General features: G+C 60.5%; 56 protein-coding genes and 3 pseudogenes (2 of these 59 running past the window's edge). 26 read left to right on the plus strand and 33 right to left on the minus strand.

All coding sequences use genetic code 11. The features are described from left to right. From ACZ5C7_RS14615 to ACZ5C7_RS14625, 3 genes are all read right to left on the minus strand, one after another. Window positions 1–677, minus strand: the 5' end (the start) of a protein-coding gene (locus ACZ5C7_RS14615) for an ABC transporter substrate-binding protein (protein ID WP_464377023.1). The gene continues 1129 nt to the left of window position 1, outside the view; only the first 677 of its 1806 coding nucleotides appear in the window; the start codon lies at window positions 675–677; the stop codon falls past the left edge of the window. A gap of 99 nt (window positions 678–776) precedes the next feature. Then, on the minus strand, window positions 777–1427 hold the full coding sequence (locus ACZ5C7_RS14620; RefSeq protein WP_464377024.1) for a phosphatase PAP2 family protein: 651 nt from the start codon (window positions 1425–1427) through the stop codon (window positions 777–779). Window positions 1428–1651: 224 nt separating this feature from the next. Continuing rightward, complete coding sequence (locus ACZ5C7_RS14625) at window positions 1652–3577, minus strand: ABC transporter substrate-binding protein (protein ID WP_464377025.1); 1926 nt, start codon at window positions 3575–3577, stop codon at window positions 1652–1654. A gap of 462 nt (window positions 3578–4039) precedes the next feature. Here ACZ5C7_RS14625 and ACZ5C7_RS14630 point away from each other — a divergent pair, with 462 nt between their 5' ends. The 3 genes from ACZ5C7_RS14630 to ACZ5C7_RS14640 all read left to right on the plus strand — a co-directional run bounded on the left by ACZ5C7_RS14630 (window position 4040) and on the right by ACZ5C7_RS14640 (window position 5595). Next, on the plus strand, window positions 4040–4351 hold the full coding sequence (locus ACZ5C7_RS14630; RefSeq protein WP_464377026.1) for a ribonuclease P protein component 4: 312 nt from the start codon (window positions 4040–4042) through the stop codon (window positions 4349–4351). Between the two features lie 81 nt (window positions 4352–4432). Further along, window positions 4433–4681, plus strand: a complete 249-nt coding sequence (locus ACZ5C7_RS14635) for a YhbY family RNA-binding protein (protein ID WP_464377027.1) — start codon at window positions 4433–4435, stop codon at window positions 4679–4681. After that, on the plus strand, window positions 4678–5595 hold the full coding sequence (locus ACZ5C7_RS14640) for a mechanosensitive ion channel family protein (protein ID WP_464377028.1): 918 nt from the start codon (window positions 4678–4680) through the stop codon (window positions 5593–5595). Before ACZ5C7_RS14635 ends, ACZ5C7_RS14640 begins: the two co-directional genes overlap by 4 nt. A gap of 199 nt (window positions 5596–5794) precedes the next feature. On the opposite strand, the gene ACZ5C7_RS14645 is transcribed toward ACZ5C7_RS14640, so the two are convergent. Further along, on the minus strand, window positions 5795–6946 hold the full coding sequence (locus ACZ5C7_RS14645) for an acyl-CoA dehydrogenase family protein (RefSeq protein WP_464377029.1): 1152 nt from the start codon (window positions 6944–6946) through the stop codon (window positions 5795–5797). Between the two features lie 115 nt (window positions 6947–7061). Between ACZ5C7_RS14645 and ACZ5C7_RS14650 the strand changes: the two genes are divergently transcribed. Then, window positions 7062–9035: a 3-hydroxyacyl-CoA dehydrogenase/enoyl-CoA hydratase family protein gene (locus ACZ5C7_RS14650; RefSeq protein ID WP_464377030.1), complete on the plus strand. Its 1974-nt coding sequence runs from the start codon at window positions 7062–7064 to the stop codon at window positions 9033–9035. A gap of 202 nt (window positions 9036–9237) precedes the next feature. Further along, a pseudogene (locus ACZ5C7_RS14655) lies at window positions 9238–9591 on the plus strand (response regulator transcription factor); the annotation flags it as partial. A gap of 167 nt (window positions 9592–9758) precedes the next feature. Here the strand turns inward: ACZ5C7_RS14655 and ACZ5C7_RS14660 are convergent. The 5 genes from ACZ5C7_RS14660 to ACZ5C7_RS14680 all read right to left on the minus strand — a co-directional run bounded on the left by ACZ5C7_RS14660 (window position 9759) and on the right by ACZ5C7_RS14680 (window position 13096). Further along, complete coding sequence (locus tag ACZ5C7_RS14660) at window positions 9759–10910, minus strand: acyl-CoA dehydrogenase family protein (RefSeq protein ID WP_464377031.1); 1152 nt, start codon at window positions 10908–10910, stop codon at window positions 9759–9761. 111 nt (window positions 10911–11021) lie between these two features. After that, the gene (locus tag ACZ5C7_RS14665; protein WP_464377032.1) at window positions 11022–11399 is read right to left on the minus strand and encodes a cupin domain-containing protein; all 378 of its coding nucleotides are present in this window, start codon (window positions 11397–11399) and stop codon (window positions 11022–11024) included. A gap of 110 nt (window positions 11400–11509) precedes the next feature. Next, entirely contained in the window at window positions 11510–11938 is a 429-nt protein-coding gene (gene nikR / locus ACZ5C7_RS14670) for a nickel-responsive transcriptional regulator NikR (RefSeq protein WP_283834017.1), read from the minus strand. Between the two features lie 91 nt (window positions 11939–12029). Next, a complete protein-coding gene (locus tag ACZ5C7_RS14675; protein WP_464377033.1) occupies window positions 12030–12887 on the minus strand; it encodes an RNA ligase family protein in 858 nt (285 codons plus the stop codon). An 83-nt stretch (window positions 12888–12970) separates the two neighbouring features. Beyond that, the gene (locus ACZ5C7_RS14680) at window positions 12971–13096 is read right to left on the minus strand and encodes a hypothetical protein (RefSeq protein WP_464377034.1); all 126 of its coding nucleotides are present in this window, start codon (window positions 13094–13096) and stop codon (window positions 12971–12973) included. Between the two features lie 85 nt (window positions 13097–13181). On the opposite strand from ACZ5C7_RS14680, the gene ACZ5C7_RS14685 reads away from it, so the two are divergent. Both ACZ5C7_RS14685 and ACZ5C7_RS14690 read left to right on the plus strand, forming a co-directional pair. Next, entirely contained in the window at window positions 13182–13979 is a 798-nt protein-coding gene (locus tag ACZ5C7_RS14685; protein WP_464377035.1) for a creatininase family protein, read from the plus strand. 102 nt (window positions 13980–14081) lie between these two features. After that, the gene (locus ACZ5C7_RS14690) at window positions 14082–14537 is read left to right on the plus strand and encodes a hypothetical protein (RefSeq protein WP_464377036.1); all 456 of its coding nucleotides are present in this window, start codon (window positions 14082–14084) and stop codon (window positions 14535–14537) included. A gap of 36 nt (window positions 14538–14573) precedes the next feature. Here ACZ5C7_RS14690 and ACZ5C7_RS14695 read toward each other — a convergent pair whose 3' ends face one another. Then, window positions 14574–15245 (minus strand): O-methyltransferase, encoded by a 672-nt coding sequence (locus ACZ5C7_RS14695; protein WP_464377037.1) that lies wholly within the window; start codon window positions 15243–15245, stop codon window positions 14574–14576. Window positions 15246–15394: 149 nt separating this feature from the next. Between ACZ5C7_RS14695 and ACZ5C7_RS14700 the strand changes: the two genes are divergently transcribed. After that, on the plus strand, window positions 15395–15889 hold the full coding sequence (locus tag ACZ5C7_RS14700) for a dCTP deaminase/dUTPase family protein (protein WP_464377038.1): 495 nt from the start codon (window positions 15395–15397) through the stop codon (window positions 15887–15889). Between the two features lie 14 nt (window positions 15890–15903). Here the strand turns inward: ACZ5C7_RS14700 and ACZ5C7_RS14705 are convergent, their stop codons facing one another. Next, entirely contained in the window at window positions 15904–17163 is a 1260-nt protein-coding gene (locus ACZ5C7_RS14705) for a purple acid phosphatase family protein (protein ID WP_464377039.1), read from the minus strand. A gap of 259 nt (window positions 17164–17422) precedes the next feature. Here ACZ5C7_RS14705 and ACZ5C7_RS14710 point away from each other — a divergent pair, with 259 nt between their 5' ends. After that, window positions 17423–18037, plus strand: coding sequence for a universal stress protein (locus ACZ5C7_RS14710; RefSeq protein ID WP_464377040.1), 615 nt, complete (start codon window positions 17423–17425; stop codon window positions 18035–18037). Between the two features lie 90 nt (window positions 18038–18127). Next, complete coding sequence (locus tag ACZ5C7_RS14715) at window positions 18128–19369, plus strand: hypothetical protein (protein WP_464377041.1); 1242 nt, start codon at window positions 18128–18130, stop codon at window positions 19367–19369. A 63-nt stretch (window positions 19370–19432) separates the two neighbouring features. Here the strand turns inward: ACZ5C7_RS14715 and ACZ5C7_RS14720 are convergent, their stop codons facing one another. The 3 genes from ACZ5C7_RS14720 to ACZ5C7_RS14730 all read right to left on the minus strand — a co-directional run bounded on the left by ACZ5C7_RS14720 (window position 19433) and on the right by ACZ5C7_RS14730 (window position 23338). Further along, a complete protein-coding gene (locus tag ACZ5C7_RS14720) occupies window positions 19433–21268 on the minus strand; it encodes an acetyl-CoA carboxylase biotin carboxylase subunit (protein WP_464377042.1) in 1836 nt (611 codons plus the stop codon). A gap of 209 nt (window positions 21269–21477) precedes the next feature. Beyond that, the gene (locus tag ACZ5C7_RS14725; RefSeq protein WP_464377043.1) at window positions 21478–21792 is read right to left on the minus strand and encodes a hypothetical protein; all 315 of its coding nucleotides are present in this window, start codon (window positions 21790–21792) and stop codon (window positions 21478–21480) included. Window position 21793: 1 nt separating this feature from the next. Next, the gene (locus ACZ5C7_RS14730) at window positions 21794–23338 is read right to left on the minus strand and encodes an acyl-CoA carboxylase subunit beta (protein WP_464377044.1); all 1545 of its coding nucleotides are present in this window, start codon (window positions 23336–23338) and stop codon (window positions 21794–21796) included. A 159-nt stretch (window positions 23339–23497) separates the two neighbouring features. Here ACZ5C7_RS14730 and ACZ5C7_RS14735 point away from each other — a divergent pair, with 159 nt between their 5' ends. Next, on the plus strand, window positions 23498–24892 hold the full coding sequence (locus ACZ5C7_RS14735) for a sodium-dependent transporter (protein ID WP_464377045.1): 1395 nt from the start codon (window positions 23498–23500) through the stop codon (window positions 24890–24892). A 90-nt stretch (window positions 24893–24982) separates the two neighbouring features. On the opposite strand, the gene ACZ5C7_RS14740 is transcribed toward ACZ5C7_RS14735, so the two are convergent. Together ACZ5C7_RS14740 and ACZ5C7_RS14745 are read right to left on the minus strand one after the other, a co-directional pair. Further along, window positions 24983–25693: an SDR family oxidoreductase gene (locus ACZ5C7_RS14740; RefSeq protein ID WP_464377046.1), complete on the minus strand. Its 711-nt coding sequence runs from the start codon at window positions 25691–25693 to the stop codon at window positions 24983–24985. Window positions 25694–25793: 100 nt separating this feature from the next. After that, window positions 25794–26750 (minus strand): NADPH:quinone reductase, encoded by a 957-nt coding sequence (locus ACZ5C7_RS14745; RefSeq protein ID WP_464377047.1) that lies wholly within the window; start codon window positions 26748–26750, stop codon window positions 25794–25796. 163 nt (window positions 26751–26913) lie between these two features. Here ACZ5C7_RS14745 and ACZ5C7_RS14750 point away from each other — a divergent pair, with 163 nt between their 5' ends. Together ACZ5C7_RS14750 and ACZ5C7_RS14755 are read left to right on the plus strand one after the other, a co-directional pair. Beyond that, the gene (locus ACZ5C7_RS14750; RefSeq protein ID WP_464377048.1) at window positions 26914–27573 is read left to right on the plus strand and encodes a glycerophosphodiester phosphodiesterase; all 660 of its coding nucleotides are present in this window, start codon (window positions 26914–26916) and stop codon (window positions 27571–27573) included. Between the two features lie 95 nt (window positions 27574–27668). Continuing rightward, complete coding sequence (locus ACZ5C7_RS14755) at window positions 27669–30377, plus strand: PAS domain S-box protein (RefSeq protein ID WP_464377049.1); 2709 nt, start codon at window positions 27669–27671, stop codon at window positions 30375–30377. Between the two features lie 138 nt (window positions 30378–30515). On the opposite strand, the gene psmB is transcribed toward ACZ5C7_RS14755, so the two are convergent. Together psmB and ACZ5C7_RS14765 are read right to left on the minus strand one after the other, a co-directional pair. Continuing rightward, window positions 30516–31247, minus strand: coding sequence for an archaeal proteasome endopeptidase complex subunit beta (psmB, locus tag ACZ5C7_RS14760; protein WP_464377050.1), 732 nt, complete (start codon window positions 31245–31247; stop codon window positions 30516–30518). 253 nt (window positions 31248–31500) lie between these two features. After that, on the minus strand, window positions 31501–31671 hold the full coding sequence (locus tag ACZ5C7_RS14765) for a hypothetical protein (RefSeq protein ID WP_464377051.1): 171 nt from the start codon (window positions 31669–31671) through the stop codon (window positions 31501–31503). Between the two features lie 294 nt (window positions 31672–31965). Here ACZ5C7_RS14765 and ACZ5C7_RS14770 point away from each other — a divergent pair, with 294 nt between their 5' ends. From ACZ5C7_RS14770 to tenA, 3 genes are all read left to right on the plus strand, one after another. Then, window positions 31966–32325 (plus strand): DUF555 domain-containing protein, encoded by a 360-nt coding sequence (locus ACZ5C7_RS14770; protein ID WP_464377052.1) that lies wholly within the window; start codon window positions 31966–31968, stop codon window positions 32323–32325. Window positions 32326–32384: 59 nt separating this feature from the next. Beyond that, window positions 32385–32924 (plus strand): CBS domain-containing protein, encoded by a 540-nt coding sequence (locus ACZ5C7_RS14775; RefSeq protein WP_464377053.1) that lies wholly within the window; start codon window positions 32385–32387, stop codon window positions 32922–32924. A gap of 131 nt (window positions 32925–33055) precedes the next feature. Then, window positions 33056–33715, plus strand: a complete 660-nt coding sequence (gene tenA / locus ACZ5C7_RS14780) for a thiaminase II (RefSeq protein WP_464377054.1) — start codon at window positions 33056–33058, stop codon at window positions 33713–33715. A 70-nt stretch (window positions 33716–33785) separates the two neighbouring features. On the opposite strand, the gene ACZ5C7_RS14785 is transcribed toward tenA, so the two are convergent. Genes ACZ5C7_RS14785 through ACZ5C7_RS14805 form a run of 5 tightly spaced genes read right to left on the minus strand, consistent with a single transcriptional unit; the run spans window position 33786 to window position 38682 of the window. Continuing rightward, a complete protein-coding gene (locus ACZ5C7_RS14785) occupies window positions 33786–34625 on the minus strand; it encodes an ABC transporter ATP-binding protein (RefSeq protein ID WP_464377055.1) in 840 nt (279 codons plus the stop codon). Beyond that, entirely contained in the window at window positions 34625–35404 is a 780-nt protein-coding gene (locus ACZ5C7_RS14790) for an ABC transporter ATP-binding protein (protein WP_464377056.1), read from the minus strand. Before ACZ5C7_RS14790 ends, ACZ5C7_RS14785 begins: the two co-directional genes overlap by 1 nt. Next, on the minus strand, window positions 35404–36510 hold the full coding sequence (locus tag ACZ5C7_RS14795) for an ABC transporter permease subunit (protein WP_464377057.1): 1107 nt from the start codon (window positions 36508–36510) through the stop codon (window positions 35404–35406). Before ACZ5C7_RS14795 ends, ACZ5C7_RS14790 begins: the two co-directional genes overlap by 1 nt. Next, a complete protein-coding gene (urtB, locus tag ACZ5C7_RS14800) occupies window positions 36507–37415 on the minus strand; it encodes an urea ABC transporter, permease protein UrtB (protein ID WP_464377058.1) in 909 nt (302 codons plus the stop codon). Before urtB ends, ACZ5C7_RS14795 begins: the two co-directional genes overlap by 4 nt. Window position 37416: 1 nt before the next feature. Further along, window positions 37417–38682, minus strand: a complete 1266-nt coding sequence (locus ACZ5C7_RS14805; protein ID WP_464377059.1) for an urea ABC transporter substrate-binding protein — start codon at window positions 38680–38682, stop codon at window positions 37417–37419. A gap of 668 nt (window positions 38683–39350) precedes the next feature. On the opposite strand from ACZ5C7_RS14805, the gene ACZ5C7_RS14810 reads away from it, so the two are divergent. The 7 genes from ACZ5C7_RS14810 (at window position 39351) to ACZ5C7_RS14840 (ending at window position 45135) form a co-directional block, all read left to right on the plus strand. Continuing rightward, window positions 39351–39830, plus strand: a complete 480-nt coding sequence (locus ACZ5C7_RS14810) for an urease subunit beta (protein ID WP_464377060.1) — start codon at window positions 39351–39353, stop codon at window positions 39828–39830. Beyond that, on the plus strand, window positions 39827–41533 hold the full coding sequence (gene ureC / locus ACZ5C7_RS14815) for an urease subunit alpha (protein ID WP_464377061.1): 1707 nt from the start codon (window positions 39827–39829) through the stop codon (window positions 41531–41533). The genes ACZ5C7_RS14810 and ureC overlap by 4 nt, the downstream gene beginning before the upstream one ends. 139 nt (window positions 41534–41672) lie before the next feature. Then, window positions 41673–42095, plus strand: coding sequence for an urease subunit gamma (locus ACZ5C7_RS14820; protein ID WP_464377062.1), 423 nt, complete (start codon window positions 41673–41675; stop codon window positions 42093–42095). Next, on the plus strand, window positions 42095–42715 hold the full coding sequence (ureG, locus tag ACZ5C7_RS14825; protein WP_464377063.1) for an urease accessory protein UreG: 621 nt from the start codon (window positions 42095–42097) through the stop codon (window positions 42713–42715). The genes ACZ5C7_RS14820 and ureG overlap by 1 nt, the downstream gene beginning before the upstream one ends. Continuing rightward, window positions 42712–43722, plus strand: a complete 1011-nt coding sequence (locus tag ACZ5C7_RS14830; RefSeq protein ID WP_464377064.1) for an urease accessory protein UreD — start codon at window positions 42712–42714, stop codon at window positions 43720–43722. Before ureG ends, ACZ5C7_RS14830 begins: the two co-directional genes overlap by 4 nt. Further along, the gene (gene ureE, locus ACZ5C7_RS14835) at window positions 43722–44408 is read left to right on the plus strand and encodes an urease accessory protein UreE (RefSeq protein ID WP_464377065.1); all 687 of its coding nucleotides are present in this window, start codon (window positions 43722–43724) and stop codon (window positions 44406–44408) included. The genes ACZ5C7_RS14830 and ureE overlap by 1 nt, the downstream gene beginning before the upstream one ends. Next, on the plus strand, window positions 44398–45135 hold the full coding sequence (locus ACZ5C7_RS14840) for an urease accessory protein UreF (protein WP_464377066.1): 738 nt from the start codon (window positions 44398–44400) through the stop codon (window positions 45133–45135). The genes ureE and ACZ5C7_RS14840 overlap by 11 nt, the downstream gene beginning before the upstream one ends. Window positions 45136–45143: 8 nt before the next feature. On the opposite strand, the gene ACZ5C7_RS14845 is transcribed toward ACZ5C7_RS14840, so the two are convergent. From ACZ5C7_RS14845 to ACZ5C7_RS14880, 8 genes and pseudogenes are all read right to left on the minus strand, one after another. After that, window positions 45144–45614, minus strand: a complete 471-nt coding sequence (locus tag ACZ5C7_RS14845; protein WP_464377067.1) for a hypothetical protein — start codon at window positions 45612–45614, stop codon at window positions 45144–45146. Window positions 45615–45761: 147 nt separating this feature from the next. Continuing rightward, window positions 45762–46736, minus strand: a complete 975-nt coding sequence (locus ACZ5C7_RS14850) for an aldo/keto reductase (RefSeq protein ID WP_464377068.1) — start codon at window positions 46734–46736, stop codon at window positions 45762–45764. A 244-nt stretch (window positions 46737–46980) separates the two neighbouring features. After that, window positions 46981–47376, minus strand: a complete 396-nt coding sequence (locus tag ACZ5C7_RS14855; protein WP_464377069.1) for a hypothetical protein — start codon at window positions 47374–47376, stop codon at window positions 46981–46983. 74 nt (window positions 47377–47450) lie between these two features. After that, complete coding sequence (locus ACZ5C7_RS14860; RefSeq protein ID WP_464377070.1) at window positions 47451–47819, minus strand: hypothetical protein; 369 nt, start codon at window positions 47817–47819, stop codon at window positions 47451–47453. Then, window positions 47816–50218 carry a penicillin acylase family protein gene (locus ACZ5C7_RS14865; protein ID WP_464377071.1) on the minus strand — a complete coding sequence of 801 codons (2403 nt, stop codon included), beginning with the start codon at window positions 50216–50218 and terminating at the stop codon, window positions 47816–47818. Before ACZ5C7_RS14865 ends, ACZ5C7_RS14860 begins: the two co-directional genes overlap by 4 nt. Before the next feature lie 122 nt (window positions 50219–50340). Continuing rightward, window positions 50341–50675: pseudogene (locus ACZ5C7_RS14870) on the minus strand (hypothetical protein). After that, a pseudogene (locus tag ACZ5C7_RS14875) lies at window positions 50672–50992 on the minus strand (MarR family transcriptional regulator). The pseudogenes ACZ5C7_RS14870 and ACZ5C7_RS14875 overlap by 4 nt, the downstream one beginning before the upstream one ends. A gap of 384 nt (window positions 50993–51376) precedes the next feature. Beyond that, window positions 51377–52384 (minus strand): alpha/beta fold hydrolase, encoded by a 1008-nt coding sequence (locus tag ACZ5C7_RS14880; protein ID WP_464377072.1) that lies wholly within the window; start codon window positions 52382–52384, stop codon window positions 51377–51379. Window positions 52385–52705: 321 nt separating this feature from the next. Here ACZ5C7_RS14880 and ACZ5C7_RS14885 point away from each other — a divergent pair, with 321 nt between their 5' ends. Next, window positions 52706–53131, plus strand: a complete 426-nt coding sequence (locus ACZ5C7_RS14885) for an SRPBCC family protein (protein ID WP_464377073.1) — start codon at window positions 52706–52708, stop codon at window positions 53129–53131. Window positions 53132–53177: 46 nt separating this feature from the next. On the opposite strand, the gene ACZ5C7_RS14890 is transcribed toward ACZ5C7_RS14885, so the two are convergent. Together ACZ5C7_RS14890 and ACZ5C7_RS14895 are read right to left on the minus strand one after the other, a co-directional pair. Beyond that, window positions 53178–53789: a flavin reductase family protein gene (locus ACZ5C7_RS14890; RefSeq protein WP_464377074.1), complete on the minus strand. Its 612-nt coding sequence runs from the start codon at window positions 53787–53789 to the stop codon at window positions 53178–53180. 26 nt (window positions 53790–53815) lie between these two features. After that, the gene (locus ACZ5C7_RS14895) at window positions 53816–54286 is read right to left on the minus strand and encodes a VOC family protein (RefSeq protein ID WP_464377075.1); all 471 of its coding nucleotides are present in this window, start codon (window positions 54284–54286) and stop codon (window positions 53816–53818) included. Between the two features lie 178 nt (window positions 54287–54464). Here ACZ5C7_RS14895 and ACZ5C7_RS14900 point away from each other — a divergent pair, with 178 nt between their 5' ends. Beyond that, entirely contained in the window at window positions 54465–54827 is a 363-nt protein-coding gene (locus tag ACZ5C7_RS14900) for a winged helix-turn-helix transcriptional regulator (RefSeq protein ID WP_464377076.1), read from the plus strand. A gap of 165 nt (window positions 54828–54992) precedes the next feature. After that, window positions 54993–55014 carry the beginning of a winged helix-turn-helix transcriptional regulator gene (locus ACZ5C7_RS14905; RefSeq protein ID WP_464377077.1) on the plus strand. Its footprint extends 572 nt past the window's final position, so 22 of the gene's 594 nt are visible here — the first part of the coding sequence; its start codon is at window positions 54993–54995; its stop codon lies beyond the right edge, outside the window.

The raw sequence follows: 55014 nt of genomic DNA on the forward strand, positions 1-55014 counted from the left end.
GAGGGGCGGGCATCGATGACGACGGTCCGTAACCGATCTGCGCCAGCCGTTGGCTCGAGACCGAGCGGACCGAGCCGAGTTGCGGGATGGTACTCGTCCCAGCCCTTGAATCGATCCGTCCTGACCAGTCGGTGCTCTTCGGGCACACAAACTGGGACGAACGGAACCTCGACCGCCAGCGTCTCGAGAACGCTGGTTACGGCGTTCCGCCGGTCGTCGCCGTCCGCCTGGCGCTGGCCCTCTAGCAACTCGTCGAACGCGAGATTCGTGTACCCGAACGGGTTCTGCCAGCCGGATTCCTCCGCGTACAACGAGTAAAGGGCTTCGTAGAGAAAATCGGGGTCCATCGAGCCGGGATGGCGTCCGACGTAGCAGTCGAAGTCGTGATTGATCAGAATCGCTCGCAGGAATTCTTCCTGCGAGCGCATCTCGAAGGAGACGTCGACGCCGACCGCTTCCAGGTTTGCACGGAGATGTCGAGCCAGTTGGATCCCTTCTCGATCACCGTCCGCGGGAAGCGTCGTTATCGTCAACGAGAGTTGCTCGAGCCTGTCCCTGTTGACGATACTGCGGAGCTGTCGAACACAACCTGCTGTCGAGAGGGACGCGCCGACCGCACCCGTCGCGAGGAGCGAGCGACGACTTACCTGGCCGTGTCCGGCCGGAATGTCGTTCATTAGTTCCTTCGAGAATCTTGGCCGCTCACGGTATAACAGTATTGCGCCACGGGCTCGCGAGGAACTGGCGCGGCGAGCCACCGGTCAGACCGCCCCCGCTCACTCGCGAATCGAACGCCAGGTCGAGGCTATCCAGCCTCGGATCTCTGCGAGCGTTGGCAGGCGCTCGGAGCTGCGTTTCCACACCCCCCAACGGTTGACTACGAGAACTGAGACGGCGACTGAAACGACTGCCAGAATCATACCTGCGACGACGTCGATCGCCCAATGAATCCCCAGATACATCGTCGAGATGGCGACGCTGATTCCGAGGAAGACACCAACCGGAGTCCACTTCGGATACTCGTCTCGAGTCATCACTGCGAACATCCCCACTGTCATTGCCAGAGAGGTGTGCAAGGAGGGGAAGACGTTCCTGTACTCGTTTACTTCGCGAGTCAGGTGTTGGTATCGCGGCTGAAAATCGTAGAGCGTGGTTTCGAACATTTCCGGCATCATGTTTCTCGGACCGAACGCCATCACGAGAACGTATACGATCATACCGATCCCGTAATTAAGCGCATAGGCCGTGAGAAGCTGTCGAAACGGGCGAGTATCCGAGAGTGCGAAATACGCGAGCACGGGGAAGATTAGCAAGAAGACGTACGCGTAGATGTAAATAAACGAAAAAAACCGAATTAATATCGTGTAATCGTAGGACTGGAACCAGATGATGAGTTCACTTTCGATTTCGTAAAACGTCCAGGTCATCCACCATCCGTATTCGGTGGACAGATCCCCTATTTCGCGCCGGTACTGTTGGTTTATCAATAGAACGGTCAGTAGAATCGCGATAATCGGAGCGGAGGTGCGAATCCGTACTCGCCACTCGGTCCTGGTCTCACGAATACGACTCCATCCGATGAACAACGGAATCGAAATTGCGAGCATAACCCCGACGACGATAGCGACCTCAGTCAGAACCTCTTGTAACATCAGTAGTTTACGATTTGACCGTCTTCGTTGTACTGTAATCCGGCGCTCTCGAACGCCCGCTGTGCCTCCTCGATATCGACCTGACCGAGGCGGTTGTCGTCTAATTCACAGAACGGGGCGAACGGCTGGTGTTCGTCCCACTCCTTGTCCGCGAGTTCGATGTTACGCTCGTCCATCCACGAAATCGCCTCGTCTCTGAGTTCGTCCTCGGCCGGGAGCCACTCCTCGTTTGCGACCGGCGTCCAGATCGGGTCCGCGTACCCGGAGAAAATCTCTTCTGCAACGTACTGCCTGTCGATCACTCGTCCGACGGCGTTCCGAAAGCTCGGGCTCTGGCAGAGTCCGCTATCGGTATTGAATCCGACGTGATAGAACGACCACGGATCCGTCTCGACGAGTCTATCCGCTTCATCACTTTCGCCCGCGTAGACCTCTTCGACGACGTGCGGTTCGATCCGCGAGGTCGTGACGTCGGCGACGCCGCCGTCGACCTGCTGGAGCGCTGACGCACTGCTCGTATCGTTGAGGAACTCGAGCGCTTCGACGGTTACTTCGGGTAAACCGATGTCGTCACCTCGAGTGAAGTGGTCGTCGAACCGCGAGAAGGTCAGACTATCCTGTTCGGTCTTTTCCTCGAATTGGAACGGACCACTGCCGACAATGAGATCCTCTTCGTCTGAACCGAGCAGACTCCATCGTCCCTGTTGGACCGGAATCTCGTCTTCGTCTAACTCCGCAAGCGCGCCTTCTTCGGTTCCCCAAACGTGTTTCGGAAGAATGGGGATGAGAAGTGCCTGCTCCGCTACCGCTCGGTTCGTACTGAACGATAGTGTCACTTCGAGGTTCTCCTCGTCTCCTAATTCGTCCTCATCGTCGGTGTCTTCAACGACGGTAGCCGATTCGACAGTTGAGGCGTGGCGACGATAGTTCGTCGCCGGGAGCGGTGAATCGCCTAGTCCCCCCGTGGTGTCTGTGAGAAAGTCGTAGGTGAACGCGACGTCTTCGGCGGTGAGGGGTTCACCGTCGTGGAACGTACAGTCCTCACGGATTCGGACTGTCAGTTCGGATTCGCCCCATTCTATCGATTCTGCGAGCCATGGGATGAGATCGCTCCCTTCAAAGCTCTCGGTAATGTGCTCGTCCTCACCGTAGACGAGTGCGTCATCGAATGCTAGAGAATCATACAGGAGATCGATGTAGGTTCCGTGATTTCGATGTTCCGTCGAAAACGGATTGATGTTCCGTGTCGGACGCGAATCCATGATCAGCGATGTCAGTTCCGCCGGTGTTTCGTCGTTACCGAAATAGCCTAACCGCGTGTGCGGATGGTACCGTTCCCAGAGATCTGCCATCTCGGGTTGCACAGCTCGTTGTCCCTCTGGCAGACAGATCGGAACGAACGGCATCTCCCGTGCGATCTGGATGAGCAGGTCGGTGACTACCTCGCCCCTGCCGTCCTCGGTCTCGCGTTGTTCTCTCAACATTCCGTCGATGGTCGTAATGTCCTCGAATCGAAACGGATTCTGTCTCCCGGTTTCACTCTTGTACGATGAGTGAAGCAGTTCGTACAGAAAATCGGGATCCGGCTCTGTCGGGAGGGAACCGACGTACATGTCGAAATCGTGTTCGAGCATGACCGATCGCTGAAATTCGGTGTTAGTGCGGAGGTTGAGTGAAACGTTGAAGCCGAGCGCCTCGAGGTTTCCCTCGAGCTCTCGTGCGATTTGGACGGCTTGTCGATCATTATCGGCGGGGACGGTGATGATCCGAAGGGAGGTATCGTCGTCGGTACTGCTGTCGCTGCTAACCATGCTCTGTACCTGATTTACGCAGCCAGCCGTACCTGCTACGAGCCCGGCCGTGCCAGCAGCTAGCACCGATCGACGACTGATCCGTTCGGGGGGGACATCCGAACTTCCTGTCATTGTGTTCTATTACTCCTGTTCGAGTTCGATATATAACAATATTGCGTACTATGTTTTGCTATAACTATAGCGGGAATCCAGTTGACCGAGCCTACTCGGTCGCGTGAAACCGAGTTGATGGATGATTCGATTGGTAAGGAAGAACTACACCGGTGAGAACGGGAAGTACCGAGAGAAGAGTTCGAGCGTACCGACGGTATACGCTCAGCGGACCGACGAGTACGACGAACCGACGGAGCCGAACCCGGGAGGATGGAGGGCAGTTTGGCTGTTACAACCGGGTACACATTTCAACGAGACGATGTCAGCGGTATAAAACGCATCGAAGTTAGCGATACGGCACCTTCCTGTGTTCTCTCCGTAGTAGCGCCTGTTTCTGAATATCTCGAGCGGGCATCTGCGGTGAGACAAGGTGAACCGAGAGCGCAACATCAATAGGCTAACCGACGAAAGTGACCAGTGATGGACGTCGCCGCCGAGCGCATCGAACGACTGCACGAACTCGCTCGAGCAGCGGCTTCGGCATCCGACGATGATCGTGCTCGTGAATACGTGAGGCTCGCCCGTCGGGTAGCCGAGCGCAATCGGTTGCAACTACCCCGAACGTTTCGCCGATTCACGTGCGATCGTTGCGATCGGTATCTTCGACCAGGAACGAACGCACGCGTCCGTTTGCAGGACGGACACGTCGTGATAACTTGTGAATGCGGCTCCCACGCGCGGTATCCCTACGATACCGATAGCCGAGGGGACGGAATCGACGCCGAAGAGTAACGTTCTCCTCGCGCGCGAGGAGACGCTGACGCACAACTCCGTTCACGAAGATTGAAACCGGTTGGCCCGTTAGGCGGTGCTATGGATCAAGAGGAACGAAAGCGCAAAGCGCACGATCTCGACGTCACGGTGTGGGTCGGCAAAAGCGGAATCGACGCCGTCACCGACGAACTCAACGACCAACTTGCGGATCGGGATCTAGTCAAAATCAAATTTCTCCGCGCCGCTCGAGCGGGGAGTTCGACCGAAGAGAAGGCGGCAGCTCTCGCAGACCGTGTGAACGCAACCGTCTTCGATACGCGGGGTCACACGGCAGTGATGTACCGATGACGGCGGGAGGAGTCTCGGCCGTGTTGGCTCCAGCACTCGGTCCGGTCGGAGCGAGACTCGAAACTATCGACGGTGTGTCCACGGAAGTTGCGGAGAGTGCCGCGGGGCTGATCCGATTCGTCGCGGCGTTTCTGGCGATCTACTTCATCGGTCGGTTCGTCGTCTTGCCGCTGGTCACTCGTGCGATGGATCGTCGAAACCTCGACGCCCACGCGCAGAAACCGCTGTTGTTGATTACGCAGTTCGGCGTCGTGTTCGTCGCCATCGCGGTCGCGTTCGGCTTCGCGGACTACGGGAACTTCCTCGTCTCCATGGCCGGTATCGCCGCGGCGGGTGCGCTCGCGCTCGGGCTCGCAACGCAGAACGTCATCTCGAACTTCGTCGCAGGAATCTTCATCTACACCGACAAACCGTTCAAGATCGGCGACTGGATCGAGTGGGGCGACCACGCCGGCACCGTCGAGGACATTAGTCTCCGCGTCACCCGCGTTCGGACGTTCGACAACGAACTGCTAACGGTGCCGAACTCCGAACTTACGAACGGCGTTCTCAAAAACCCCGTCGACGGGAACAAACTTCGGCTGAAGTTCGTCTTCGGAATCGGCTACGACGACGATATCGAACAAGCGACCGAGATCATCGTCGAGGAGGCCACCGATCACCCGGACATTTTAGCCGATCCGGGTCCGTCCGTTCGTCTCACCGAACTCGGAGACTCGGATGTCGGTCTCCAATCGCGGTTCTGGATCGGAGACCCCGGTCGAGCGGATTTCGTCCGCATTCGCGGTGAGTACGTGACCAGCGTCAAGCAACGCTTCGACCAGGAAGGCATCGATATTCCGTACCCGGTCCGAACGCTCGAGGGCGGCCTCGAACTGGGTAGCGGACAACAGGTTGCAGAACCGGCGGAGTAGTCGGCTCGCCTTTTTGCGACGGGATTCGCGGTACTGGATATCGAAACGAGAGCAGAGCGCTTAGGCTGATAGTGGCCGCTCGGATTGATAGCGACTGCTCGGATTGATGGAGGCCGTTGGGATCGATAACGATCGCTCGAGTGTTTTAGACGCCGCTATGGCGGGGTCGAAAACGACAAAGAAAGCGAAAACGCGCGAGTTAGAAGCCTTTGCCGAGCAGTTCGCGGGCGATAACGTTTTTCTGGATCTCCGAAGTTCCCTCGTAGATCTGGGTGATCTTCGCGTCTCGGTAGAACCGTTCGACCGGGAAGTCGTTGACGTAGCCCGCACCGCCGTGGATCTGGACGGCTTCATCCGCAACGTCGACAGCGACCCGGGAGGCGTACTCCTTGGCCATCGAAGCGAGTTTGGTGATGTCCTCGCCCTGGTCGACGTTCCAGGCCGCCTTGTAGGTCAGGTTGCGCGCCGCTTCGGTGTTCGTCGCCATCTCGGCGAGTTTGTGCTGGATGGCCTGGAACTCCGAAATCGACTGGCCGAACTGTTCGCGGTCCTGTGCGTACTCGAGGGCCGCTCGCGTCGCGCCCTTCGCGATGCCGACACCCTGTGCGGCGACCGCGGTCCGGGTTTCGTCGAAGAACTGCATCTGTTGCATGAACGCGGCGTCTTTGGTTCCGACGAGGTTCTCCTCGGGAACGCGGACGTCGTCGAAGATGAGTTCGGCGGTGTCCGAGGCACGGATGCCGAGCTTGCCGGTGATCTTGTCGGCTTCGAACCCGTCGCGATCGGATTCGACGATGATCTGACTGAAGCCGTTGTACCGGCCTTCGGCGTCCGGGTTCGTCTTACAGAGGACGACGAAGAAGTCGCCGACGGTCCCGTTGGTGATCCACATCTTGTTCCCGTTGATGACCCACTCGTCGCCGTCTTTCTCGGCCTGCGTCGAAACCGAGGAAACGTCGGAGCCGGTGTCGGGCTCGGAAATTGCGGCACCCGAAATCTTGTCACCGTACGCGACGGGCTCTAAGAAGCGCTCTTTCTGGTCTTCGGTGCCGAAGTTCATGATCGCTTCACAGCCGAACGACGTCGAAACGATCGACAGCGCAATTCCCGGGTCGTAGGAGAACAGTTCCTCCGTGATGATCGCGGTATCGAGGATCGAGTAACCCGCCCCGCCGTACTCCATCGGGATGTACGAACCGGTCAAGCCCATCTCGGCGGCCTTGTCGATGACGTCGTGAGGGTACTTCTCTTCCTCGTCATACTCCTCGGCGACTGGAACGATTTCGTTCTCTGCGAACCGCGTTACCTCTTCGCGGATTTGCTGTTGTTCGTCGGATAACCCAAATTCCATATCGGGCCTTTCCTGCCTGAACGATAAAGAACTTTGTAACCGTCTGTAAACTCAAATGGTGTTTCTTTTCTCGGTGAGGGAAACGTTGAAACCGGTACGGATTGCATACTTCACCATGGATCTGGAAGATATCAACACCGTCGCAGTTCTTGGCGCTGGTAATATGGGCCACGGCATCGCGGAGGTCGCCGCGATGGCTGGCTACGACGTGAACATGCGCGACATCAACGAGGAATTCGTCCAGGACGGCTACGAGCAGATCGAGTGGTCGCTGAACAAACTCGCCGAAAACGATCAGCTCTCCCAGGACGAAGCCGACGGAGCGCTCGAGCGCGTGACGCCGCTAGTCGATATGAACGAGGCGGTCGGCGACGCCGATATCGTCATCGAAGCGGTTCCCGAGAAGATGGAGATCAAAAAGGACGTCTACGGCGACGTAGAGGAAGTAGCGTCCGAGGACGCGATCTTCGCGACGAACACCTCGAGCCTCTCGATCACCGACCTCTCGGAAGTAACCGAGCGACCGGAGCGGTTCTGCGGAATGCACTTTTTCAACCCGCCGGTCCGGATGCCGCTGGTGGAGGTAATCTCCGGCGAACACACCGACGAATCAGTTCTCGACGTCACCGAAGCGCTCGCGGAGGACTTCGGAAAGACGCCCGTACGCGTACACAAAGACGAGCCCGGGTTTATCGTCAACCGCATTCTCGTCCCCCTGATGAACGAGGCGTCGTGGCTCGTCAGCAACGACGAGGCGACCATCGCCGAGGTCGATTCCACCACAAAATTCGACATGGGACTGCCGATGGGGAGCTTCGAACTCGGCGACCAGGTCGGAAACGACGTGAGCTACCACGTCCTCGAGTACATGCACGAGGTACTGGGCGACGCCTACGAACCGGCTCCGTTACTCGAGGAGAAGGTCGAAAACGAAGAGCTCGGCAAGAAGACGGGTAAAGGATTCTACGACTACGAGGACGGAGACGGCGTCGACATCCCGACCGACCAGCACTCCGAACTGGTCAAGCGACGACTGATCGCCTCGATGGCCAACGAAATCGCGAAACTGATCGGGAACGACGTCGCCCCGCCCGAGTCGATCGACGAAGCAGTCATGCTCGGTGCCGGGTTCCCCGATGGCCCCGTCACGGTCGTCGACGAGTTCGGTCTCGACAAAGCCCTCGAGACGCTCGAGGATGCCGCCGAGATAACGGGTCACGAGCGATACGAACCCGCGGCCTACCTCGAAGAGCGCGCGGAAGTCGGCACGTTCTACGATCCCGACGGCGGTGACGACGGCGTCGACTTCGAAGCGATTCGGGTCGAGTATCCCGGAGAAATGGTCGGCCATATCGTCCTCGATCGACCACACCGGATGAACACCATCAGCGAACAGATCCTCGACGAACTCGTCGAAGCCGTCGACCTGTTCGAGGACGACGACGACGTTCGCGCGATTCTCATCACCGGCGAGGGCGAGAAAGCCTTCTCCGCGGGCGCGGACGTCCAGAGCATGGCCGCTGGCGGTGCGGATCCCCTCCACGGCACCGAACTGTCGAAGAAGGGCCAGTCGACGTTCGGAACGCTCGAGTCGAGTGATCTCCCAGTCATCGCCGGCATCGACGGTTACTGTCTCGGCGGCGGGATGGAGCTGTCGATGTGTGCCGATTTGCGCGTCGCCAGTGAACGTGCCGAATTCGGCCAGCCCGAACTCGACCTCGGCTTGATTCCCGGCTGGGGCGGCACCCAGCGGCTGCCGAACATCGTCGGCGAGGGTCGCGCGAAGGAAATCATCCTCACCGCGGACCGATTCGATGCCGAGACGATGGAATCGTACGGCTTCGTCAACGAAGTCCACGACAACGACGACCTCAAGGATCGCGCGTTCGAACTCGCGGCGAGTCTCGCCGGTGGTCCGCCGATCGCATCGAAGTACACCAAACGCGCGATGCTCGCCGGCCGTAACGATACGAACGCCGGACTCGAGTACGAAGCGGCCGCGTTCGGTCAGCTCATGGGAACCGACGACCTCATGGAGGGGATCACGGCCTTCATGGGCGACGGAGATCCAGAATTTGAGGGACAGTAAGACGGAGAGAGGATCTTGTTTGCGTTGACTCGGTGGTCGGTTTTCGGGTGCCGGCGAAACCGACCGCGATCAACGAGTGTCGCATTACTTATTTTCTGGAGGATTGCAAAATGGTAACTGGAATTACATCTGGTCACGATCTTTATGAAAGGGAAGCACCATTGGTGATCCGTAGGTGAGTACGATGAGGGGACAGGGGGAAATGGAGGAAACGAAGATAAATGTACTCGTCGTAGACGACGAACCTCGCCTTGCAGATCTGTTTGCGGCATGGCTGGAACCGGATTGGAGCGTGAGGACGGCCTACGACGGAGAACAGGCACTCGAGACGGTGAACGAATCAACGGACGTCGTCTTGCTCGACCGCCGGATGCCGGGTCTCTCCGGCGATGAAGTGTTATCGTTACTCAGAGCAAGCGGGTACGACGGTGCCGTAATTATCGTCTCCGCGATAAACCCGACTGGCGATATCGTCGATGCCGATTTCGACGAATACCTCGTCAAGCCCATCTCGAAATCACAACTCGTCGAAAAGATCGAGTCCGTCTCGAGTCGGATTAGTGATGGGACGTTCGGCGGAGCATCCGAAGCGATCGATCCGACAGCGAACTAATAGTTTCGACCGGGAACCGTGCTGACGAGACGGTACCCGCGGGACAGGTAAGCCGTAACACTCGAGCGGTATCTTAGCACTCGCGCTGTATCCGTTAGACTCGAGTTGGGTTAGGGTGCCTGCCCGTAGATCAAATTTCGCTGGACCTCGTTTACGCCTTCGTAAATGACCGGGACTCGAACGTCACGATAGACGCGCGCGATCCGTCGCTCGTCGAGGATCGAACGACCGCCGTGAAACTGCATTCCTTGTTCGGCGATGTCAACCGCCGTTTCCGTTGCCTTCGTCTTCGATAGCGCGGCCCAGTAACCCGCGTTTTCGTCTGCTTCGACCTTTTGGCACGCTCGCCAGACGAGCGCTCGAGCGCTCTCGAACTCGACGAGCATATCGGCAAGCCCGTGTTGAACTGCCTGAAACTCGTTTATCGTTCGGCCGAACTCCTCCCGGTCGTGGGTAAATTCCCACGCTTCCTCGATAGCCGCCGCGGCGAGTCCCAATCCGTGCCCGGAAACGACGATTCGGCCGTGATTAAAAAAGTCTGCGAGCATCATGAACCCGGCACCCTCGTGGCCGATTAGATTCGATTCGGGAATTGTGCAGTCGTCGAACGTAATGTGTGCCTGCTTCGAGGCGGGCATCGCCATCTTTTCGGGGATGTGTTCGGCCTCGTAGCCGTCCGTATCGGTCGGAACGATGAACATCGAATGATTTCCGTACCGGTTGTTCTCGTTGTCACCGGTTCGGGCGTAGACGGTCACCCAATCGGCCTCGACGCCGTTGCCGATCCAGTACTTCTCTCCGTTCAAGACGTACTCGTCGCCGTCTTTTTCCGCGGTGGTTTGCATCCCCGCGAGGTCGCTCCCGGTTTCCGGTTCCGAGACGGCGAGTCCGGATAGTTGCTCGCCCTCGGCGACGGGTCGAACGTATTCTTCGCACTGTTCGTCGGTTCCGTACTCGTAGGTGATCTCACAGCCGAAACTCGCTAGCTGTATCGTCAACGCGATTCCGGCGTCCGCGCGGTAGAACTCCTCCGTGATCGCGAGAAGTTGTGAAAGCTCGAGTCCGCGCCCGCCCCAGGCTTCCGGGATGTCCTGCCCGGCTAGCCCCGCGTCCTGTGCGGCCTCGAGAACGTCCCACGGGTATTCACCCGAGTCGTAGTATTCGGCCGCATTCGGTTCGATGTGCTTTCGAGCGAATTCCTCGGCTTCGGCTTTGTGATCGAGTGCGCGATCCGGAACAATGGTGTCCTCGAGCGGGTTCATACGCAGGTAGTCAGTATCGAGTAGGATATAGTCCGGGGCGGTAGAAGTCGCCTTTTCGTGTCAGACCGCGCGAAATCGGTGTCTTTCGTGGCCCGTAGATAGAAATCCGAGTTAGCCCGCAAAGCCGCTCAGCAACCACTCGCCGTCGGTATCGTCGTCGTCCGCAATGGAGGGTGCGCTGACGAGAACGAACGCGCTTTCGGTGTCGCCGTTTCGAATCTGGCGCGTCGACTCCGGCGGAATCCACAGCGCGTCGCCCGTCGTCATCGCCACCGGTTCGTCGTCGACGATTACCTCGGCCTCTCCCTCGATTAGCACGTACACCTCCTCGTGGTCGTTGTCAACGTGATCGTGGGGCTGGCTCTTCCAGTGTGGATCACACCGTGCGACCGTCACGCCGACCCGTTCGGTCTCGAGCGGATCGCTCAGAAAGTGCATCGCACTCGAGACCTGGTCGACCTCCTCGTAGTTGACCTTCGTGTAAGACATTTCGAGTAGCCCTACGGCTGGGAAATAGTAAAAGTACGCGCTCCGACTCAGTTTCTCGAGTATCGGTTACTACCAATGGCGATGCCGCTAGAGGGGAAAAACGGATCGGATTAGTGTTCTTGGCTAATCGGATCGAAACTGTCGACCGGAATGACCGAGTAGTCGACGGTGAGGGCGTCCTGCGTTGCACGAATTTTCCCGACGAACGTCGAGATATCCTCGAGCGCACCTTCGAGAACGAATAGTTCCATACAGTGGTGATCGCCGACGTGGCTGTGGAAGTTCGACGCGACGAGATCCTCGTGTTCGTGGCGCAGGTGCATCATCCGCTCTTCGACGCTCGTCGTCTCGTAGTCGAAGAGCACGGTCACGATTCCCATGAGCTCTCGGCCCTCGAGTCGGGTATCCTCGAACTCGCCGAGGAGGTTTCGAGAGGCTTCCCTGACGACCTCGCTCCGGCCGGTGTAGCCGTGGTCGTCGGCAAACTGATCGAGTCGATCCAGGAGTTCGTCCGGCATGGAGACGCTTACGACTGCCATATAACAACTCGGGCCGCCATATTTATTAACCTTTATCATTTCACGCCCCGAAAACCGCCGGACGTTCATAGAACGCGTCAGGTAGGGGGTTTTACTCCCAACTGTCGACGTCCCGGGCTTCGAGAAACTGCCGCGTCAGCGCACCGACTTCCGACCTGAACGTCTCCGTATCCACGTCAGCGCGACCGTGATAGAGTTGCTTGTGAGCTTCGCGGACGATATCCGTCATAACTCGATCGTAAAGCGTTTCGAAATTCACCGAGTAGTTTCGGTCCTCGAGTTTGGTCGCGACCTTCTCGAGTCGCCGTTCAGTCGCGTACTTTCGCGCCAGTTCGTCGGCCGGTGCGTCGATCGGAATCGTCTCGTCTACCTCTCGGAACGCAGGATGGAGGAGCTTCGCCCGTCTCCCCCGCTTGTCCCGGAGGATCACTCCCTCCGCGGGCCCATCGTACCAGTTCGATTCTGGTATCGAGTACGAATCGGCGTCGAAATCCCGCGCTCGCCGTTCTCGTTCGAAGACGTTCACCGGCTGAATCCCGATCCGGTCGAAAATCCGTTCGACGGTATCGAGCGGGTAGAACGTCCTCGCATCGGCCGACCAGATATCGAATCCGAGGAACGACGGCGTTCGTTCCCAATCGTACTCGATCGCGTGACGGTGCATCGCCTCGCCGAAGAATACGATATCCTCGACATCGTCGACGGCGTTTCGAAGCGCCTCGCGCTCGAGGTTCTCCTGAACGTGGTCGACGGCGTGTTGATACGGGGCTGGAACCTCGTCGGGGTCGTCGTAGACGCGGCTTCGGTCGCCGAACCGCACGAGTCCCGACCGTTGCAGCTGGAACCGAAAATTCGCGCCGTCGACCTTCTCGAGAAGCCACAGATGCCCCTCCTCGAGGAGTTCCTCGGGGGCGTTCGCGACGCGTGGAATCGAGGGGAATTTCTTCATGAACGAGGGTTCCTCGTGCTCGACGGTGGTCGGCACGAAAACTATCGAAATGATACCACACCTCGGCACGTCAATGCTTCGTCTCACGTCGTTTCGGCGTGTCGGATCGATATGCCAGATCCGTCTCGATCGATTAGCACCGACTCGAGTCGTCTCGAGCGCTTGTTCTTGAACGCGTGAGTTCCCATCGATCGAGTAACGCCTGCCATTTGATATCGCTATATAGAGTTTATTATAGGACGTGAGGTCGCTCTCGCACGTACCGTTATTGCGCGTCGGAGTCGATTAGCGTGCATGTATCTTCCACACCGAACTTGGCCGGACCTCGGCGAGTACGTCGAAACCGAGTCGCTGGCCGTCGTTCCCCTGGGGTCGACCGAACAGCACGGGCCACACCTCCCAGAGGGAACCGACTTCATGATCGCCGACGCGCTCGCTCGAGCGGCCACCGAGCGAACGGGACACCTCTGTACGCCGGTGATCTCGATCGGCGTCAGTCCCCACCACCGACAGTTTCACGGAACCATGTGGGTCGACCCAGCCGTCTTTCGGGACTACGTCGAAAGCATCTCGAGGAACCTTACCTACCACGGGATCGATCGGATCGTCTTCGTCAACGCCCACGGCGGAAACGTCGCGCACCTGCGGGAGGTCGGTCGTCGACTGCGCGACGACGGAACGGCCTACGCGATCGAGTGGATGTGGGACGAATCGATCCCGGAACTGATCGAGGCGGTCTTCGCGACTCCCGGTCCACACGGCGGCCCGAAAGAGACCGCAATGATCATGCACATCGCGCGGGATCTCGTTCGTGAGGATAGACTCGAGGACGCCCGAGACGGCGGGATGACGTCGTTCGATCCAGCCGCGATGGCGATCAACGGCGCTCGAGTCACGTACGATTCGAAGGAGATATCTGAGAACGGCGTCTTCGGCGATCAGACCGACGCGACGCCGGAAATCGGCAATCAACTCTTCGAGGCGGCGACGGACCAGCTAGTCAGGCTCCTCAAGTGGCTCGACGAGCAACCGTTCGAGGATCTCGTCCCGGAACCCCACGTCGCGCCGAAACCGGATCGATCCGGAATCTGAGCGGGAATGTCCCGCTTTTCAGAAGGACATTTGTCATCCATTCACAAGATCCTCTCCAGCCAATAACTATATATTCGGGCGCATGTTGGTGCCACCAACGCAGTGACCGACGTGATCCACTCAGCACTCAACTCGGATCGGTCGCATCTGATGGTATCGTTCGCGCTTTTTGCAGCCGCCGGTGGTATTAGCGCCACCAGCAGTGCACTCCTCCCGACGGCCGCTGGGACAGCCCTCGCCGTCGGCGGGGTCTACGCCGTCGCTCGAGTCGCCAGCGTTGTTAGCCGGCGACGGCTCGCGACGCTCTCGGTGGGGTTCTGGAGTAGCTTTCTCGGGGTTGCCGGACTCCATATCGTCGGCGTCGGAACGATTTCGGAGCTCCTTCCAGGTTCGACGACGGTCGCGACGATCACGGTGGGAGCGCTGACCTGGGGAACGTTGCTACTGGCCTGTGCGACGACCGTCTTCCTCGGTTTTCGCGAATACGGGGCAACACCGGGAACCGAAGCGGCCGACGACCGCGTCGTCGAAAACGACTCCGATTACTCAGTTCGGTAATCCGCCGCGATTGGCCCGTCCGAAAACTCACCGCGATTACTCCATCCGATAACTCACCGCGATCCCCTCTCCGATCGGAAGGATAACCGTCTCGAAAGCGGGATCGGCGCGAACGGCCTCGAGATACGTTGCGATTCCCCGCGTGTCTTCGTTCGCGTCGTCCGGGAGCCGTCCGGCTTCGACCCCCTCGAGTAACTTCTCGAACTGGATACTCCCCGCCGTCATCGCGTTGTCCGCGACGATCACCCCGCCAGCGGGCACCTTCGATTTGACCGCTTCGAAGGCCTCCGGATAACGGTGTTTCTGGTGGTCGATCAACACGACATCGAACGGGCCGTCGTACCGGTCGACGGTCTCGAGCGCGTCGCCGAGTTCGTACCGCGCGACGTCGTCGAAACCGCCTTCGGCCATGTAACCCCTAGCCATCTCGAGTTCGTCCTCGTCGACTTCCGTCAGGACGACGGTCCCGTCGTCGGGGAGCCCCTTCGCGAACCAGTACGCTGAGTAGCCGTACCCCGATCCGAACTCGAAGACGCGTCGTGCGCCGATCATTCGGGTGAGAAGTTCCAGTACGCCGCCGACCTCGGGACCGACGTTCGGGAATCCCTCGGCGGCGGCGTACTCGTCCATCTCGCGTACCGTTTCGTCGGGATCCGGCCCGGCGGCGCGAACGAAGCGAGCGATCTCGTCTTTCAGCACGTCGACCATGTGGTATAGTTACGCGGCCGGTCACATCAAGTTCCGGGAGTCCGCTCGCCGTTCCAGTCGCTTGCCGTTTCAGTCCGCTTTCTGTTCTCCCTCACTCGGTGCGTTCGGGCAGCCGTTTTTTTACGATTCGGGCCATCATTTCAATCGATATGTCCGAAGAACAGCCGCTCACAGCTCACGTCGATAACCTCGTCTACGAGCCGACGCAAATTCACGATCAGGGAATCGATCTGACGGTGAGCGCGATCTACACCGTCGACGCCCCCGGAAAGCTCGATTTCGGCGGTGACGAACTCGAGGACGCCGAGTTCGAGGTCGTTCCGACGACCCAACAGGATCCGAACGACGACTACGGCTGGTGGGAACTCGACGGCGGGCAGTACGTCCTCCAGCACAACGAGTTCCTCACCGACGTCGAGAACCGACTCGTTCTCCAGGCGCGCAACGAACTGCTGGCTCGAGGGTGTTCCCATCCGACGGTTCGGGTCAGTTCTCATCTCCCCTTGCTTCCGCTCAGCGTTCCCGAGGGCGGCGTCCAGATCAAAGAAAACGCCCGAGTGTCGACGTTGTTGTCGCCGAGCGCGTCGGACGCGTCGAACGGATCGGGCGAACGGACGATCGACGACCGTTCGCCGGACGAATAGCGCGCGTCGCTCGCTCAAACGACGTCTCGGCTCGTTTCGTCGAGCGTCTCCCCGTCCGCATCGATCGTTTCGACGCGTGCTCCCGCCTCGTCGATGGTCACGATGTGACAGTTGTACGTTCCGTCGGCTTCGTCGATGTACCAGCGATCGGCGTCCGCCTCCCGCGGCGGCCGCCCCATACAGCCGTCGCCGACGTAGACGATCCCGTCCTCGTCGCGCTCGCCCCCGAGTAGCGGATGGGTCCGCTTGAACGTGTGATCGTGACTCTCGAGTGCGAACCGAACGTCTGCGCGCTCGAAGAGCGGACACCAGTGGAACTGGGAGCGCTGGTCGAGGTCCAGTTCGATCTCCCGATGGGACGGCCACGCCGGGACGTGATAGACCGGAATGACGTGAGTCGCGTCGGATCGGGACTCGAGAACCCCCTCGAGCCATTCGGTTTGCGTTCCGTCGATCGTGTTGGTGTGGTTGCTGTCGAGAACCGGCACGCACAGGTAGTCGCCGAAATTCAACACGCCGTAGCCCGGATGGCCGGGAAACGCGAAGAAGTTGTAGAAGTACGGAGCGTACCACGCTCGCCACTCGTCGGTGTCCTCGAGTTGTCGAGTCGCCTCGTAGTAGTACCCGTTTCTGGTTTCGTGGTTTCCAATGGCCGAGACGATCGGAACCACGCGGCCGTCCTCGTCGATCAACTCCCGGTTTGCGGTCTCGAGCCACGCGTGCCACCGCTCGAGCGAATCGTGAGTGGTTCCGCCGTCAGCGTAGGCGAAGTCACCGCCGACGACCAGAAACTCGGGATCGTACGCCAGCAACTCGCTCGCGATCCGATCCCAACCCGACGCGTCGGTATCTCCGCCGGCGGCGAACGTGAGCGAATCGTCCAACCGTGCCGGCATCGTCCGGAACCGGTACGCCTCCCCCGATTCGACCCGAAACTCGTAGGTCGTCTCGGGCTCGAGATCGGTCAGTTCGACGCGGTGAATCCGTCGATCGTACTGGTCGAAGCTGTGTGAAGAACTCGTTCGTTCGTTCCAGTCGCCCTCGGCGTCGTCAACCCGATACTCGAGGGTATCCGGATCGTTCGTGATGGTGCCGCTCAAGTCGACGTGCCAGTCGATCGTCATCGTGGTCGTCGGATCGCGCTGCCACGTCAGCAACACGGCTGGAAGTTCGTGGTCGGTGCCGTCGGTATCGAGACAGCCGCTGATCGCGAGTCCGAGGGAGGCCGACCCGGTCGTTGCGATGAACGTTCGACGCGAACTGTGCGTGGCCATGTAAACGTATCAAACGGGGTAATTCGCCGTCTCCGTCGAGCATCTGAGGTGATCGCGAGCTACCGAGAGTCACCAACACGAAGACTGCCGCTGAAAATAAAGGGCTGGCCCCCCTCCCGTGATAGTTCAACAAGCAAGTAGTTCCGGATTGGCTTTGCGAGCGAGTCGTTCTTCGGCGATTCAGCGAACTAATCGTTCCGGACTGGGGAGTCGCTACTCGAGCATATATATACGTGACAGCCCAAATTCCATCGAATCGATGTACCAGAACGTGCTTATTCCGACGGACGGAAGCGACGGAACCCGACGGGCGATCGATCACGGACTCACGATCGCCGGGCAGTTCGGCGGGACGGTCCACGGGCTTTCGATCGTTCCCGAAGGGCCTCTCGGCACGATGAGTAACGGGAAGGTCGCTTCGGAGGCGGAACGCGCCGTCAGTCACGTCGAGGGCGAAGCGGAGCGGGCCGGCATCCCGGTGACGACGACGATCGAACGCGGCGTTCCACACGAGTGTATCCTTACCTACGCGAGCGAGAACGACATCGACATGATCGTGATGGGAACCCAGGGTCGAACGGGCCTCGACCGATTCCTCGTCGGGAGCGTCACCGAGCGAATCGTTCGAATGGCGGACGCTCCGGTCGTCACGCTTCGAATGACCGACGACTTGGCGGTCGAGGAGGCCGACGAAGCGACCCGGATCGCTCGAGACACACTCGAGACGAACGACGAGACCCAAGAGTCGACGCTACTCGAGGAGCCACACCGAACGAGCGGCACGTGGATCGTTCCCCTCGAGACGGCCGAGGGGACCGTCCGCGTTCACGTCGACGCCGTGACGACCGACGTTCGTCTCGAGTCGTCTCGGTGAGCGCACAATCGTCTCGGTGAGCGCACAGTCGTCGACGGCGACGCCCGCTCGAGCAAAAACGTTCTTCACCCCGGTCACTAATAGCACGCTATGTCCGTTTCCGGGGGATCGCTTTCCGAACCGACCGTTCTCGCACACACGAAGCGGCGGCTGTTTCCCGAGGAGGAAGGAACCTACGCCGTCGTCGACACGCAGTTCGCGAGCGAACGCTGGTTAGCCGACGAACCGATCGATCGCTCCGTTCGCGAGACGCTCGCACCGTTCAATCACGTCGAAATCGGCAGCGGCTATCCGGACCTCGTCGGCGTTCGAACGCTCGAGCCGGAGCTGCTCGCGGTCGAACGACTCGGCGAGGAACCGCCGCTGATCGCCGTCGAAGCGAAGGGTCACACGACCGACGGAAGCGTCGATACCCGTCGAGGAATCGTCCAGGCACACGATCGATTGCACGAAGCGAACGCGGCGTATCTCGCCGCGCCGGCGGTCGCGGTCTCCGAGACCGATCGAACGCTCGCTCGAGAGTTAAACGTCGGCGTGCTCGGCGTCGATTCGGCCGGCACCGTCGAACCGCTGGAAACCCCTCGAGTCGTCGGGAACCGAACGACGTCGGAGGCGAACGCGATACGGTTTCAGGCGAGCGCACAGGGCGTCGCCGACCAGTCGTTTTCGCTCAACCACCCGAAGAACTACCTCGGCTATCCGCTCGCTCACTACGCGAACGGCGAGACGGAGCAGTTGCTCTCGACGTACGACGTCGTCAGCGCGACCGACGCCGCGCAGCGAGGAGCCGAATTCCTCGACCTGATAACCGTCCAGCCGGACCGCGTGACGCTGACCGGACTCGGGCGCGAGGTCGTTCGCTTCGCCGTTCGTCGCCACGGCTCCGTCGAGACCGCACTCGAGGCGTTCGAGGACTGGTACGGCTCGTCCAAGCGGTTCATCGATGCCGCGCCCGCGTGGGGCCAACTCGCACGCCGAATCGTCTTCGCGTATCCCGCCACCCAGCTGTTGGTCACCGAACTCGAGAACCTCCACGCCGACGGGAACCCGACACCGTCCCTCACCACGTTACTCGAGTACCTCCACGTGCTCCATCCGACGTTCGCGGTCGAACTCTTCGTTCGCGGCGACGAGGCGATTCGACGCCGAGTGCTCACGCGAGACGGTGATCTCAGAACCGAAGCGCTCGAGGACGGCTCGATCTACCACTCGCCGACGGTCTTCCAGCTGAAGGCGATGTTGTACCACACTGGAATCGTCACCGAACGCGGGAAAGAACCGAACCGCCTCGAGCCAGCCGAAGACGTCTGGGCGTTGCGCGAACGACTCTAATCGGGTCACCACTATCAGCGAAAACGAGCGGTTCGGATGTGCTCGAGACCGAACGAACTCGAATTACTCGAGGACGACCAAGCTATCGCCCATGTCGACGCTGTCGCCTTCAGCAACCGCAATCTGCGTGACGGTGCCGCCGCGGGAGGCCACGATATCGTTTTCCATCTTCATCGCCTCGAGCACGACCAGCACGTCGCCCGCGTCGACCTCGTCACCTTCCTCGACTTCGACCGAGAGGATCGTTCCCTGCATCTCGGCGTCGACGAGTTCTCCGTCGCCCTCGAGTTCGACGTCGTCTCCGCCGTCGTCGTCACCGCCTGCGACGTCCGGCGGGCTCGGTGCCGCCCCCCCCGGATTGTCGCCGGTCGGGAGCGGCGGCGCGCCGTGTTCCTCGAGGTTGACCTCGAAGCGTTTGCCGTTGACCTCGACGGTGAACTCCCGTTCGACGACCTCCTCGTCGTCGGCATCGGTGGTCGATTCGTCGGCTCCCCACTGTTGTTGGGCCTCCTCGATCCGGTCTTCTTCCAGTTCCTCGTCGAGGTACTTCGTCGTGTGTCGGCTCTGGACGAACGTTTCGTCGGTCAGCATCAGCCGGTGGAACGGAATAATCGTCGGGATCCCCTCGATATTGTACTCTCTGAGCGCGCGCATGGAGCGCTCGAGACACTCGTCGCGGTCCTCGCCCCAGACGATCAGTTTCGCGATCATCGAGTCGTAGTCGGTGACGAGCTCGTCGTCTTGTCGAAGCGCGTCGTCGACGCGGACCCCGACGCCGCCGGGCGGATCGTAGGTAGTGAGAGAACCGCCGGAGGCCGGTTGGAAGTCGTTGGCCGCGTTCTCGGCGTTGATTCGGAACTCGATGGCGTGGCCGTCGATATCGACGTCCGTCTGATCGAAGTCGATCTCTTCGCCGGCCGCGACCCGGATCTGGCGTTTGACGATGTCGATGCCCGTGATTTGTTCGGTGACGCAGTGTTCGACCTGAATCCGCGTATTGACCTCGAGGAAGTAGAAGTTCGTCTCCGGGCCGAGGAGGCCATCGCGTCCTTCCTCTTCCTCGACGAGGAACTCGACTGTCCCGGCGTTCGTGTAGTCGGCGGCTGCGACGCCGCGGCGGGCCGCGTCACCGATTTGTTCGCGGAGTTCGTCCGAGAGCGCCGCCGAGGGCCCCTCCTCGATGACCTTCTGGTGTCGGCGCTGGAGCGAACAGTCGCGCTCGCCCAGGTGGCGGACGTTGCCGTGTTGGTCGGCGACGATCTGGACTTCGATGTGGCGCGGATTCTCGAGGTAACGCTCGAGGTAGACCGAATCGTTGTCGAAGTAGGCCTCGCCCTCGCGCTGGGCGCTCTCGAGTTGATCCTCGACCTCGCTTTCCTCCCAGACGACTTTCATGCCGCGACCGCCGCCGCCGCCCTCGGCCTTGATCGCGATCGGATAGCCGTGTTCCTCCCCGAAGACTTTGACTTCGTCGGGGTCGGTGACGGGTTCGGTGGTTCCCGGGACGATCGGGACCTCCGCCTCGCTCATGACGGTGCGAGCTTTGGTCTTCTCGCCCAGGGTTTCCATCGAGTCGCTCGAGGGGCCGATCCAAGTGAGCCCGTCTTCGGCCTCGACTCTGCCGGCAAAGTCAGCGTTCTCCGCGAGGAAGCCGTAGCCGGGGTGGATCGCGTCGGCGTCGGCTTTTCGGGCCGCCTCGATGACGGCGTCGTGGTCGAGATACGAGTCGGCCGCGCGCGCCGGGCCGATGTTGTACGCTTCGTCGGCGTATCTGACGTGGCCCGAGTCCTTGTCGGCCTCGGAGTAGACGGCCACGGTTCCGACGTTTAGCTCCTCACACGCGCGCATGACCCGCACCGCGATTTCCCCGCGGTTCGCCACGAGAACCTTCCTGAACATTCCTACAAGAAACGTTGGAAGCGCCCTACCTTACTTTTTCGCAACTGATTTGTCACCTCTGTGCTCGAGGCGGGAGTGAACGTCATCCTTCTCGCGCTCGATAGTTGGGAAGGATCGAAATCCGGATGCTGATTCGAATCGCGAGGATAAACGCACTGACACGCCGGATCGAAACTTGACAGGACGAAAACGAGAGCGATTGCCGTCGATCAGAAGCGGTCTGTCCGCCCTGCCGCACTCCACGGGTTCGTCGGCGCGTCTTTCGGCACTCGAGTGGTTCGCTGTTGCTGGGTCCGGATTCGGCCCGCGTAGGCCCACCGCTTCCCGTCCCAGGATTCCGCTTCACCGGCGGCCGCCGCGGCCGCCGCAAGTTCCTGGTCGCGGACGTGTGCGCTTATCGCCGCTGCGATGGCCGCGGCTTCGGAATCGTCGGCATCGTCCGGGATGTCAAGTTCGATGCTCGGCACGTCGGTTGATTCGGCCTCGTCCCGCTCGTCGGCGCGGGCTCGTTGCTTGGATGCCATCTCAGAGCGGGATGTTGCCGTGTTTCTTGTCCGGATTTTCCTCGCGTTTGGTCTCGAGCATCTCGAGGTCGGCGATCAGGCGCGGTCTGGTTTCGGTCGGTAAGATGACGTCGTCGAGGAAGCCCTTGTCCGTCGCCGTGTAGGGGTTCGCGAACTCCTCGCGGTACTCCTCGATGAGTTCGTCCCGAAGCTCGTCGGGGTTCTCCGCCTCCGCGAGTTCTTCGCGATAGAGGATGTTGACGGCACCCTGTGGACCCATCACCGCGATTTCGGCCGTCGGCCAGGCGTAGTTGACGTCAGCGCCGAGGTTCTTCGAGGCCATGACGCAGTACGCACCGCCGTAGGCCTTGCGCGTGATGACCGTCAGCAGCGGCACGGTGGCTTCGGAGTACGCGTAGAGAAGCTTCGCGCCGTGGCGGATGATCCCGCGGTGTTCCTGATCGGTTCCGGGCATGTAACCGGGAACGTCGACGAAGGTGACGATCGGGATGTTAAAGGAATCACAAAAGCGCACGAACCGCGACCCCTTCATCGACGCGTCGACGGTGAGCGTGCCGGCGTTGACCCGCGGCTGGTTCGCGACGATACCGACCGAGCGGCCGTCGAGTCGGCCGAACCCGACCACGATGTTCTGCGAGAAGTTGTCCGCGACCTCGAAGAACGAGCCCTCGTCGACCACCGAATCGATCACGTTGGTCATGTCGTAGGGTTTCTGCGGACTCGAGGGGACGATGTCCTCGAGCGCCTCGTCTCGTCGATCCGGGTCGTCCCACGGCTCGACGCGCGGCGGGTCCTCGACGTTGTTCTGCGGGAGATACGAGAGTAAGCGCTTGATCTTGTCCAGGGCCTGTTCTTCGCTCTCGCAGGCGAACTCGGCGACGCCGGTTTTGTTCGCGTGGGTGACCGCTCCGCCGAGTTCCTCGTGGGTCACGTCCTCACCGGTGACGGTCTTGGTGACGCCGGGTCCGGTGATGTACATGTGACTCGTGTCCTTGACCATGAAGATGAAGTCGGTGATCGAGGGCGAGTAGACCGCACCGCCCGCACAGGGGCCCATGATCCCCGAAATCTGTGGAACGACGCCGCTCGCTTCCTGATTTCGGCGGAAGATTTCCGTAAAGCCGGCGAGGCTCTTGACGCCCTCCTGGATCCGCGCGCCGGCGGAGTCGTTGAGGCCGACGATGGGGGCACCGACTTCCATGGCCATATCCATGACCTTGCAGATTTTCTCGGCGAACACTTCGCCCAGCGAGCCGCCGAAGACGGTGAAGTCGTGAGCGAAAACGAAGACGGTTCGGCCGTCGACCTCGCCGTACCCGGTGACGACGCCGTCGCCGGGAATCTTCTTCTCTTCCATCCCGAATTCGCTGGTCTGATGGGTCCGGAGCTGATCGAACTCGGTGAACGTGTCCTCGTCGAGGAAGTAATCGATCCGCTCGCGCGCGGTCATCTTGCCTTTCTCGTGTTGTTTCTCGATTCGGTCCTCGCCGCCGCCCTTCAGCGCCTCCGCCCGAAACTCCTCCAGCTCTTCGATGCGATCCTCCATCGTCACGGCGACCACCTGCTCCGAGTCATAGCGAACAGTCGTGTAACCACTGGGAAAAAGATTTCCGTCCATTTTTCAGGCAAAATTTCTCGAGATGACGTTCCAGTAAACTTTCATATCTAGTAAGTTATTAGTGGTGGGGGGGAAGATATCCCGGCCATGGCAGAACGTGAAACGTGGGCCACGAGAACAGGGTTCATACTAGCCGCGGTAGGAAGCGCCGTCGGCCTCGGGAACGTCTGGCGGTTCCCGTTCGTAACCGGTGAAGGTGGGGGTGCTGCGTTCTTGCTGGTGTACCTGCTGTTCGTCGCATTGGTCGGCTTCCCGGCTATCCTCATGGAGTTCGTCGTCGGTCGGAGAACCGAACGAAACCCGGTTGGCGCACTCAAAGAATATGGTGGAAACGCCTGGAAGTACGTTGGCGGCGTCTTCATCGTCACCGGCTTCGTTATTCTCTCCTATTACAGCGTCATTGCGGGATGGTTCATCAGGTACTTCCTCGAGGGATTCACAGGAAGCTACGCCGAACATCTCGCAGGATACGAAGACGCCGCCGCGGAGGCGGGCGAACCCGAAACCGTCATGATGTGGATGGATCTCGCCTTCGGGCTCGATTCGCTGCTGTTCCACACGATTTTCATGGCGTTCACGATCGGAATCGTCGCGCTGGGAATCCGCCGCGGTATCGAACTCGCAGTGAAGGTGATGGTCCCCGCGATCATCGTTCTGCTCGTTGCTCTCGCAATCTGGGCCGCAACGCTGCCTGAAGCAGGCGAGGCATACTCGTATTACTTGAATCCCGACTTCAGCGTCATCGCTGATAATTGGGCGGAGATTCTTCCCGCCGCAGCCGGACAGGCGTTCTTCACACTCTCGCTCGGTATGGGTGTCATGATAACCTACGCCTCCTACCTCGGCGAGGATCGAAATCTCACGAAAGACGGAACCATCATCATCGGCTTCGATACGGGAATCGCGTTCCTCGTCGGTCTCGTCGTCTTCCCGATCATCATCTCCGGCGGCGCCGATCCAGAAACGGAGTCCGTCGGTGCGATCTTCTTTAGCCTCACTGATGCGTTCGCACAGGTGACCGGGGGACAGTGGCTCGGATTGATATTCTTCGGCACCATCGCGATCGCTGCACTCTCGAGTGCGATCTCGCTACTCGAGGTCGTCACCTCCTACGTCGTCGACGAAAAGGGGATCGACCGGTGGAAAGCTGCAGTCGGAATGGGTGGCGGAATCTATCTCTTGGGTGTCCCCGTAACGTACGACGTCATCTTCCTCGACCTGCTCGACGGCTTCGCGGATGCCATCTTGCTGGTCTTCGGCGCGCTGATGGTCGCGATACTCGTCGGCTGGATCGCACCGAAGATGGCCGTCGAGGAACTCGAGAAGGGAATCGGCGGTCTTGGGACGTTTGGCCAGGCCTGGATCTGGTTCATCCGCGTACCGGTCATCATCGTCCTCGTCGTCTCGCTGTACCTCGGCATCGTCGAGTACGTCGAGTTCCTCGGCGACGACTTCGCAGGCTGGATCGACGAAAACCTGTAGCGGTCCCGGAGCGGTTTTTTGTGGCGTCGCCCTCGGAGTCAGCAGCGGCGGTGCTGTCGGTGAAACTCGTCCTCGGTTGCCGATCGAGTTTTACGCTTCTCCATACACCGGAACGGCAGCGCCGCTCGTGACGCTCGTCGCGTCGCTACACAGCGTGAGCATCGTCCGCGCGATATCGGCCGGATCGACCCATTTCTCGTGATCCGAGTCGGACATCATCTCCCGATTCATCGGCGTGTCGATCACGCTCGGCATCACGCAGTTGGCCCGCACCGTCCCGAGGTTCTCCTCGGCGAGCGTCTCCGTGAGGATCCGAATTCCCGCCTTCGTGATCCGGTACGGGCCGTCGCCTTCACCGCCCTCGAGGCCCGAGCGCGCGCTCACGCTCACGATCGAGCCCTCCGCATCTTGTAAGTGCTGGAGTGCGTGTTTCGAGGTCAAAAACGCCGTCTTCAGGTTGATGTTCATCAACGCGTCGAACTCCTCCGTGTCCGTCTCTTCGACGTGATTGCCTCCCATCCAGGTGCCGGCGATGTTGAGCAGGTGATCGACCCGGCCGTGATCGTCGACGATCTCCTCGAACAGGCTCGAGACGTCCGCTTCGTCGGTCAGATCCGCCTCGTAGAAGTGGACGCCCTCGTCGGGCTCGAGGAGGCTGTCTTCGTCGTCCGGCTCGACCACGTCGACGGCGCAGACGGTCGCGCCGGCGTCTCGAAACGCTTCGACGGCTGCACTGCCGAGCGCGCCGCTCGCGCCGGTGATTACCGCGACGGTCTCTGAAAAGTCGTACGTGACAGACATGGACACCCGTACATCGCGAAGGTGCAAAAACGGCCACCCCGCGTTCTGGCGTTGTGGAAGGAGTTCGACGATCAGCGTCCGTTCTACGGCGTGACCCGTTCTACGGCGTGACGACTAGCTTCCCGAGGAAGCTCTCCGAGAGCACGTCCTCGTGAGCGGCGTCGACGTCCTCGAGGTCGTACGTCCGGGCGATTTCGGCGTCGAGTCGCCCGTCGGACAGGAGTTTGGCGACCCGTCGAAGCACCGCGGCGATGTCGGGCGTGTTGAACATGCTGATCAGGTGGATCCGCAACTCCTTCGAGCGCGCCGCGGGCACGTTCGAGAAGCCGGCCTCCGGAACCGTGTTCCCGATGCCGACGACTCGAGTCCCCTGCGTTGCCACGTCCGCATCGAACTGGAGGTAGTCGTCGAGGCGGTGGTCCAGGATCACGTCCGGCGACCCGGCCCCGACGACTGCCTCCTCGAGGTCGTCTCGAGCGTAGTCCAGCACGGTATCCGCGCCGAGGGACTCGAGTCGGTCGTGGTACTCCGGCGAGGCCGTCGTCGTCACGTCGGCACCCGTCGCGGCCGCGATCTGGACCGCGGCGTGGCCGACGCCGCCGCTTCCGCCGTGGACGAGACAGCGTTCGGCCGGCTCGAGGTCGGCGTGGTCGATCAACGAACGCCAGGCGGTCACTGCGGGAACGCCGAGTGCGGCTCCGACTTCGAACGAGACCCCGTCCGGAAGAATCGCGATCCTGTCGGTCGGCGAAACGGCGTACTCCGCGCACGTTCCCGGAATCGTCTTTCCGAGCCCGGTTCCGAATACGCGGTCGCCGACCACGAATTCGGAAACGCCGTCGCCGACGGCCTCGACGGTCCCCGCGAAGTCCGATCCGGGGATCCACGGGAGCGCTTCCGGCGAGTACGACCCCTCGCGAAAGTACGTGTCGACGGGATTGATTCCCGCCGCGCCGATCTCGACGAGCACTTCGCCTTCGTCCGGTTCGGGTCGATCGACATCCTCGAGTTCCAGTACGTCCGTCCCGCCGTGTTCGTGGTATCGAACGGCTTTCATACCCGTTGGTTGTGCGTGGAGTGATATAGGATCACGTGATCGAACCCGGCCGAGGGTGGTGGGCGTCTCGAGCGGAGGTTCCAGTGATCGTACGTGTTTGCGTATTGACACCTCTCCGTCAGCTTGATTGCGGTTCGTGTGCCAGTTCAGGTACAACGCTCTCATGCGGCTCATCGCTCATCGCGGCTTCGCGGCCACGGCACCCGAGAATACGATCGCAGCCGTCCAATCTGCCGCTGAATACGCCGACGCCGTCGAGTTCGACGTTCGACGGTGTGGCTCCGGCGAACTCGTCGTGATCCACGACGAAACCGTCGACCGCGTTACCGGCGGCGCGGGTGCGGTAGCGGACAGTTCGCTCGAGGAACTCCAGACCCTCACCGTGCTCCAGTCGGGCGAGCGCGTCCCCACCCTCGAGGAGATGCTCGAGATCGTTCCGCCCTCGATAGAGATCAATCTCGAGATGAAAGAACTCGACGTCGCAGCAGACGTCCTTGAGGCGCTCGACGGCGTCGAAAACCGGGTCGTGACGACCTCCTTCCTCGAACCCGAACTTCGCTCGATTCGGGAGATCGATTCTGACCAACCCACCGGACTGCTGGCCAGTCGACACCTCGAGGCACCCGTGACGACGGCGGTCGAACTCGACTGTGACGTGATCGGCGCGAACTACTGGCGGTGTCTGTCGACGCCGCTGGTGAGCAGAGCGAAGACGGTCGATCTCGAGGTCCATGCGTGGTCGATCGAACGGCGGTTCATGGCGAAACTCCTCGAGATGCGTGGCGTCGATTGTGTCTCTTCGGACCGACCGATACGGCTCTAGGCCGTCGTAATCAGTGGTCTGAACGTGTGATGAGGTGGCCGGAGCGATCACAGATCTGGCAGAGGGCTTTTAGGACACAAGGGCCACCCCATCGTATGAGCGAACGGGAACGGCCCACTGACGGTGTGTTTTCGGATAACATGGATGGGGCCAGAGCTGTCCAGCGCTATCGGACGCTCGTGAACGCGGTCGAGGACGGGATCTATCAACTCGACACGGAGGGCCGTTTCGTCGCGGTCAACGACAGCATCGTCGAGGAGACGGGGTGCGCTCGTGACGAACTCCTCGGCGAGCACGTTTCGATTCTCCTCGACGAGGAGGATGTCGAGTTCCTCGAACGCGAAATCGACGCCCGACTGGAGACCGGTGTTGACGAGGACAGGACGTTCGAGTTCGCTATCGAAACCGCAGGTGGCGACCGCGTTCCCTGCGAGTTGCGGTTCAGCCTTCTCGCCAGTGACGGCGAGTTCGAGGGAACTGTCGGTATCGTTCAGATTACCGACGATCACGAGCAGGATCACGATGCACTTGTGTCGATCAGGGAGACGTACGAGTCGCTCTCCTCGGTCATCGATGAAGCCAACGTCGGCGTGTTCGTCCTCGACGAGGAGTTCGACATCGCCTGGGTCGACGAAACTGTCGAAGAGTACTTCGGCGTGAATCGCGCCGATCTCATCGGCAGGGACAAGTCCACGGTTATTCAGGAGACGATTTCGAATCGTGTCGCCGATCCCGAATCGTTCGCCGAGACCGTTTCGACTACCTACGACGATAACAGCTACGTCGAACAGTTCGAGTGTCGAATCACACCCGGACCCGACCGCGAAGAACGGTGGCTCGAGCACCGAAGTAAACCCATCGAGTCCGGTCGCTACAGTGGTGGTCGCATCGAACTGTACTACGATATAACTGACCGGAAAGAGTCGAAGCAGGCCCATCAGAGGAGTGAACACCAGTTTCAGTCGTTGGTCGATGCAGTCGAAGAGTATGCGATCTTCATGCTCGACACGGAGGGGTGTATCGTCAGCTGGAACGAGGGAGCCAAACAGATCAAAGGCTACGATGCAGAACACGTGCTCGGCGAACACTTTTCGGTATTCTACACCGACGCTGATCGCGCGAACGACGTTCCGGAACGAAATCTCACACGGGCGAGAAAAGCGGGGGCTGTCGAGGACGAAGGCTGGCGCGTCCGTGCAGACGGATCGCAGTTCTGGGCGAACGTGACTATTACGGCTATCCGAGATGAGGGCGAGTTACAGGGGTACGCGAAGGTTACTCGTGATATGACCGACCGGCGAGAACGTGAACAGCAACTACAGCGCGAACGCGACCTCACCGAGCAGATTCTGGAGACGAGCCCGGTCGGTATCGTAGTCGCGAACCCCGACGGATCGGTCAGTCGGATCAACGATCGCATGGCAGACCTGCTCGACGTTTCGTCGGACGACGCGTCGACGTACACTGCGGACCAACGAGACATGTTCGATGCAAGCGGACAATTTCTTCAGTTGGAGGAACGGCCCGCAAGCCGCGTGTTCGAGACGGGTGAGCCCCTATACGACCAGGAAATCTGCCTCGATGCCTCGGGCAGTCAACAGACGTGGCTGTCGGTAAACGCCGCACCGATAACCGACGAGCGGGGCGATCCCGATCAGGTCGTCGTGACCGCGACGGACATCACCGACCTGAAAGAACTGGCAAACCGGCGCAAACGAGCGCTCGAGGAGCGCGAAAAGGAACTCACCGCCGTTCAGGCCGCCGCAAACTTGATCGAAACCGGCAGCCAACCGGTCGAGGGGTTGCTTCGGGAGTTCGTCGCGAAACTTTCACAGTCCTTCCAGTATCCCGAGCACACCGAAGTGCGCATTTCGGTCGGCGACCACGAGGCTTCGACCGATGCGTTCGAATCGCTCGACCGGACGATTACGGCCCGGAACACCACTGCCAACGGAACGCCGATCAGGATAGATATTGCCACCGTCGAAGCGGCCGTCGAGAACGATATCGAGCGGTTCATCGAGGAAGAACGAGAGCTGATCGATACGCTCGTGACGCTCGTGAAGTTCTACTTCGAACGCCGGGAGTATATCGACGATTTACGGGCGGAGACCAGGCGCCTCGAGCAGTTCGCCTACGCGGCCAGTCACGACCTTCAAGAGCCCCTGCGAATGATCTCGAGTTATCTCCAGCTCCTCGAACGGCGGTACGATGACGTCCTCGACGAGGACGGGAAGGAATTCATCGAGTTCGCGGTCGACGGCGCAGAACGGATGCGCGACATGATCGACGGACTTCTGGCCTACTCTCGGGTCGAGACTCAGGGCGATCCGTTCGAGCGGGTCGATCTCGATACCGTGCTCGAAGACGTTCTCGCCGACCTCGAGGTGAAGATTGCGGAGAGACACGCAGAGATCACCGCCGAAACGTTACCGGACGTCAAGGGCGATGCCAGCCAACTTCGACAGGTGTTTCAAAACCTGCTGGACAATGCGATCGAATACAGCGACGGACGCCCGCAGGTTCACGTCTCGGCCGAACGCAAGGGGGAAAAGTGGGTCATCTCAGTTCGCGATCAAGGGATCGGTATCGATCCCGAGGAGACGGACCGTATTTTCGAGGTGTTTCAGCGCCTCCACAATCGAAACGAGCACGCCGGGACGGGTATCGGACTCGCACTCTGCGAACGAGTCATCGAACGACACGGCGGCGAGATCTGGGTCGAATCAGAGCCCGAAGCGGGATCGTCGTTCTCGTTTATGCTTCCGGATGCGACCGACGGGAACGATGAATCTGATAGATAACGGCACCTGATAGACGACCAGCGAGATGCGAGTAGATGGTACTGATAGGAAAGGTGTTGATTATTTATGGATGTGAGCGTCTTAGCTGTAACTCGGTGTCTTCCGTCGACCAAAAAGGCGAACTCGATCCGGTCGGCTCTAGATGACTTCTTCGAAGTCGTTGTGACCGTGGATTTCGACGCCGTCCTCGGTGATCTCACAGAGGAAGACGCCGTTACCCGATCCAGTGTCGCGTTCGGCCGCGGACTTGATTCCCTGTGCTGCGATGGTCGTCGCCTCGTCGTTCGAGAGTCCCTCTTCGTAGGTCTGTTCTAAGTGACCGTAGGCGAGTTGCATTCCGCTCCCGGTAACGGTGTAGTCGTCTTCCATGACACCGCCAGCTGGGTCGATGCTGTAGACGTGACTTCCTTCCTCGTCGACGCCGCCCAGAATCGGATGGATCGCGAAGAACGGGCCGCCTCGAGCGAAGTTTCCGGCGAGCGTTGCGAGCGCGTTCATGCTCATGCCCTCACCGCGGCGAGTTTCGAAGAGGTTGACTTCCGCGCGAAGACTCGAGATGAACGACTGTGCGCCGCCGACGCTACCGACCATCGTCAGTGCGGCGGTCGGGTGAATCTGTTCGACCTTCTGAACGTTCTTGTTCGAAACGAACCGGCCGCCGAGACTCGCACGCATGTCCGTCGCGATGACGACCCCGTCGGCCGTCGTGATGCCGATCGTTGTCGTGCCGGTCTTATTGACGTTGTCCAGATCGGCACGCGAAAGGTCGTTCTGGGGCATTGAACCGAGTTCAGGCCCGTACGGGTCTGGATCGTCTGCCAACTGGTCGACCGTCCGAGAGAATTCCGAGTCTTGTGTCGGTGTTCGCATTATAGGTACCTAACGACCGGGGCGATATAAAACACCGGCGGTCACCACTCTCGTTTCCGCTTTCGAGAAGACGCACCTGTTCTCGAGCGAATGCATCAACGGAGATGGAAGCGCTGTCGCTTCCTAAGTCGAAATTCCGTGAAGCCATCACCGAGAAATCGTGACGGCCGCGTTAGCGGCGGCCTGATCGTTCGGGGGTCGGTACCGTCGTCTGGTTTCGCTGGCGGCTTTGGCGTATACGGTCGTCTTATGTCTATTTTTGGGCGTTCTCGAGGGCCTCGCCGACGTTTGCGAGTACTCGGTGGAGGGGGAGGTTGAGACCGATCTGGTTAGCAACGATTGCGAGTGGCATCGCGGCGATACCGACGACGATGCACAGTTGATACATTGCGAACAGCGCGGCGTTGTGTACGCGGGATTTCATCAGCGTTCATCGTCGCCCAGTCCGAGGGAGTATATAAGTCTTTGTGTCTTTTGCCGATGGTACGTTCGTCCCGCTCCGTTTCGAGTCGGCGCAGTCTTGCGATTCAAGTTAGGTTGCAGAGAGCGCAAGCAAAGGCGTATTCGAAACGAACTACGGCTATCCTGACCGGATTCACTCCGGCTGATTCTCATAACTTATGCCCATCATCTGACTCTCGCCCGCAGCCGCAGGTTGGGGCGAAATCGGCGAGAAGCGAATCGCAAGAGAGGAAACCCCCCACCACGTTTGGTTCGTATGAGCAATTATCTCGTCGCGATGGAAGCCGCGTGGCTCGTTCGTGATGTCAGCGAAGTCGACGACGCAATCGGCGTCGCGGTAAGCGAAGCCGGAAAGCGACTCAACCAAGAGAACATGGAGTACGTCGAAGTCGAAGTCGGCGCGACGGGCTGTCCCGCCTGTGGCGAACCGTTCGACTCCGCGTTTATCGCAGCCGACACCGCCCTCGTCGGGCTCGCCCTCGAGATAGACGTGTTCAACGCGGACGGTGAGGAACACGCTTCCCGAATCGCCAAGAGCGAGGTCGGCGGCGCGCTCCGAGACGTCCCCCTATCGGTGGTCGAAGTCTTCGAGACCGAGGCCGACGACGACGAATAACTACCGCCCAAAGTCGACACGACCCAAAGACTTTCTATAACCCGTGGTTATTTGGCCGTATGGAGCTACCGACGCCCGCGGATCTCCGACAGCGCCGTACCGACCTCGGGCTGACCCAGAGCGAACTCGCCGAGAAGGCGAGCGTTTCCCAGCCGCTGATCGCCCGGATCGAAGGCGGGGACGTAGACCCGCGGCTCTCGACGTTGCGTCGAATCGTCACCGCACTCGAGGAGGCCGAAAGCGACGTTATCCGCGCCGAGGATCTCATGAACGAGGCGGTCGTCAGCGTCTCGCCCGACGATCCGATTAGCGAGGCCGCACAAAAGATGGAGTCCGAAGCGTACTCGCAACTCGCCGTGATTCAAGAGGGCATCCCGGTCGGATCGATCAGCCAGAGCGATCTGGTCCACCTCGATTCGGAGTCCCGAGACGAAACCATCGACAACCACATGAGCGAGAGTTTTCCGACGGTCTCGAAAGACGCGACGCTCGACGAGATCAGCAATCTCCTCGAGCACTACAAGGCCGTGATGATCACCGAAGCGGGCGAAACAATCGGCATCATCACCGAAGCGGATCTGACGGCGCGACTTTCCTGACTCGTTCCGCTCGTTCGTCGCAGCCTGACCTTTGGTTGTCCCGTTCGCTCGGAAAGCCAGCCATTCGATCCCGCGTATAATGGAGTTATAGTAGTCAATTATATTGCACTGGAAGGCCTTCCGTTTAGCCGATGGCGTTCAGTGATCAGCTACTCGAGACGGGCGAGGGCATCTGGGAGGCACAAAAAGAGCATCCGTTCGTACAAGAACTCGCGACGGGCGAACTCGAGGAGGAAGCGTTTCTCACCTGGGTTCGACAGGACTACAGGTACCTGCTTGATTATGCACGCGTATTCGCGATCGCCGGCACGAAGGCGCGCGACGAGGAGACGATGACTCACCTCCTCGAGGTCGCACACACCGTCCTCGATTACGAGATGGACCTCCACCGGGAGTTCGCCGCCGACTACGGCATCGATCGGGCGGAACTCGAGTCGGTACAGAAGTCGCCGACTTGCGTCGCGTACACGAACTTTCTCGTGCGAACCGCCCACGAGGGTTCCCTGGCCGAGATCGCCGCGGCAATCTACCCTTGCGGACAGGGGTATCTCGACATTGCGGATCACATGGCTGACCTCGCCGACGACGAGCACCGCTACACGCCGTTCATCGAAAAGTACACGAGCGACGAATTCCGCGAGGCCGTCGACTGGATGCGATCGTTCGTCGACCAGTGCGGCGAACGGTATCCCGGCGAGCACGAGGCGATGGAGGAGGCGTTCCTGACCTGCGCTCGACTCGAGCACCAGTTCTGGGAGATGGCCTACGCTCGAGAAGAGTGGGATCTGTAGCGCAGAAACCGGTTTCGGCGGAACGAAGTCGAGATTCAGCGGAACGAAGTCGAGAGCGGTTCCAGTGCGTTCAGACCGCGAGGTACTTGGTTACTGCATCTCGAGACTCGAGCCGGTCTGGCCCGAGTTCGTCGACGATCGTTCCCTTGTCGATCGCGTAACAGCGTTCGGCGAGGTTCTGGACGACGTGGAGGTTCTGCTCGACGAAGAGGATCGTCGTGCCGAGTTCCTCGTTGACCTGCTCGAGATCCCTCGTGAGATCCTGGACGATCGAGGGCTGGACTCCCTCCGAGGGCTCGTCCAGCAACAGGAGATCCGGATTGCCGATCAGCGCGCGACCGATCGCGAGCATCTGTTGTTGGCCGCCGCTTAAGGTTCCCGCATCTTGCGTTCGGCGCTCCTCGAGAATCGGGAAGAAGTCGTAAACGGCGTCGTACTGAAACTCGCCAGCGTCGCCGTTGATCGTCTCGCCCATCTCGAGGTTCTCCTCGACCGTTAGTTCGGGGAAGACATCCCGACCCTGGGGAATGTATCCCATTCCAGCACGCGCGCGCTGATCCGCGGTCGCGTCCGGGGTAAGTTCCGCGGCGAGCGGGAAGAAGTCGCCGAGCCGTCCGGGTGCGTCGCTGATCGGCGTGTCCGCCAGCGTCGAGGCGACGCCTTGCGGGAACGACTCCGCGCGCCAGAACGATTCCCGACCCGCGGTCGCGTCGGCGATCACGGTATCGTCGAACGTTATCCGCCCGTCGTTGATGTCGAGCAGGCCGATCAAGGCCTTTACGAGCGTCGTCTTCCCGACGCCGTTTTTGCCCATGATACCGACGATCTCTCCCCGCTTGATCGAGATATTTACGTCTCTGAGTATCGGCGTTTTGCCGTACGAGACGCCGAGGTGTTCGGTCTCGAGCATCAGTGATCCTCCCCCAGGTAGATTCGCTTGACGTCGGGATCGGCCCTGACGTCCTCGATCGTTCCCTCGGTGAAGATCCCGCCCTGATGGAGCACCGTCACGCGATCCGCGATGGATTCGACGAAATCGATATCGTGTTCGATGACGATGAAGGCGACGTCGTCGGTTTCGTTGATCGACGTCAGCAACTCGGCGATATCGGCGGATTCTTCGACCGAGAGGCCCGCCACTGGTTCGTCGAGTAGCATGAGGTCCGGCTCGAGGACCATCGCCATGCCGATTTCGAGTCGCTGTTGTTGCCCGTGTGAAAGGGTCGACGCGACGGTATCGATCTCGTCTTCGAGGGTACAGCGCTTAAGAATCTCTCGGGTGCGCGATTCGTACTCCGAGCTCGGGGCCACCCGCTGGAGCGGGATTCGAACGTTCTGACGGACCGTAAACTCCTGGTAGAGACTCGGCACCTGGAACTTGATACTGATACCGCGGTCGACCCGCTCGTGCGATTGCAGGTCGGTGATGTCGCTTCCATCGTAGTAGATCGCTCCGGCGGTCGGCTCGAGGCGGCCGGTGATGAGGTTGAGGAAGGTGCTCTTGCCGGCTCCGTTCGGGCCGATCAGACAGCGAAGCTCTCCTTTCTCGACGGCGAAATCGACATCGTCTGTCGCCGTGAGTCCGCCGAACTGCTTTCGGAGGTCTCGAGTCTGCAGGATGCGATCGGTTCCGCTGCCCGTTTCGTCGACTGCCCGGGTCGTCTTGACAGTTGGATCACTCGTAGACATTAATCGGATACCTCCTCTACTGGTGGCGATTGGTCGGATTGGCCGCGATTCGAACGCCACTCGCCGATGGCGAGGACGAGATTTCTGGCCCGTGGCGCGATTCCGTCGGGCATCGTGAGGATGACGAGCACCAGCAACGAGCCGACGATGACGAACGCCCACTCGCCGGTCAGTTGCAGTTCGAGATACTGAATCGCGACGGCGGCCAGGATCGTTCCTGCGAACGATTTTCGGCCGCCGATGCTCGCGTAGATGACGGGCATCGTGGCCGCGACGAGTTCGAACTGGCTTGGATTGATGTAGGACCCCCAGGTGACGAAGAGAACGCCGCTGAGGCCGGCGATCGCACCGCCCACCGTAAACGCGGCGAGTTTGATGAACGTCGTGTTGTAGCCGAACATCTCCGTTCTGGCTTCGTCCTCTCGAGTGGCGACCATCGCGTAGCCAAAGCGGCTGTTAACGACGGCGCGCAACAGGAGGTAGGTAACGACCAACGTGAACAAGACGACGTAGTAGTGGGCCACGCCGTCGAACGCGATTCCGGTCTCGCCGAACCCGACGGCGAGGTCCTGAGGAACGTTCATCCCGTTGTAGCCGCCGAGATGTGCCTCGCCGATCGTCCACTGGGAACCGGCCGTCTGTTCCATGAACGTGTGGAGAACGAGCGCGACGACGAGCGTGAGTATCGTCACGTAGACGTCGCGAACGCCGCCGTAGAACATGAAGTAGCCGATCACGGCGGCGAACGCCGTAGCGACGGCGACGGCGACGATGATTCCCAGCGTCGCGCCCGTGTAGGTCGGCATATTGATCGTCACGATACCGAACGTGTAACCGGCCACGCCGAAGAACGCGACCTGTCCGAAGCTCAGAATGCCGCAGAATCCCCAGATGAACGTTAAGCTGACGGCCAGCAACGCGAAGACGAGGAACTGTGCGGGATTCAACGCGGCGTAGGGGCCGAACAGGATCGGATAGATGGCAAACAGGAACACGGTAAGCAGAAAGCCGATCCAGAACCCGTTCGTGTTTCCGATGGTGTTCGGACCCTCGAACGGCTCTCGAAGACGGCCCGCGAGCGCTCCGATGGACGACCGGACGCTCATTCGTCTTCCCTCCGTTTCTGTCGCCAGTCCTCGAGGAGTCCGGTAATGCCGTCCGGCATGATCCGAATCGTGATGATCGCGGCGATGAGGATCATGATCTCACCGAGGAACGAGTCGCCGATCCAGGTGAACACCGCATCGATGGTCCCGAGAAGTGCCCCGCCGAGTGACGTCCCGATGAGCACCGACGGCCCACCGACGACGACGGTGACGAACGATTCGACGAGGAATTCGCTCCCGATTCCCGGGTCGACCGTGAACGCTGGCGTGAAGAGCGCGCCGGTCAAGCCCGCGAGGCCGGCACCGAGTCCGAACGTGAGCATGTACATCCGATCGGTGTTGACGCCCATCGCGCGTGCAGTATCGGCGTCTTGCATGGTCGCTCTCGCCCGGAGACCGAACTTCGTCCGGGTGAAGAGCCAGTAGAGTACGGCCAAGACGACGAGCGCGATCACCGCGAGGAGAATGCGGTACGATCCGCTCGAGTACGGACCGTAGCTAATACTCCCCATCGAGAGGCTGACGTTGTTCGTCGTATTTCCGAACAGAATTCTGGTTAACTGGATGATCACGAGGCTCAATCCGAACGTTGCAACCATCGAGTCGAGCAGTCGATCGTACAAGTGCCGGATGATGGTTCGCTCGAGAATCAGGCCGAAGATGGTCGTGACGACCACGCCGGTAACCATCGCGAGTGGGAGCGGCAGCCCGGCGTGAAACGACAGCGTCGTCCCGTAGGCACCGATGAGAATGAACTCGCCGTGAGCGAGATTGATGATCCCCATCATCCCGAAGATGACCGCGAGTCCCACTGTCGCGAGAACGAGAAGGCCGAAGCTGTGGGTGAACTCGAAGAAGATTCTCAGGAGCACGTACGCCGCATCCGGTAAACTATGCGTTGCCATACTATATTTCGTCGTAGAAGTCGGACGGTTCGTACTGAGTCGTCTCCGACTCCTCGGTCAGGTCACAGCCGACTTCGTGCAGGAACGACGGTTCGATATACTGCTCCTCGTCGAACGTGATGTTGTGGTCCTCGTCCGAGTGGCCGACCCGCATGTGGTGGGTCATGTGGTGAGTAGCCGGATCGAGTTCGATCGTCCCCTCGGGGGCGTCGACTTCCATCCCGCTCTCGAGTTGGGCGATAACTTCGTCCTGATCGAACGTGCCAGCCTCCTCGACGGCTTCTTTCCACAGGTAGACCGAGAAGTAGTTGTTCTGGGCTTCCTGATTGACGTACTCCGCGTCGGGGTACTCGTCGTAGAACTTGTCGGTGAACTCTTCGCTCGCTTCGGTCTCGAGTTCCGGCATGTAGTTGACGCCGACGTAAATGTCGGCGAGCCCGGGCGGATCGAGACGCTTGTGTTCGTACCCCTGAGCCATCGTAGTCGAGGAACCGATCGGAATATCGAGCTCGTTGTCCGCGCGTTGGTCGTAGAAGTTCTCGTGATCGGAGCCGACCAACATCGACGCGATAAAGTCTGGGTCTTCGGCCTGAATGTCGTTGATGGTCGACGCGAAGTCGGTTTCGCCGAGCGGGATCTCCTCGCTTCCGACGATTTCGGCACCCTCCTCCTCGGCCAGCAGTCGAACCCAGTCCTGGGAGATGTTCCCGAAGTTGTAATCGGCGTTGATGATGTATATCTCGTCGCCGAACTCCTCGATCATCCACGGAATAACGGCTCCGAGCTGCTGGCGGGCCGTCGCGCCGACCGGGAAGACCGTCTCGTCGCAGACGCCGCCCTCGTACTGGGTCGTGTAAAAGTACAGCTGATCGTGATCGTTAACGATCGGTCGGATCGCCTCGCGGTCGGCGCTCGAGTAGGCCGCCCAGAGGGCGTCGACCTGTTCGCTGTTGATGGCTTCGCGCGTGAGTTCCTGGTACCGTTCGTTATCGGACTGCGGGTCGGGATCGTACACGTCGACCTCCTCCCCGAGGACGCCGCCGTTCGCGTTGATCTCCTCGATAGCCAGCAGCGACGCTTGCCACTTCGACTCGCCGTTCAACGCGAACTCGCCGGATCGATCCTCGAGTACCCCGATAATCGGTCCGTCACTGCCGCCACCGCCGCCGAGCAGCCCGCCTTCTTCGATGCAGCCGGCCGCTGCACTGACCAGCCCGACCGAGCTTCCGGCGATCACCGATCTGCGGGAAAAGCGACGGTCACTCATCGACATCACCCGATGGGGTGTCGGCAGAGCCGCAAATGTAGTTATTATAAACTATTTCCCCTGAATGAGACCACGTTTGTCCAGTAGTCATCTACACCCTGACGAGTTAGAGGAGGTATAAAAGGGTTCTCTCAAGATAATACTATATCTTAAGCCGCCACCGATAGCCGTAAAGTAACAATAATCAGATTGCCTTTCCTTATACTATGGACGACTGTCGATTTGAGAGTACACTCAGTCCAATAGTAAAAGAGATGTCCCCTGAAATCACAGAATCCCAAAATAGCACTCTATTGCTTTTGGAAACCGCCATGTATTTCGATCCCTTCGTTGCTCGATACTGGCGACCGTGAGCGGTAATTTCGATATGCAACGCGGCTCTACGGGACCGACTGAAGTGAGACAGTGTGCGCCAACGTTGAACGCCCATAGTCAGTTCGCTGTTTTACTCTATTTCACGTCTAAATCACACAAATGACCAAATAAGAACGGCATATGGACGAATATTGACTGCCTATCTATTTGTAGTTATTAGTTACCGTTCTATCAAGATATGGTGGGCAAATATTGTTATTCTAGCGTAGACTTACGGTCTTTGTCTGGTAAGACGTGATCGTGATGAACGATATCTGGAACGAGCGTGCCGACCACTCGAGGTGGTTCGATCGATGACGTCGATAGTTCCGGGGGAACTCCTCCCGGCGTCGGAGCCGGTTACGATCAACGCCGACAGAGCGACGACATCGGTGAAGGTCGAGAATACCGGTGATAGACCGGTTCAGGTCGGTTCTCACTTTCATTTCTTCGAAGCGAACCCCGGCCTGTTGTTCGACCGCAACGAGGCCTACGGCTATCGACTGAACATTCCCGCCGGAACCGCCATCAGGTTCGAACCCGGCTGCGAGCGCGAGGTCGATCTGGTGGCCATCGGCGGGGATCGGATCGTTCACGGAATGGGCGGCCTCGTAAACGGCCCGCTCGACGACGAGGAAATTCGCGAACGCGCACTCGAGCGCGCCGAAGCGAACGGGTATCAGGGGGTCGATCGTTCCGCAGACTCGGACGCGAGCAGAACTGGGACGGAAACGGGCGAGAGCGGTGACGACCCGAAGACGGACGCCGACGGAACGACGGAGGGAGACGAATGACTCGAGAGATGCCCCGCCGCGAGTACACGGACCTGTTCGGAGCGACGGAAGGCGATCGGGTTAGACTCGGCGATACGAACCTCCTCGCGGAGATCGAGACCGACTACGGCGTCCCCGGCGAAGAAGCGGTCTTCGGCGGCGGAAAGACGATGCGCGATGGCATGGGAATGCAGTCGGGAACGACCCAGGCCGACGGAACGCTCGATTGGGCGTTCACGAACGTCGTCATCATCGACCCGATTTTGGGAATCTGCAAGGGAGACATCGGCGTTCGCGACGGTGAAATCGTCGGCGTCGGGAAGGCAGGTAACCCCGACACGATGGACGGGGTCGACATGGTCATCGGCCCGAGTACCGACACGATTCCGGCCGACGGGCTGATCGCGACCGCCGGTGCGCTCGACATTCACGTTCACTTCAACAGTCCCCAACTCGTCGAACACGGGCTCGGCTCGGGCGTCACCACGATGCTCGGGGGCGGCTTCGGCGGCGGAGCGACGACCTGTACGCCCGGGCCGCGGAACATCCAGCGGTTCCTCCAGGCCGCGGAGGAGTGGCCGATGAACGTCGGCTTCTACGGCAAGGGCAACAGCAGTCGGCCGGAAGCGCTTTACGAGCAAGTCGAGGCTGGCGCCTGCGGGCTCAAACTCCACGAGGACTGGGGCTCGACGCCCGCCGCGATCGACACCTGCCTCGAGGTCGCCGACGACGAAGACATCCAGGTCTGTATCCACACGGACACGCTCAACGAGTCGGGCTTCGTCGAGGAGACCTTCGACGCCATCGACGGGCGCGCGATCCACACCTTCCACATCGAGGGTGCGGGCGGCGGCCACGCCCCCGACGTGCTCGAGTTGGTCGGCCACGAGCACATGCTCCCCTCCTCGACCAACCCGTCGATGCCGTACACGGAGAACACGTTCGACGAGCACCTCGACATGGTGATGGTCTGCCATCACCTCAATCCCGACGTTCCCGAGGACGTGGCCTTCGCCGAATCGCGGATTCGCGCAGAGACGCTCGGCGCGGAGGACGTCCTCCACGATACGGGCGCGATCAGCATGATGACGACCGACTCCCAGGCGATGGGTCGGATGGCCGAACTCATCTGCCGAACCTGGCAGACAGCCCACAAGATGAAGAACCAACGCGGTCCGCTCCCGGCGGACGAGGGGACCGACGCTGACAACGCACGGATCAAGCGATACGTCGCCAAGTACACGATCAACCCCGCGATCACGGCCGGCATCGACGACTACGTCGGCTCGCTCGAGCCCGGAAAGCTGGCCGACATCGCCCTGTGGAACCCCGCATTCTTCGGGATCAAACCGAAGGCGGTCATCAAGGGCGGGTTCCCCGTCTGGTCCCAGATGGGAGAAGCGAACGGCTCGCTGATGACCTGCCAGCCGATTATCGGCCGCGAACGCGCTGGCGCACAGGGACGTGCAAAACAGGCGTTGTCGATCTCGTTCGTCAGCGAGGCCGCCGACGAGAACGGCGTCGGGGAGGCCTACGACCTGAAAACGCCGGTTCGACCGGTCAGCGGAACGCGTTCGGTTCGAAAAGCGGACATGGTTCACAACGACCGCTGTCCGGACGACATCGACATCGACGCCCAGACATTCGAGGTGTCCATCGACGGCGAACACGTCACCTGCGAACCCGCAGAAGAAGTCCCGCTCGCACAGCGATACATGCTCTAAGACGATTTATGAACGAGATTACAACGACACGAGGAATTTGCAGTCGACGAGCCCGAGCGCGCGGTGTAGCCATGGGCGATACAGCCGCAGAGAACGACCCACACGAACGAACGGCAACCGCTCTCGAGGTGACCGACCGATGATGCTCTCGCCCAAGGAGATGGAACGGCTCACCGTCTTCATGGCGGCCGAACTCGCGCGTCGACGGAAAGATCGGGGCGTAAAGCTCAACCATCCGGAAACGGTCGCGTACGTCTCCGATTGGGTCTGTGAACGCGCTCGAGACGGAAAATCGGTCTCTCAGATTCGCGCCGAAGCGACGCAGTTGCTCACCCGCGAGGACGTAATGGACGGCGTTCCGGAGATGGTCGACATGGTACAGATCGAACCCGTCTTTCCGGACGGAACGAAACTCGTCACGATCCACGACCCGATTCGGGCGGATACGCGAGACCAGCTCGAGGAACTGGACGATCTCGACGAGATAGATGACCTCGAGGATCGGGACGGTCTTGAGGACCCGGAGGATCTCGAGTCAGCCGAAGGAACGGAGGTCGAATAATGGGGTACCGAGACGTCGCAAAGATCGGTATCGGCGGCCCCGTCGGCTCCGGAAAGACCGCACTCGTGAGACATCTCGTCCCGGCGCTGCTCGAGCGCGACTACGAGGTCGGCGTCATCGCAAACGACATCATGACCCAGGAAGATGCGGACGTATTCAGGGAGTCGTTCGCGGGCATGATCCCCGAGGATCTCGTCGACGGCGTCGAAACCGGCGCCTGTCCGCACACGGGGATTCGCGAGGACCCGTCGATGAACCTCGCGGCGATAGACGAGTTCACCGAATCCCATCCGGAACTGGACGTGGTGATCGTCGAGAGCGGCGGCGACAACCTCGCCGCAACCTTCAACCCCGAACTGGCGGACTACTTCGTCTTCGTTATCAGCGTCGCCGAGGGGGAAGATATCCCCCGAAAGCGCGGCCCAGGCGTGACCCAGGCCGACCTGCTGATCGTCAACAAAACCGATCTGGCCCCTCACGTCGACGCCAATCTCGACGTGATCGAGCGCGACGCGGGAGCCGTCCGCGGGGACGACCCCTCCGTCTTCACCAATTGCAAAACCGGCGAGGGAATCGACGACGTGCTCGAGCACGTCGAACGCGAGGTGCTGTTCGCGTGAGCACGGGCGCGAAGGAGTCGCGTCGAGGCCGATTTCCGGCGCTCCCGCCCGCCTTCGAGACGTACGCCGAAGAGTCCTTAGCGCAAGCACCGGCGGGCGGACCGGGGAAGAACGGCCTGCTCGAGGCGACGCTTGCACGCGCGGGAAACAATCAAACTCGGCTCGTCCGGGATCACGTCAACGTCCCGTATCATCTAACGGGAACGCTAGAAACCGATCCGATACCGGGGCTCACGACGCTCATCGCACAGGAGCCGACGGGCGGCGTCGCGCAGGGAGACCGCCACCGGATGAAGGTAGAAGCCCGATCGGGCGCGCGGGCGAACGTTACCACTCAGAGCGCGACCAAGGTCCACAGTATGCGGGCGAACTACGCCCACCTGGACGCGGCGCTCGAGGCAAAATCCGGGAGTTACCTCGAGTACGTCCCGGGACCGACGATCGTCAACGAGGACGCGCGCTGTCTGCAGACGGTTCGCGTGGATCTCGAGGACGACGCGATCGTGCTCGTCGGCGACGTGCTCGTTCCCGACGGCCTGAGCGATCACGAGTCGTTCGACTTCGATCACTACCACGCTCGAGTCGAAGCCGAACACGACGGCAAATTAGTCTGTGCCGATACGGTCGATATCCGCCCCGACGAACGCGACCCGCGGGATTCGACCAGCGTCGGCGCGTACGACGTGATCGGTTCTCTGTACGTCTTCGCTCCCGACCGCGATTCGGAGGCGTTGACCGATCGAATTCACGATCGACTCGAGGAAACACCTCGAGGCGAAGATCGAGCCCGCCGCGAAAAATCGACGACCGCGGACGAAGCCGACGAGCGGGAAGACGCGCGCGATTCCACCCTCGTCGGGGTTTCGACGCTCCCACACGAGGTCGGCGTCGTCGTTCGAATCCTCGGCTACCGCCAACTCGACGTGACGAACGCCATCCGAGACGCGTGGGACGAGACGAGACTGGCGTTCTTCGAGGTCGGCATTCCAGCCGACCGGAGGTACTGATGAAGCGAATCGACGGCGTCCTCGGAAACGTCCACGGCGACGACGAACTCGACCGCGAGCGAGAACGCCACGCCCAAAACGGGACGTTAGAGCGAGTCGTGATCGATGCGGACCGGCGACAGCGATCGCGGTTCCGAACGACGACCAACGCTGGAACCGACGTGGGCGTTGTTCTCGACAAACCGGCGCTGTCGATCGGCGACGTGTTGGTCCGCGAGGACGACCGAATGATCGTCGTCGCGTTCGAGCCCCTCGAGGCGCTCGCGGTCGAATTGCCCGAACCGACCTCGGAATCGCTCGCGGCGGCCGTCGAACTCGGCCACCGCGTCGGAAACCAACACTGGGATCTCGCACTCGAGGAGAGCGTCGTGTACGTGCCGCTCGAGGCCGACCGACACATCGTCGAGCGGGTCGTCGCCGACGTCGTTCCCGGATCGACGGTTCGGGAAGAAACCGTCGACGCGGAGTTGTTCGTGACCGACCTCGACGCGGAGCCTGCCGGTGGCGGGAATTTCGATCACGAGCACGACGGTGGCGAGTCGGATCACACCCATGACCATACTCACGAGGGCGAGTCGGACCACCATTCTCACGATCACGAGGCGGACCACACACACGATAACGAACACACCCATACTCACGAGGGCGACGGACACGATCACGGGCACGACCACCATGGCGACTGAGCCAGCCCCGTTCTTGACCGCGCTCCGTCTGTCGGACTCGTTTCTGCCGATCGGAGGTTATACGGCCTCCTACGGTCTCGAACAGTATCTCAACGAAGACCGCATCGAAGACGCCGACGAGCTACAGGCGGTCATCAGGGGCTATCTCGAGCGGATCGTCGGTCCCTGTGAAACCGTTGCGGTGGCGAACGCACACGACGCGTGCGGCGACGCGGATTTCGACGCGCTCGCGTCCGTCGACGAGCGCCTCCACGCCGTGACGATGGCCGAAGAGTTCCGCGAGAGTTCGACCAAAGCTGGCAGACAGTTGTCGGAGCTCGTGCTCGTCGACGGGGACCGAATTCGAACCGACGCATCCGCTGATTCGGAGAGCGGTGACCGCTCGTTCGAGCGAATCTACGCCGAAGCGATCGACCTCGGGGAGACGCCCGGTCACTATCCGGTCGTGTTCGGCGTCGTCGCCCAACAAAGCGGGTTGTCGAAGCTCGAGGCTTGTCTCGCACAAGCGTACTCGTTCGTTACCGGCGTTCTCGGCGCGACTCAGCGTCTGGGCCGGTTCAGTCACACGGCTATTCAATCGATACTGGCCGATCTCCTGCCAGTCGTGACGGAGATCTGCGAGCGACACATCGACGACGACATCGCGGCGATGGCATCGTTCGCGCCGCTCACCGAAATCATGGGAATGCGCCACGAGCGCGCCGGGCGGCGACTATTTATGAGTTGATCGAGTTTTCACTTCGCTTCACCGCGCCAACTCCAGAGGCCGACGACCACCAATGCCAGCGCGAGCACGGCAATGAGCGTTAGCGCTTCGATATTTCCGGTCGTAAAGCCGGGCGAAGATGCGATCTGGGTTTCCTCGAGCATGAACACCGCCAGCAAGAGGAGCCCGAAAAGGGACGCGATCGCGACGCCGATCCCCTCGCGGATCATCCATCTGAACTCCTCGACGTCGACCTGGGCCGCTTCGGTGTGGTCCTCCGGTGGCTCCCCGGCTTCGTCGTATTCGGTGTAGGCCGTGTCGTCCCAGGACGTTCCGAGGAACCCGATCACGTACGACAGCGTCGCCCCGGCGATCATGATCACGGCGAAGGTCGCGATCGCCATCACGGCGTTTGCCGGCGCAAGAAACATCGTAAGAACCGCAGCGCCGACGATCGAACCACCGAGCATCACTAGAAATCGTTTCAGAGGTGTAGCCATAATCCCCCTACCCCGTCCACCACCATATTGTTAACACCGTTCGAAGGTCGTCAGTGAACCGTTTCGGTGGCGTTCGAACGGTAATACGATATTGTCGGCACTGCCCTGGACGCGTACTGAACGGCGATTCTCCGTTCGCCTGCCGTTTCAGGAATGACCCGAGACGACCACCGGCTCGTAGGGTTCCTCGAGCCACTCGAGGTCGGACGAGGAAAGCGAGATCTCGAGGGCTTCGACCGCTTGCTCTAAGTGTTCGACGCTGGTCGTCCCGATGATCGGCGCGTCGACCCAGTCTTTGTGGAGCAACCAGGCCAACGAGATCTGGGCCATTGTTACGCCCTTTTCGTCGGCGAGTTCCGCGACCCGCTCGTTGATCGTCGGCCCGCCGCCGTCGCGGTAGGGATGATCGTAGAGGTGCTCTTCGGTCTCGCCGCGGGTCGTCGCGTCGACGTCCTCGTGCGGACGAGTGAGATATCCGCGTGCGAGCGGAGACCACGGGAGGACGCCGACGTTTTCGTTCGCACAGAGCGGAAGCATCTCTCGCTCTTCCTCGCGGTAGACGAGGTTGTAATGGTTCTGCATCGTGACGAACCGATCGAGACCCAGCCGGTCGCTCGTGTGCAGCGCTTCCGCGAACTGGTGGGTCCACATCGAGGATGCGCCGAGGTAGCGAACCTTCTCGCGCCGAACCGCGTCGTCGAGCGCTTTCATCGTCGTTTCGATCGGCGTCTCGTCGTCCCAGCGGTGGATCTGGTAGAGATCGATCGTCTCCATGCCGAGTCGCTCGCGGCTGGCGTCGAGTTCCTGTTCGATCGCTTTTCGGGAGAGTCCGCCCGAGAACGGGTCGTCCTCGCGCATCTGGAAGTACCCTTTCGTCGCGACGACCGATTCCTCGCGCCGGCCCTCGAGCGCATCGCCGAGGATCCGTTCGGATTCGCCGTCCGAGTACATGTTCGCGGTATCGAAGAAGTTGATCCCCAGATCGATCGCTCGGTCGATGATCTCGTGGCTCTGTTCCTCCTCGAGGACCCACTCTCGCCAGTCGCTCGAGCCGAAACTCATACAGCCCAGACAGAGCCGGCTGACTTCCAATCCCGTCTCGCCGAGTGTCGTGTACTTCATGCGACGGGGTACGGCGGACGGGGAAAAAACAGTACGCCCCGCGACGGGGACGAATTATTGAATTATTGTTATAGCTTCGTAGTGTAAACATCTTCCACCCAGACATATGGCGAAAGAACAAAACGACCGAAACGCGGATCGTGACGACGGCGGTGGAATCGTCTCGCGAATTAAAAACGTATTCAACCTGCGACTAACGCGCGATATCGGCCGTTTCGTTCAATTGATTTTCGACTCCTCGGTTTCAGGCCGCGGCGGCGGTCAATTGTCGTGTGACATCGATGAGGGCTTCGGTGAAGAGAAAGGCTACAGTGAACTGGGCGACCGTCGCGGTGTGCCCTCGCGGAAGGAAAAACCACGCCAGAACCAGACTCGCCGCGATCGCTGTTAGGACCCCGACGATTGCGTGTAGGTCATCGACATCCCCGAGATCGAGACGGAAGCCTGCCAGCGCTATCCCGACTCCGGCGACCACGCCACCGACGATAGCGACCACCGCTGCCTCAACCGACACGAATGTTCGAAATTCCGCAGGTATGAGGAGAAGTATCGTCATCGAGACGGCGAACAACAGATTCTGTAGCGTGTCCATTCGTGGATTGTCGTTCTCGCCGAGTTGTTCCGGTGACGATTCGATCATATCTATCCGTTCACATATGACTTCATATACCCTTCGACCACCTCACCGTCGAGCAGCCGAGAGTCCGATAACGATCACCTTCCGATGGCACCGATGAGCGATCCGAGCACGGGCAGTCCGAATGCGCTTCCGGCCGTAATGTACACGATCGGCGTCATCTCGAGGAGCAACCACGCCGAACTCCCGAGCGTGAGAACGAACGCGATCGAGACGACCGCTCCGAACGCGATCGCGTAGCCGAACGCGCGCGGAAGCGTCGGCGAAGCGAACCCGAGGAGTATTCCGCCGAGGACGAGTCCGAACCAGTGTACCGAAGCCACGGCGAGTCCGATGATAGCGGCGACACCGAGTGCAAGGACGTGAATTCGGGGTTCGTTTCGAACGCGCTCGAGTCCCTCAAGCACCCGTCTCGTTCGATTTCGGCCTGGACTCGCTTCGCTCACGTCGATCCCTCCACGAACTCGAGTTCGGGCTCTCCCTCGATCGTTCGGTCCATCGATTTGTACTCGCCGTCCACCCAGGGCTCGAACTGGTCGTCGTAGTGCGGCGAGAAGAAATCGCCGGAGTTGCCGCCGGCGATGATTCCGGCGGCTTCGCCGCCGGGTTCGACGACCATTCGCCACCCGCTTCCGACCGCCGACTCCACGCGATAGTTTTTCACCGTCGCGCTCGAGCCGTCCGCGGCGATTTCCTCGTAGTTCAGGAAGCCGGCTTCGACTCCGAGCGGGTGCTCGATCGCCCCCGTCGTGTTCCAGTCTCCGTAGGTCTCCCAGCCCGCGTCGTCGATCTCCTCGAGAGCCGCCTCGAGTGCATCGACCATCGCTCGTTCCCGGCTGGTCTCAGAAAAGAACTCGCTGTCTTCGGGGAGCGTCGCGAGTACCCAATCACTCGGGTAGTACGAGTCATCGAGGTCGGCGTCGCCGAACTGCGGCTCGAAAACGACGCGCTCGAAGTGGTCGAGCCAGCGGGCGAAGACGAGCGCTCCCTCCGACTCGCGGTTCATTCGGTATTCCCAGTTCTCGAGGTGTTCGGCGGCTTCAACGAGTTCATCGGAGAGAGCAGCGTCCGAATCGGCCGCTTCGAGCGCCTCGATCAATTCGGGAACGAGTTGCGAGGCACGGCCGTCGACGACATCCCGTTGCAGGTCGCGGTGGTCCGCCGGGTCGGTCGGTTCTCCCTCGTCGACGCGTTCGTCAAGCGCGTCGTAGATGCGGCGTCCGCGATACGGATCGGCGTAGGCGACGCCGATGTAGTGCTCGGGATCGTCGAGGACGCGCTGGTTCGCCGTCGCCAGCACGTCCGGATCGACGACGTGCGGTTTCTCCTCGAACGGCACGAAGCCGTCCCACGAGGACTCGCCGTAGGGCGTGTATCCGTCCCACTCGCCCTCTCCCGCGGAGCCGTCGAAGAGCTGGTTTCCGTCGACGCGCTCCCCGTCGGTCTCCCGAATCGGAAGCCGCCCAGTCATCGCGTACAGCGTTCGTCCGTCGGTATCGGCGTAGACCGCGTTCTGCGTCGGCGCGTCGAAGCGCTCGAGTCCCTCGAGCGCCTCCTCGAGTCCGTCGCTCCGGCCGAGTTCGTAGATCGCCTCGGCGGTGCGGGTGGCCGAAAGCCCGGTCCAGGCGATGCCGACCGTCTCGCCCTCGCGTTCGATGACCGGACCGTGGACGGTCTTTCGAACCGTCTTCGTTCGATCCTCGCCACCGGCGACGGGAATTTCGCGTTCTTCGATATCGAACTCCCGCCACTCGCCGTCGTACCGGTAGCGCTCTCCGTCCTCGTCGATCTCGTACTGGTAACAATCCAAGACGTCCGCACCGACGTTGGTGAATCCCCACGCGCCGGAATCGTTGGCTCCGATAATGACGAACGGGATCCCCGGAAACGTGACGCCGCGGATCGACGTCTCGGGCGTTTCGACGTGTTGTTCGTACCACAGCGCCGGCGTCATCAACGCGAGGTGCGGATCGTTCGCGATGAGCGGATTTCCACTCGAGGTGTGTTCGCCCGAGACGACCCAGCTGTTCGAGCCGACTCCAGTCGGCGATTCGAAGCGGGAGAGCCACTCCGTGACGGACGCGCCGGCCGAACGCGAGCCGTCGCTGGTAGGTGTCCCGTCGTTCGCCGATTCGACTCCGACATCGTCCTCGTCTCGAATAATCGGCGTGTCGTGGTCCATTCGATCCGGGAACAGTTCCTCGAGGACCTCCTCGCCCAGACGGTCCGCGACGACCGCTCGACGGAGTTCGTCGAAACTCCCCGTCAGATCCCAGGCGATCTGCTTGTCCATCAACAGCGAATCGACGGGCGTCCACTCGCGGGGCTCGTAGCCGAGCAGCCGGAACTCGAGCGGTAGGGGCTCGTCTTCCATCGCGGCGTTGACTCCGTCGGCGTACGCCGAGAGCATCGTTCCAGCCGGCGTGTCCTCGAGCGCGTCCCACGTCGCCTCCGCCGCGCCGAGGAAGTCCATCGAGACGTGAAACTCGTCGTCCTCGAGGAGGTCCTCGCCGACGACTTCCGAGACGCGCCCGCGCATAGACCGTCGCTGGAGGTCGAGTTGGAAGAGGCGATCGAACGCCTGGACGTACCCGACGGCGAAATAGGCGGCCACCTCGCCGTCCGCTTCGATGTGCGGAACTCCGTGGTCGTCGATGGTCACGTTCGCCTCCCCGTGCGGGCTCGTCACCGACTCCGAAAGGGTTCGATCCGCCGCGTCCCACACGTCTCCCGACAGCGGCGCGAAGTCCTCCAGAAGGTCGTTCGCGGCCGACAGCGAGAGCCCGCCGACGCCGAGTGCGAGCGCCCCCGCGAGAACGTGTCGTCTCGAGATCGAATCTGTCACGCTCGTAGCTTTTCGAGTGGGTAGTGATAACAGTAGTTGGTAGCGCAGTTTCTGTATTCAGTCTAATCTCTGAATCGAGATCGAAGCTTGGGAAGGACGCTGAGCCGTGGGAAACAGCGCTCTTAGCGGACACCGAGATATCCAGCCGCTTCGGTAGTGATTTTTATGTCGTCGCCTCGATGAGATGCCCCTCTTTGTGCACCATGTCGGCATGCCAAATCGTGACGACTGTCCACGGATTTGCGTAGCTTTCCCTCGGTAGCCCGCCCGAGGCGAAGTCATCATCAGTGAGCGGGATAGCAACCGCCCGTCGCGTCGTCGTGGCCGCTGCATAGAGCGCTTCCTCGTCGTGGAACGGGTGTGTCCGATCAGTCAGGCAAACGTACGGCCGGTAGTCATGGTTCGCGAGAAGATCGGGGCCTTTTACGACCGCGCCGCGCTCATAGATGTCCGTCATTCTTCGTCGCCGTAGTAGTCGTCCGTCGTCGAAGCGGAGCTGGCGTTCGTCTGTGCAGCGTAGGAGGCAAGACGGTCGTCCTCGGCGACCGCCCAGTATCGGCCGCGGTGGCGAACGAGGCCGCGATCCTCAAGACGGGAAAGTGCAGCGCCGACGCTCCCGCGTTTGATGCCGGTTGCTTCGTGGAGTTCAGTCTGCGTGAACGCCTGATCGCCGTGGGCCGCGAGGAATTGCAACAGTCAATACGGGTGCGTTCCTTCCTGGAGATCGAGCGCATCCACGGGTTCTTCGTCGAACCGGTCGATACTGATTGGCATATGAAATAGAATGCAATATATCGCAATAACTCTGTGGGTGTGGGGGGCGAAAAATCCTTAGGCATCGACGGAAAGCGGGGTGATTAGTCGCTCACCAGCCACCGGACCAACGGCCGAACGTTTCAGGGAATACTCTGAATAAAGAATCCGTATTACCAACTACTGATAACTAACAGACTACTCACTACTCTTGTAGTCTCTGCTGAATAGAAAGCGCGAATGTCATACGAGATCTGGCTCAATTTGCGAAGGGTCGTGATCGGTGAGTTCAGGTGACTCATGTATCACTCAGTACCGAGTAGACAGATAATGGTAAAATCCTATACGAGACATGGTTGCCTGAACTGTTGAGAAAATTGAGTCGGGGGATCGCGTTCTACCGGACTACAGCTCGGTGACGAACTCCCGAAGCTCTTGGTTGAAGCGGTCAGGGTCTTCCAGATAGGGCATATGGCCCACCTTCGGGTAGAGCGACGTCTGTGCGTTCGGGATGATGTCAGCGAAGGTCTCTGCACCCGCGGGCAGCATGATACCATCCGCTTCGCCGTGGGTGATCAGGACCGGCGATTCGAGGCCGGCAAGGACATCGTCGTGGACGACCTCTCGTGCCAGTATTCCGGCTCGAACGTAGGGTGGAACCATGGAGACGGTTCCGAACAGGAACACGTGATCTTTAGGTGGAGCCGGGTCGGCCGTCCACAGCGAGACGAACTGTTCAAGACCGGTCATGCTCTCCTCGACGTCAGTCGAGGCGAACACGCTGCTCCCGAGGAGGCCGAGCATGCCCTCGGAGAACACCGCGGTCGGGTCCTCGTCCTGCAACGCAATTCGAGGGCCGACCATGTTCACGCCCGCGATGTCGTCCTCACCGTTGGCCAGCAGATAATCCCCAATCCACTCGGAACCGACAGACCAGCTCACGAGGACTGAATCATCGAGGCCCAGTTCATCGATGACGGCCTGGGTGTCGGCAGCCCAGAGTTCCGGATTCGTGTATGCGCTTTCGTCTTCGGGTTTGTCCGAGAGTCCGTGGCCTCGAAAGTCGAAGGCGACCAGCCGGAAGTCGTCCGCAAGATCTGAGTACATCTGACGGTCCCACACTAATCGAGATCCAGAGAACCCGTGGGCGAAGAGGATCGGCTGCCCATCCTCGTTACCGGTTTCATCCACGCGAATGTCGATGCCACCACCGCCGGTGACAGTGTGGACTTTGCTGCCGTCGACATCGCCACAAATTCTCTCCTCTTCGACCTCCTTTTCGTCGTTGCCGACTTCCTCGTCGCCGCTCGCACTCACAGTGGTACTCAGGGCGAGTGCACCCCCTGCGACCGCGCTGGCTTTCAGTACTGTTCTGCGTAATACGCCATCCCTTGGATTCGGTTCTGTGGTCACGTCATCCCTCTGTGCCCGTTCACTTTTCAGCACGAGCAAGAGGTGTACGTTACCACACTACATATACATGTCCATATAACAATATTATTGATTGTTTCACATGAGTTGTATGACGTAAAGAGATAGCTCGAGTCACAAGCCCTCTTAGGTAGTTCAAAGGAAATTTGTCGAAATAAAGCCGGTTGTTGTAAGTGTGCTATGATCTACTGATAACAGTCATGTTCCCGGCGACATCGATCGGTCCCACCAATCTGACAGCGAGGCCGACTCTCCAATCCGCAAACACCGACACCCAACTTCCCTCGCACCGTAGGGACGCCTATGACCCAACTCCGAACCGTCAGCACGTCCAGGGGCCCCCGCCTCGAGGCCTCACACGTCCTCGAGGCTGATCCCGATGACGCCTGGGATGTCCTCGTCGATACGCGGCGATGGCTCGAGTGGGCACCGACCGTAACGGATGTCGAAGCGAGCCACCGGCGACTCGAGGAGGGGACGACGGGGCGAGTTCGAGTCCCGCCGGGAGTCTGGATTCCGTTCACTATCACGTCGTGTGACCCCGTCGAACGGCGGTGGACGTGGAACGTGGCCCGACTCCCCGCGACCGGCCATCGCGTCGACGACCTCGAGTCCGGACGCTGTCGAATCACGTTCGAACTGAACTCGCTCACGTCCGTCCAGGCACCGGTATGCCTGCGCGCGCTCGAGCGAATCGACGAGCTACTCTCGAGCGATTCGTCGGGCTGACTCGAGGACGATAGCGAGAAGCCGCCGACGGCAACGAAAAGTGAAATTAGGGCGGCCGCTCGAGTCCGAACCGATCCTGTGTCGTCGCGTACATACTCCCGGCGAGCCGTCCGATAGCGTCGACGTTCGCCACGTCTATTTTCTCGTCCTCACCCAGCAGGTCCGGATCGAGGTGAACGTACTGGACCTCGCCGAGGACGAGGACCGAGCCGCCGACCTCGATCGTCTCGTGGAGCGTACACTCGAAGGCGGCTTTGGCCTCAGCGACTCTGGGCGGTTCGACAGTTGTCGACGCCGCTCGCTCGAGGCCGACGTGATCGAACTCGCTCTCCTCGGCGGGAAGCGTCGCGGCCGTCTCGTTCATCGGTTCGACGACATCCTCGGTGACGAGGTTGAACACGAACTCGCCCGTTTCCTCCACGTTTTGGGGCGAGTCTTTCTGGTCGTCAACGGGTGCGAACAGCAAGATCGGCGGACTGACGGAGGCGACCGTCGAGAAGCTGTAGGGTGCCAGATTATCGACGCCGTCACCGCTGGTCGTCGACACCCACGCGATCGGCCGCGGGATGACGACGCTCGAGAGGACGCGGTAGAGCGATCCCTCGAGCGTGCTCACGTCGATTTCGACGGACTCGTTCTCGGTGGTTTCGTCGTTCATGGAACGTGATCTGTCGTCGCTCACTGTTAGTTTTCCTGTGGGTCAACGAACTCGCTTCCCGGCTCCTCCTCGTCGACGCCGAATCCCGGGCCCGACGTGGCCAGTTCGAACACCAGCCCGTCTGGGTCGCTGAAGTAGATGCTCTTGAAGTAGGTTCGATCCCGAACCTGCGAAACGCGAACGCCGTGATCTCGCAGGTGCTCGCGCCACTCGAGAAGCGTCTCCTCGTCTTCGACGCCCATCGCGAAGTGGTGGCTCGCGCCGGGGCCCGGTTGGCCTCGCGAGTTCGGGTACTCGAAGTACGTCACGTTCGTCCCCGGCTCCCCCTCTGGCGTCGACGAGAAGTAGTAGTGAAGCGTTCCCGGGTCGTCGTAGTTCTCCGTCATTTTGACGGTGTGAAACCCGAGAACGTCCTCGTAGAATTCCTTGGTCTCGTCCATGTCGGTACAGATGTTCGTCACGTGGTGCAAGCCCGTCGTCGGCGGTGTCTCAGTCATTGTCGTATTCTCAGTCCCCGAATCCGGCCGTTTTCGTTCAACAGTTCGCCGGCAATCGTTCGGACGGTCCACTGCGGACGGACTATCCCGGCCGGCCGGGAGTACTAACCTCGTGTTAGCTGGTTCGTTCCCGAACCTCTATACCCTTTCGAGACATACGGGTTATCAGGTAAACACGATGTCACCCGCCCAAAAGCAGTCTACGGCCGAGGAAGTAAACGCCGAAGCCTGTCCAGTCATCCAATCGCTCGAGCAGATCGGGTCCCAGTGGCGACTCGCCGTCCTACACGACCTCCTCGAGGGCGAGCGCCGGTTCAACGAACTCAAACGCTCGACGGGAGCAAACGCGCGAACCCTCTCTCGAGTTCTCGACGACCTCGGCGAAACCGGCTTCGTCGAACGACGCATCGAGGAAGACGCACCGATCGCGACCTATTACAGCCTCACGGAGAAGGGTGAATCGCTCGAGCCGGTCTTCGAGGAGATCGACTGCTGGGCGAACTCGTGGCTCGATCTCGAGGAAGGCACGCTCGCGGATTGATACTCTCGGCTGTAAGTCGTTCGAGATTCCCGCCGTCCGGAGTGAGAGAATCTTGACAGAGGGACAGTCGAGAGTATGATCCAGGACGGGTCCACTGCGACCGGCTCGGAGAACGCTGTTGACATCCTCCTCGCTCTTTATAAGATCCCGCCCACTACTTTCGGTATGCGATCGCTCGACGATACCG

The organism is Halostagnicola alkaliphila (assembly GCF_055379965.1).

What these genes read in the sequence shown, in the direction of transcription:
- ACZ5C7_RS14620 (WP_464377024.1), bottom strand. Translation starts at nt 1,427, where the DNA reads ATGACCTGGACGTTTTACGAAATCGAAAGTGAACTCATCATCTGGTTC.
- ACZ5C7_RS14625 (WP_464377025.1), bottom strand. Translation starts at nt 3,577, where the DNA reads ATGACAGGAAGTTCGGATGTCCCCCCCGAACGGATCAGTCGTCGATCG.
- ACZ5C7_RS14630 (WP_464377026.1), top strand. Translation starts at nt 4,040, where the DNA reads ATGGACGTCGCCGCCGAGCGCATCGAACGACTGCACGAACTCGCTCGA.
- ACZ5C7_RS14635 (WP_464377027.1), top strand. Translation starts at nt 4,433, where the DNA reads ATGGATCAAGAGGAACGAAAGCGCAAAGCGCACGATCTCGACGTCACG.
- ACZ5C7_RS14640 (WP_464377028.1), top strand. Translation starts at nt 4,678, where the DNA reads ATGACGGCGGGAGGAGTCTCGGCCGTGTTGGCTCCAGCACTCGGTCCG.
- ACZ5C7_RS14645 (WP_464377029.1), bottom strand. Translation starts at nt 6,946, where the DNA reads ATGGAATTTGGGTTATCCGACGAACAACAGCAAATCCGCGAAGAGGTA.
- ACZ5C7_RS14650 (WP_464377030.1), top strand. Translation starts at nt 7,062, where the DNA reads ATGGATCTGGAAGATATCAACACCGTCGCAGTTCTTGGCGCTGGTAAT.
- ACZ5C7_RS14660 (WP_464377031.1), bottom strand. Translation starts at nt 10,910, where the DNA reads ATGAACCCGCTCGAGGACACCATTGTTCCGGATCGCGCACTCGATCAC.
- ACZ5C7_RS14665 (WP_464377032.1), bottom strand. Translation starts at nt 11,399, where the DNA reads ATGTCTTACACGAAGGTCAACTACGAGGAGGTCGACCAGGTCTCGAGT.
- nikR (WP_283834017.1), bottom strand. Translation starts at nt 11,938, where the DNA reads ATGGCAGTCGTAAGCGTCTCCATGCCGGACGAACTCCTGGATCGACTC.
- ACZ5C7_RS14675 (WP_464377033.1), bottom strand. Translation starts at nt 12,887, where the DNA reads ATGAAGAAATTCCCCTCGATTCCACGCGTCGCGAACGCCCCCGAGGAA.
- ACZ5C7_RS14680 (WP_464377034.1), bottom strand. Translation starts at nt 13,096, where the DNA reads ATGGCAGGCGTTACTCGATCGATGGGAACTCACGCGTTCAAGAACAAG.
- ACZ5C7_RS14685 (WP_464377035.1), top strand. Translation starts at nt 13,182, where the DNA reads ATGTATCTTCCACACCGAACTTGGCCGGACCTCGGCGAGTACGTCGAA.
- ACZ5C7_RS14695 (WP_464377037.1), bottom strand. Translation starts at nt 15,245, where the DNA reads ATGGTCGACGTGCTGAAAGACGAGATCGCTCGCTTCGTTCGCGCCGCC.
- ACZ5C7_RS14700 (WP_464377038.1), top strand. Translation starts at nt 15,395, where the DNA reads ATGTCCGAAGAACAGCCGCTCACAGCTCACGTCGATAACCTCGTCTAC.
- ACZ5C7_RS14705 (WP_464377039.1), bottom strand. Translation starts at nt 17,163, where the DNA reads ATGGCCACGCACAGTTCGCGTCGAACGTTCATCGCAACGACCGGGTCG.
- ACZ5C7_RS14710 (WP_464377040.1), top strand. Translation starts at nt 17,423, where the DNA reads ATGTACCAGAACGTGCTTATTCCGACGGACGGAAGCGACGGAACCCGA.
- ACZ5C7_RS14715 (WP_464377041.1), top strand. Translation starts at nt 18,128, where the DNA reads ATGTCCGTTTCCGGGGGATCGCTTTCCGAACCGACCGTTCTCGCACAC.
- ACZ5C7_RS14720 (WP_464377042.1), bottom strand. Translation starts at nt 21,268, where the DNA reads ATGTTCAGGAAGGTTCTCGTGGCGAACCGCGGGGAAATCGCGGTGCGG.
- ACZ5C7_RS14725 (WP_464377043.1), bottom strand. Translation starts at nt 21,792, where the DNA reads ATGGCATCCAAGCAACGAGCCCGCGCCGACGAGCGGGACGAGGCCGAA.
- ACZ5C7_RS14730 (WP_464377044.1), bottom strand. Translation starts at nt 23,338, where the DNA reads ATGGAGGATCGCATCGAAGAGCTGGAGGAGTTTCGGGCGGAGGCGCTG.
- ACZ5C7_RS14735 (WP_464377045.1), top strand. Translation starts at nt 23,498, where the DNA reads ATGGCAGAACGTGAAACGTGGGCCACGAGAACAGGGTTCATACTAGCC.
- ACZ5C7_RS14740 (WP_464377046.1), bottom strand. Translation starts at nt 25,693, where the DNA reads ATGTCTGTCACGTACGACTTTTCAGAGACCGTCGCGGTAATCACCGGC.
- ACZ5C7_RS14745 (WP_464377047.1), bottom strand. Translation starts at nt 26,750, where the DNA reads ATGAAAGCCGTTCGATACCACGAACACGGCGGGACGGACGTACTGGAA.
- ACZ5C7_RS14750 (WP_464377048.1), top strand. Translation starts at nt 26,914, where the DNA reads ATGCGGCTCATCGCTCATCGCGGCTTCGCGGCCACGGCACCCGAGAAT.
- ACZ5C7_RS14755 (WP_464377049.1), top strand. Translation starts at nt 27,669, where the DNA reads ATGAGCGAACGGGAACGGCCCACTGACGGTGTGTTTTCGGATAACATG.
- psmB (WP_464377050.1), bottom strand. Translation starts at nt 31,247, where the DNA reads ATGCGAACACCGACACAAGACTCGGAATTCTCTCGGACGGTCGACCAG.
- ACZ5C7_RS14765 (WP_464377051.1), bottom strand. Translation starts at nt 31,671, where the DNA reads ATGAAATCCCGCGTACACAACGCCGCGCTGTTCGCAATGTATCAACTG.
- ACZ5C7_RS14770 (WP_464377052.1), top strand. Translation starts at nt 31,966, where the DNA reads ATGAGCAATTATCTCGTCGCGATGGAAGCCGCGTGGCTCGTTCGTGAT.
- ACZ5C7_RS14775 (WP_464377053.1), top strand. Translation starts at nt 32,385, where the DNA reads ATGGAGCTACCGACGCCCGCGGATCTCCGACAGCGCCGTACCGACCTC.
- tenA (WP_464377054.1), top strand. Translation starts at nt 33,056, where the DNA reads ATGGCGTTCAGTGATCAGCTACTCGAGACGGGCGAGGGCATCTGGGAG.
- ACZ5C7_RS14785 (WP_464377055.1), bottom strand. Translation starts at nt 34,625, where the DNA reads ATGCTCGAGACCGAACACCTCGGCGTCTCGTACGGCAAAACGCCGATA.
- ACZ5C7_RS14790 (WP_464377056.1), bottom strand. Translation starts at nt 35,404, where the DNA reads ATGTCTACGAGTGATCCAACTGTCAAGACGACCCGGGCAGTCGACGAA.
- ACZ5C7_RS14795 (WP_464377057.1), bottom strand. Translation starts at nt 36,510, where the DNA reads ATGAGCGTCCGGTCGTCCATCGGAGCGCTCGCGGGCCGTCTTCGAGAG.
- urtB (WP_464377058.1), bottom strand. Translation starts at nt 37,415, where the DNA reads ATGGCAACGCATAGTTTACCGGATGCGGCGTACGTGCTCCTGAGAATC.
- ACZ5C7_RS14805 (WP_464377059.1), bottom strand. Translation starts at nt 38,682, where the DNA reads ATGAGTGACCGTCGCTTTTCCCGCAGATCGGTGATCGCCGGAAGCTCG.
- ACZ5C7_RS14810 (WP_464377060.1), top strand. Translation starts at nt 39,351, where the DNA reads ATGACGTCGATAGTTCCGGGGGAACTCCTCCCGGCGTCGGAGCCGGTT.
- ureC (WP_464377061.1), top strand. Translation starts at nt 39,827, where the DNA reads ATGACTCGAGAGATGCCCCGCCGCGAGTACACGGACCTGTTCGGAGCG.
- ACZ5C7_RS14820 (WP_464377062.1), top strand. Translation starts at nt 41,673, where the DNA reads ATGATGCTCTCGCCCAAGGAGATGGAACGGCTCACCGTCTTCATGGCG.
- ureG (WP_464377063.1), top strand. Translation starts at nt 42,095, where the DNA reads ATGGGGTACCGAGACGTCGCAAAGATCGGTATCGGCGGCCCCGTCGGC.
- ureE (WP_464377065.1), top strand. Translation starts at nt 43,722, where the DNA reads ATGAAGCGAATCGACGGCGTCCTCGGAAACGTCCACGGCGACGACGAA.
- ACZ5C7_RS14840 (WP_464377066.1), top strand. Translation starts at nt 44,398, where the DNA reads ATGGCGACTGAGCCAGCCCCGTTCTTGACCGCGCTCCGTCTGTCGGAC.
- ACZ5C7_RS14845 (WP_464377067.1), bottom strand. Translation starts at nt 45,614, where the DNA reads ATGGCTACACCTCTGAAACGATTTCTAGTGATGCTCGGTGGTTCGATC.
- ACZ5C7_RS14850 (WP_464377068.1), bottom strand. Translation starts at nt 46,736, where the DNA reads ATGAAGTACACGACACTCGGCGAGACGGGATTGGAAGTCAGCCGGCTC.
- ACZ5C7_RS14855 (WP_464377069.1), bottom strand. Translation starts at nt 47,376, where the DNA reads ATGATCGAATCGTCACCGGAACAACTCGGCGAGAACGACAATCCACGA.
- ACZ5C7_RS14885 (WP_464377073.1), top strand. Translation starts at nt 52,706, where the DNA reads ATGACCCAACTCCGAACCGTCAGCACGTCCAGGGGCCCCCGCCTCGAG.
- ACZ5C7_RS14890 (WP_464377074.1), bottom strand. Translation starts at nt 53,789, where the DNA reads ATGAACGACGAAACCACCGAGAACGAGTCCGTCGAAATCGACGTGAGC.
- ACZ5C7_RS14895 (WP_464377075.1), bottom strand. Translation starts at nt 54,286, where the DNA reads ATGACTGAGACACCGCCGACGACGGGCTTGCACCACGTGACGAACATC.
- ACZ5C7_RS14900 (WP_464377076.1), top strand. Translation starts at nt 54,465, where the DNA reads ATGTCACCCGCCCAAAAGCAGTCTACGGCCGAGGAAGTAAACGCCGAA.